The 52,217-nt window shown below is 44.5% G+C and carries 45 protein-coding genes; 24 read left to right on the forward strand and 21 right to left on the reverse strand.

All coding sequences use genetic code 11. The features are described 5' to 3' along the window. Positions 1-187: 187 nt before the first annotated feature. From ADA42_RS01565 to tyrS, 3 genes are all read right to left on the reverse strand, one after another. On the reverse strand, positions 188-2,122 hold the full coding sequence (locus ADA42_RS01565; protein WP_048763237.1) for a 5'-nucleotidase C-terminal domain-containing protein: 1,935 nt from the start codon (positions 2,120-2,122) through the stop codon (positions 188-190). A 230-nt stretch (positions 2,123-2,352) separates the two neighbouring features. Continuing rightward, a complete protein-coding gene (locus tag ADA42_RS01570) occupies positions 2,353-2,607 on the reverse strand; it encodes a hypothetical protein (protein ID WP_004933535.1) in 255 nt (84 codons plus the stop codon). Between the two features lie 514 nt (positions 2,608-3,121). Continuing rightward, a complete protein-coding gene (tyrS, locus tag ADA42_RS01575; RefSeq protein WP_171249903.1) occupies positions 3,122-4,354 on the reverse strand; it encodes a tyrosine--tRNA ligase in 1,233 nt (410 codons plus the stop codon). A 61-nt stretch (positions 4,355-4,415) separates the two neighbouring features. Between tyrS and ADA42_RS01580 the strand changes: the two genes are divergently transcribed. Continuing rightward, complete coding sequence (locus tag ADA42_RS01580; protein ID WP_004933530.1) at positions 4,416-5,546, forward strand: anhydro-N-acetylmuramic acid kinase; 1,131 nt, start codon at positions 4,416-4,418, stop codon at positions 5,544-5,546. Positions 5,547-5,606: 60 nt separating this feature from the next. Here ADA42_RS01580 and erpA read toward each other — a convergent pair whose 3' ends face one another. The 3 genes from erpA to ADA42_RS01595 form a co-directional block, all read right to left on the reverse strand. Beyond that, positions 5,607-5,942: an iron-sulfur cluster insertion protein ErpA gene (gene erpA / locus ADA42_RS01585; RefSeq protein ID WP_004933526.1), complete on the reverse strand. Its 336-nt coding sequence runs from the start codon at positions 5,940-5,942 to the stop codon at positions 5,607-5,609. A 130-nt stretch (positions 5,943-6,072) separates the two neighbouring features. Continuing rightward, the gene (locus ADA42_RS01590; RefSeq protein WP_025095822.1) at positions 6,073-7,080 is read right to left on the reverse strand and encodes a putative solute-binding protein; all 1,008 of its coding nucleotides are present in this window, start codon (positions 7,078-7,080) and stop codon (positions 6,073-6,075) included. 245 nt (positions 7,081-7,325) lie between these two features. After that, on the reverse strand, positions 7,326-8,336 hold the full coding sequence (locus ADA42_RS01595) for a putative solute-binding protein (RefSeq protein ID WP_004933520.1): 1,011 nt from the start codon (positions 8,334-8,336) through the stop codon (positions 7,326-7,328). Between the two features lie 378 nt (positions 8,337-8,714). Here ADA42_RS01595 and ADA42_RS01600 point away from each other — a divergent pair, with 378 nt between their 5' ends. Further along, the gene (locus tag ADA42_RS01600; RefSeq protein ID WP_004933517.1) at positions 8,715-10,649 is read left to right on the forward strand and encodes an ATP-binding cassette domain-containing protein; all 1,935 of its coding nucleotides are present in this window, start codon (positions 8,715-8,717) and stop codon (positions 10,647-10,649) included. A 55-nt stretch (positions 10,650-10,704) separates the two neighbouring features. On the opposite strand, the gene gyrB is transcribed toward ADA42_RS01600, so the two are convergent. The 4 genes from gyrB to dnaA form a co-directional block, all read right to left on the reverse strand. Continuing rightward, positions 10,705-13,173: a DNA topoisomerase (ATP-hydrolyzing) subunit B gene (gene gyrB, locus ADA42_RS01605; RefSeq protein WP_048763240.1), complete on the reverse strand. Its 2,469-nt coding sequence runs from the start codon at positions 13,171-13,173 to the stop codon at positions 10,705-10,707. A gap of 47 nt (positions 13,174-13,220) precedes the next feature. Continuing rightward, positions 13,221-14,303 (reverse strand): DNA replication/repair protein RecF, encoded by a 1,083-nt coding sequence (gene recF / locus ADA42_RS01610; RefSeq protein ID WP_004944545.1) that lies wholly within the window; start codon positions 14,301-14,303, stop codon positions 13,221-13,223. Between the two features lie 15 nt (positions 14,304-14,318). Further along, the gene (gene dnaN / locus ADA42_RS01615) at positions 14,319-15,467 is read right to left on the reverse strand and encodes a DNA polymerase III subunit beta (protein WP_004933506.1); all 1,149 of its coding nucleotides are present in this window, start codon (positions 15,465-15,467) and stop codon (positions 14,319-14,321) included. A 162-nt stretch (positions 15,468-15,629) separates the two neighbouring features. Further along, positions 15,630-17,024: a chromosomal replication initiator protein DnaA gene (dnaA, locus tag ADA42_RS01620; protein ID WP_048763243.1), complete on the reverse strand. Its 1,395-nt coding sequence runs from the start codon at positions 17,022-17,024 to the stop codon at positions 15,630-15,632. 662 nt (positions 17,025-17,686) lie between these two features. Between dnaA and rpmH the strand changes: the two genes are divergently transcribed. From rpmH to ADA42_RS01680, 12 genes are all read left to right on the forward strand, one after another. Further along, entirely contained in the window at positions 17,687-17,821 is a 135-nt protein-coding gene (gene rpmH / locus ADA42_RS01625) for a 50S ribosomal protein L34 (RefSeq protein WP_000831329.1), read from the forward strand. Positions 17,822-17,844: 23 nt separating this feature from the next. Next, positions 17,845-18,240: a ribonuclease P protein component gene (gene rnpA / locus ADA42_RS01630; RefSeq protein ID WP_171063717.1), complete on the forward strand. Its 396-nt coding sequence runs from the start codon at positions 17,845-17,847 to the stop codon at positions 18,238-18,240. Positions 18,241-18,250: 10 nt separating this feature from the next. Further along, the gene (yidD, locus tag ADA42_RS01635; protein WP_004933497.1) at positions 18,251-18,571 is read left to right on the forward strand and encodes a membrane protein insertion efficiency factor YidD; all 321 of its coding nucleotides are present in this window, start codon (positions 18,251-18,253) and stop codon (positions 18,569-18,571) included. A gap of 5 nt (positions 18,572-18,576) precedes the next feature. After that, positions 18,577-20,325, forward strand: coding sequence for a membrane protein insertase YidC (gene yidC / locus ADA42_RS01640; protein WP_004933491.1), 1,749 nt, complete (start codon positions 18,577-18,579; stop codon positions 20,323-20,325). Positions 20,326-20,421: 96 nt separating this feature from the next. Next, positions 20,422-21,777: a tRNA uridine-5-carboxymethylaminomethyl(34) synthesis GTPase MnmE gene (gene mnmE / locus ADA42_RS01645; protein WP_048763247.1), complete on the forward strand. Its 1,356-nt coding sequence runs from the start codon at positions 20,422-20,424 to the stop codon at positions 21,775-21,777. A 486-nt stretch (positions 21,778-22,263) separates the two neighbouring features. Further along, positions 22,264-23,331: an HlyD family secretion protein gene (locus ADA42_RS01650; RefSeq protein ID WP_048763249.1), complete on the forward strand. Its 1,068-nt coding sequence runs from the start codon at positions 22,264-22,266 to the stop codon at positions 23,329-23,331. Between the two features lie 36 nt (positions 23,332-23,367). Then, positions 23,368-24,918, forward strand: coding sequence for a DHA2 family efflux MFS transporter permease subunit (locus tag ADA42_RS01655; protein WP_048763250.1), 1,551 nt, complete (start codon positions 23,368-23,370; stop codon positions 24,916-24,918). Positions 24,919-25,131: 213 nt separating this feature from the next. After that, positions 25,132-25,890 carry a hypothetical protein gene (locus tag ADA42_RS01660; RefSeq protein WP_227265873.1) on the forward strand — a complete coding sequence of 253 codons (759 nt, stop codon included), beginning with the start codon at positions 25,132-25,134 and terminating at the stop codon, positions 25,888-25,890. Continuing rightward, complete coding sequence (locus ADA42_RS01665; protein WP_048763252.1) at positions 25,887-27,491, forward strand: GH3 family domain-containing protein; 1,605 nt, start codon at positions 25,887-25,889, stop codon at positions 27,489-27,491. Before ADA42_RS01660 ends, ADA42_RS01665 begins: the two co-directional genes overlap by 4 nt. A gap of 21 nt (positions 27,492-27,512) precedes the next feature. Further along, a complete protein-coding gene (locus ADA42_RS01670) occupies positions 27,513-28,814 on the forward strand; it encodes a TolC family protein (RefSeq protein ID WP_048763254.1) in 1,302 nt (433 codons plus the stop codon). 13 nt (positions 28,815-28,827) lie between these two features. Continuing rightward, positions 28,828-29,991 carry a hypothetical protein gene (locus tag ADA42_RS01675; RefSeq protein WP_048763255.1) on the forward strand — a complete coding sequence of 388 codons (1,164 nt, stop codon included), beginning with the start codon at positions 28,828-28,830 and terminating at the stop codon, positions 29,989-29,991. 173 nt (positions 29,992-30,164) lie between these two features. After that, the gene (locus ADA42_RS01680) at positions 30,165-30,860 is read left to right on the forward strand and encodes a DsbC family protein (RefSeq protein WP_048763281.1); all 696 of its coding nucleotides are present in this window, start codon (positions 30,165-30,167) and stop codon (positions 30,858-30,860) included. A 33-nt stretch (positions 30,861-30,893) separates the two neighbouring features. Here ADA42_RS01680 and ADA42_RS01685 read toward each other — a convergent pair whose 3' ends face one another. From ADA42_RS01685 to guaD, 3 genes are all read right to left on the reverse strand, one after another. Next, entirely contained in the window at positions 30,894-31,151 is a 258-nt protein-coding gene (locus ADA42_RS01685) for a GlsB/YeaQ/YmgE family stress response membrane protein (RefSeq protein ID WP_004933462.1), read from the reverse strand. Between the two features lie 158 nt (positions 31,152-31,309). Beyond that, entirely contained in the window at positions 31,310-31,837 is a 528-nt protein-coding gene (hpt, locus tag ADA42_RS01690; RefSeq protein ID WP_004933458.1) for a hypoxanthine phosphoribosyltransferase, read from the reverse strand. Positions 31,838-32,046: 209 nt separating this feature from the next. Beyond that, positions 32,047-33,372: a guanine deaminase gene (gene guaD, locus ADA42_RS01695; RefSeq protein WP_048763258.1), complete on the reverse strand. Its 1,326-nt coding sequence runs from the start codon at positions 33,370-33,372 to the stop codon at positions 32,047-32,049. A 295-nt stretch (positions 33,373-33,667) separates the two neighbouring features. Between guaD and ADA42_RS01700 the strand changes: the two genes are divergently transcribed. Next, complete coding sequence (locus tag ADA42_RS01700; protein ID WP_048763259.1) at positions 33,668-34,060, forward strand: DoxX-like family protein; 393 nt, start codon at positions 33,668-33,670, stop codon at positions 34,058-34,060. A 56-nt stretch (positions 34,061-34,116) separates the two neighbouring features. On the opposite strand, the gene ADA42_RS01705 is transcribed toward ADA42_RS01700, so the two are convergent. From ADA42_RS01705 to mpl, 3 genes are all read right to left on the reverse strand, one after another. Next, positions 34,117-35,082 carry a TerC family protein gene (locus ADA42_RS01705; RefSeq protein WP_004933450.1) on the reverse strand — a complete coding sequence of 322 codons (966 nt, stop codon included), beginning with the start codon at positions 35,080-35,082 and terminating at the stop codon, positions 34,117-34,119. Between the two features lie 295 nt (positions 35,083-35,377). Then, positions 35,378-35,974 (reverse strand): undecaprenyl-diphosphatase, encoded by a 597-nt coding sequence (locus tag ADA42_RS01710; RefSeq protein ID WP_048763261.1) that lies wholly within the window; start codon positions 35,972-35,974, stop codon positions 35,378-35,380. 168 nt (positions 35,975-36,142) lie between these two features. Then, a complete protein-coding gene (gene mpl, locus ADA42_RS01715) occupies positions 36,143-37,504 on the reverse strand; it encodes a UDP-N-acetylmuramate:L-alanyl-gamma-D-glutamyl-meso-diaminopimelate ligase (protein WP_004933445.1) in 1,362 nt (453 codons plus the stop codon). A 198-nt stretch (positions 37,505-37,702) separates the two neighbouring features. Between mpl and ADA42_RS01720 the strand changes: the two genes are divergently transcribed. The 5 genes from ADA42_RS01720 (at position 37,703) to ADA42_RS01740 (ending at position 42,503) form a co-directional block, all read left to right on the forward strand. Continuing rightward, complete coding sequence (locus tag ADA42_RS01720) at positions 37,703-38,284, forward strand: hypothetical protein (RefSeq protein ID WP_228137586.1); 582 nt, start codon at positions 37,703-37,705, stop codon at positions 38,282-38,284. 59 nt (positions 38,285-38,343) lie between these two features. Beyond that, positions 38,344-38,688: a DMT family protein gene (locus ADA42_RS01725; RefSeq protein WP_004933440.1), complete on the forward strand. Its 345-nt coding sequence runs from the start codon at positions 38,344-38,346 to the stop codon at positions 38,686-38,688. A gap of 350 nt (positions 38,689-39,038) precedes the next feature. Next, on the forward strand, positions 39,039-39,554 hold the full coding sequence (gene purE, locus ADA42_RS01730) for a 5-(carboxyamino)imidazole ribonucleotide mutase (RefSeq protein ID WP_004933436.1): 516 nt from the start codon (positions 39,039-39,041) through the stop codon (positions 39,552-39,554). A gap of 10 nt (positions 39,555-39,564) precedes the next feature. Next, entirely contained in the window at positions 39,565-40,689 is a 1,125-nt protein-coding gene (locus tag ADA42_RS01735; RefSeq protein WP_048763266.1) for a 5-(carboxyamino)imidazole ribonucleotide synthase, read from the forward strand. A 515-nt stretch (positions 40,690-41,204) separates the two neighbouring features. Then, positions 41,205-42,503, forward strand: a complete 1,299-nt coding sequence (locus tag ADA42_RS01740) for a lytic murein transglycosylase (RefSeq protein ID WP_394661147.1) — start codon at positions 41,205-41,207, stop codon at positions 42,501-42,503. A 55-nt stretch (positions 42,504-42,558) separates the two neighbouring features. On the opposite strand, the gene ADA42_RS01745 is transcribed toward ADA42_RS01740, so the two are convergent. The 5 genes from ADA42_RS01745 to ADA42_RS01765 all read right to left on the reverse strand — a co-directional run bounded on the left by ADA42_RS01745 (position 42,559) and on the right by ADA42_RS01765 (position 48,142). After that, entirely contained in the window at positions 42,559-42,963 is a 405-nt protein-coding gene (locus ADA42_RS01745; protein WP_076033279.1) for a hypothetical protein, read from the reverse strand. A 184-nt stretch (positions 42,964-43,147) separates the two neighbouring features. Continuing rightward, a complete protein-coding gene (locus ADA42_RS01750) occupies positions 43,148-44,368 on the reverse strand; it encodes a lactonase family protein (RefSeq protein ID WP_048763269.1) in 1,221 nt (406 codons plus the stop codon). A 95-nt stretch (positions 44,369-44,463) separates the two neighbouring features. Next, complete coding sequence (gene dnaK / locus ADA42_RS01755; RefSeq protein WP_004933419.1) at positions 44,464-46,410, reverse strand: molecular chaperone DnaK; 1,947 nt, start codon at positions 46,408-46,410, stop codon at positions 44,464-44,466. A gap of 119 nt (positions 46,411-46,529) precedes the next feature. Next, positions 46,530-47,084, reverse strand: a complete 555-nt coding sequence (gene grpE / locus ADA42_RS01760) for a nucleotide exchange factor GrpE (RefSeq protein ID WP_048763271.1) — start codon at positions 47,082-47,084, stop codon at positions 46,530-46,532. A 164-nt stretch (positions 47,085-47,248) separates the two neighbouring features. Beyond that, positions 47,249-48,142, reverse strand: coding sequence for a LysR family transcriptional regulator (locus tag ADA42_RS01765; protein ID WP_048763272.1), 894 nt, complete (start codon positions 48,140-48,142; stop codon positions 47,249-47,251). A 107-nt stretch (positions 48,143-48,249) separates the two neighbouring features. Between ADA42_RS01765 and ADA42_RS01770 the strand changes: the two genes are divergently transcribed. The 4 genes from ADA42_RS01770 (at position 48,250) to ADA42_RS01785 (ending at position 52,002) form a co-directional block, all read left to right on the forward strand. Then, positions 48,250-49,113, forward strand: a complete 864-nt coding sequence (locus tag ADA42_RS01770) for an MBL fold metallo-hydrolase (RefSeq protein WP_048763274.1) — start codon at positions 48,250-48,252, stop codon at positions 49,111-49,113. A gap of 392 nt (positions 49,114-49,505) precedes the next feature. Then, a complete protein-coding gene (locus ADA42_RS01775) occupies positions 49,506-49,742 on the forward strand; it encodes a hypothetical protein (protein WP_004933398.1) in 237 nt (78 codons plus the stop codon). 468 nt (positions 49,743-50,210) lie between these two features. Beyond that, the gene (locus ADA42_RS01780; protein ID WP_414629805.1) at positions 50,211-51,326 is read left to right on the forward strand and encodes an alpha/beta hydrolase; all 1,116 of its coding nucleotides are present in this window, start codon (positions 50,211-50,213) and stop codon (positions 51,324-51,326) included. A gap of 115 nt (positions 51,327-51,441) precedes the next feature. Continuing rightward, on the forward strand, positions 51,442-52,002 hold the full coding sequence (locus ADA42_RS01785; protein ID WP_048763279.1) for a peptidylprolyl isomerase: 561 nt from the start codon (positions 51,442-51,444) through the stop codon (positions 52,000-52,002). Positions 52,003-52,217: the final 215 nt, after the last annotated feature.

Here is a 52,217-nt window from a genome sequence, read left to right on the forward strand (position 1 = left end):
TGGATGTGCATTCTACACCATCCCCATTCCTTTACAACCCCTTTTTTAAATTATTTGCCATGATCGTTTGTTTTTAAAACAAAATCGGCTTTTTTGAACAAACAGCAGGCGATTTTAATCATCTGCTGCTGTTTATGTGTGCATGAACACATACTGAATATGTGGATCGAAGCGATAAATATTGGATTTAAAGCGGACGATCAATGAATTGCTGCGTACTGTATTGCGCTGTCGCCAATTTATTTAGGGTTGGGCGTACATCATGGTTGCGTTTTAAATACTGTAAAAATGCATCGGCATATTCAAGCCCCACATCAATTCGATGTTCGCCTTTAATCGTAGCCAGTGTGTGGTAATAATCTGAACCATTGGCGAGAAAGTCTAAAGTAACTACACGATAGCGCTGCTCCATGTGTAATGGCGTATAGTGCCCTGACGGCGTTTGTAACTCTAGATTACCAATACGTTCGCCCTTATTCTGATTCATATCGACTGTCCAGCGTAGGCCAGCACTATATGGATAGCTTCCCGTGTTGTTAAGGCGAATAACTGCATCTAGTGCATCTTCTAGTGCTGCCTTGATTTCACTTCCGCGCATAATGAGCTGCACTAAAGTGCTGTTATACGGCAGAACCTGATAGACCTTTGCCACGCTTATTTCGCCTCGATCAAGATCGGTCCGTACTCCGCCACCATTTAATAAAGACAGGTCTGCAGCAAAATAGCTTTTACCTTGCTGTAAAAACGCTTCTGCAACCAGTTGTTGAATATCACCCCCATATTGGTTCACGTGCGCATCTTGGTTACAGATATCGCCAAGTCCTGAGCGGTTGATATCACGCTGTGTTCCCGGCACACGGCGCAGGCAAAAAATCTCATCGGCATAAGCCACCAAGCTTTGGCTAAATTCAGTTTTCTTTTCGCGATAGGGCTTTAAAATAGACAGCGCCATCGCATCGGGCTGTATCACACGAAAGGCTGGAGCACGCTGCATTAACGTCTCACCGAGTTGCGTTTGTTGTTGTGTCGTCAGTGGAGCAAGACCACGCTGTTTAGTCTGAAAATCATTGCCAATCAATATATGCGGCGTACCTTGGCAGGATTTAACCCGCCCCTGCGCATCAAAGTTGACGTTCAGCTCCCCAACCACATAGCTATATTGCCACGCCTGTACGATACAAACCGGATCACCATCACCATTGCGAAGCTGCGTTGGATAGGGTGCCTCTGGTGTAATGCCATAGCGACTCAGTTCACTTGGTCCCAATAGGGTATGCGAATCTCCTCCTACGATCACATCGACGCCGCGTAACTGTGTCGCCAGCACTTTATCCATTTCAAAACCAACATGGCTTTGTAAAATAATCTTATTAATACCGGCTTGCCGTAAATGGTCTATTTCCTGCTGTGCGCTGCTGAGCTCATCTAGAAATAACGTGTCGGCATTGGGCTGCGATGCATTCTTGGTTTTTTGTGCAATGGTGAGTGCAACAAGGCCAATTTTTTGCCCCTGTGTTTCAATTACAGTCGATTTCTGTACACGACTGCTTTGGTACAATACCGAAGAAGGACCAAACTGAACATTTGCAGACAAAACGGCTGTTGGCTTAGCACATTGCCCCCGATCCAACGCATCGATAAACGTTTTCAGGCCTTCATCTTTACCATCAAACTCATGATTGCCAATAGTAAAGGCATCAAAACAAACGGTATTCATCAAGTCCGCATCGGCTTGACCCTTACTCAGGGTGTAATATAGATCCCCTGTGGTGGCATCACCTGCGTGCAGTTTCAGTTGTGGTTCAGTTTTTGTTTCGAGCTGTTTGATCAATGCCGCGACACGTGCAAACCCGCCACGACTCACGGTATAGGTTGTACTTTGTCCTTGATCGTTGTCGATGCTGAGTTCCATCTGTTCTTCATCTAAATGTGAATGATGGTCATTGATATGCAAAATTTTAAGTGTGCTAGGTGCTGTGGGTGTGGTTGATGTTGTCGCATCAGATGAATGCTGATCACGGCAGCCGACCACTCCTAAACACATGGTGAAGGCAAGCGAAATAGAAAGCGAAGATTTTGCAGTATAGGAAATCGACTGCACATATGAAGATAAGTTGGGCATAGTTTTAACTTTTATCGATAATCAATGTGTTATGAAGACATGATCCTGTAATGAATCAGGATTCTGTTTTTATTATGCAATTCTGACACCATTTTTTAACAATGTTTTTAATTTAACTTCACAATAATAATGATTATTTGAATTTAATAATTTACTTAAAGCTATATTGTTGAAAAGGCCCAGATCATTCTGATCTGAGCCACTATTTAATGGGTGATCTGGATATAGAGTTAGAATGGACAGCGTACGTCGACTACTTCTCGAATCATCTGCTGTTTACCTTTGTAACTTTCTTCTAAGAAAAACAGTTTCGCGCGCTGTGGTAAGCGTGCAAGTACCATACTAAATAATTGATAATTTTCTGCTATATCGAGCTTATCTAAATAATAATGCGCGAGATGATAGTCTTGCTGTTCGATTGAGTCTGGAGAGGTATTGAATAGGAATGTGATAAGCCAGTTGAGATGTTGTTGATCAAAGCCCATGCTGGTCGCTCCTCTTGGTTTTTAATTATCAAAGTCATGTCAAAGTTAAAATGAAGATGTATAGATTAAAATGTCGATGGCTCAATCGATGCGATATATTTATTTGTGGTATTTGGCCTCCTGTGAGCTAATCAATCTAAATCAAAAGCGTGTAATTTTAAAAAATATCGAATAAACGTCGTTGGGTGAATTGCTAGAATAGATTGGTACGCAGTTTCATCTTGTGGGTGTTGTTCACTTCTTTATTAACTTAATTTTGCCGATCTGTGTAGCTTTAATCACCATTCAACTACAACCGTTTTAAAATAATTACAATCGCTCAAACACGATCAGTTTTACAGGCTTAATTTTAATATGCGTTTGTGTCACTGTTTCCACTTTTATAGCATAAATTGATCTGCTTAGAAGTGCCGTGAAGGGTTATTTTTTTAGTTTTTAAATCCATAGCGTGGCACCGTAAAATCGACAAAAAAAGCAGATCCTAAGATCTGCTTTTGTATATGCTTAAATTAAATTAGTCGATAAAGGTGACTTGAGCGATGGCCTTTTTACCTGCCTGAATCAGATAGGTTTTATTTTCTTTGACCGAGAAATTTGCATCAACCACCTGCCAATCGACTTTAACGGCTCCACGTGAAACAGCGTCTTTTGCCTGTGCAGCATTTTTGGTGAGCCCAGCTAAACGCACAATCGAAGCGATAAAGATTTCTCCACCGAATTCGCCACGTGAAATCGTAACTTCCGGCGTGCCTTCAGGAATTTCACCTTCTGTGATGATATTGCCTGCACCTTTGTGGGCATTGGCAGCAGCATCTGCATCATGGAAGCGCTCCACCATCTCGAGTGCCAAGATTTTTTTCAAATCTTGCGGGTTACGGCCATTGGCCATTTCATCGAGTAAACCCTGAATCTCTTCAAGTGATTTAAAGCTGAGTAGTTCAAAATAGCGCTCGATTAGGGTATCTGGCATAGAAAGGACTTTTTGATACATCGCACCCGGCGCATCAAATACCCCAATATAGTTACCCAGTGATTTAGACATTTTGTTGACACCGTCCAAACCTTCTAGAATCGGCACCGTAATACACACTTGCGATTCTTGACCGTAGCGTCCTTGCAGAGTACGCCCCATCAGTAAGTTAAAGGTTTGATCGGTACCCCCCAACTCGACATCGGCTTCAAGCGCAATAGAGTCATAACCTTGTACCAAAGGATACAAAAATTCATGAATGGCAATCGGTTGGTGATTGTTGTAACGCTTGGTGAAATCGTCACGTTCAAGCATGCGTGAAACAGTTTGCTGGCTGGCCAGCTGAATCAGATCTGCCGCAGTACGCTGGTTAAACCACTCCGAGTTAAAGCGAACCTTGGTTTTGTTTGGATCAAGAATTTTAAAGACCTGTTCTTGATAAGTTTTGGCATTGGCCTCGACCTGCTCACGAGTAAGTGGCGGACGCGTCGCACTTTTTCCGGTTGGATCGCCAATCATGGCAGTATAATCGCCAATCAGGAACGTGACCTCGTGGCCCAGATCTTGAAATGCTTTTAATTTGTTGATTAGAACCGTGTGACCCAAATGCAAATCTGGTGCAGTTGGATCGAACCCTGCTTTGATTCGCAGTGGGCGATTTTCTTTGAGTTTCTTGAGCAGATCCTCTTCAGAAATAATTTCATGAGTGCCTCGTTGAATGAGGGCAAGCTGTTCTTCAGCAGGCAAGAAATTTGACATCACAAAACCTAAACACATCAGTTATTCAATTTGTGCGATATACTAACACTTTTTCAGCATATTGCAGGCGAAGTTGCTCATGACAGCGATCTATATTGGGGTAATGACCGGCACCAGCATGGACGGTGTCGATTTTGTTGCTGCTTCATTTGATCCCCTTTATCTACATGCGACCCTGACACTGCCTTTTGATCCAGAGTTACGTGATGAACTGATGGCACTTACACTGCCCGACGACAACGAAATAGATCGTATGGGTAAAGCCGATGTAGCACTGGCGACCATGATTGGACATGGTATCAATACGCTGATTGAAAAAAATCATTTAGATCGGAGTCAAATCAAGGCGATTGGCTCACACGGGCAAACCATTCGGCATCGGCCTGAACATGGCTTTACCCTACAGATTGGTGATCCGAATATTATTACTGAGATCACCCAGATTCCCGTGATTTCAGATTTTCGCCGGCGTGATATGGCAGCCGGAGGCCAAGGGGCGCCTTTAGTTCCAGCTTTTCATCAGGCAGTGTTCCAGCATCCTACCATTCATCGGGTGATTTTAAATTTAGGTGGCATTGCCAACGTCAGCTTATTGCCAGCAGGAAATCCGAATGGGGTGTATGGTTTCGATACTGGCCCAGCCAATATTTTGATGGATGCCTGGTGCGAGCGCTATACCGGACATCCATTTGACGAAAATGGCAATTGGGCCGCTTATGGTCAACCTATTCGCGGTTTGCTCGAGCGTTTACAAGCCCATGCCTTTTTCTCAAAAGAGCCACCCAAAAGTACAGGCCGGGAAGATTTCAATCTGGACTGGCTTGACGATCAACTGGCCGATTGGCGTAATGACGAACTTGAATATCAGGAGCTTGAAGACACGCCAGAAAATGTTCAGGCCACCTTACTCAAGCTCACCACCCGAGCCATCAAAAAAGCCATTTATCGTTCAGATTTAGATACGGGTGAAGTGTATGTCTGTGGTGGTGGAGCATACAACTCGCATCTTTTAGAACAGTTGCGCTGGCGTTTGCGCAAGCACCACTGGTCGGTACAAAGCACCAGTGTACTTGGACTCTCGCCAACGTGGGTCGAGGCCACTGCATTTGCATGGCTGGCCATGCGCTTTATGCATCAGCAAGCGGGGAACTTACCCTCAGTGACGGGTGCAGAGGGCTTTCGTGTACTGGGAAGCATCACCCAGCGTTAAACCCGATCGCATAAAAAAATCCCCGTATTGGGGATTTTTTTATGCTGAATCTGGATTGGTTTAAATTGAAAACGATGATCCGCAACCACATGTAGTAGTCGCATTCGGATTTTGTACAATAAAGCGTGACCCTTCTAGTCCTTCAATATAGTCGACCACCGAGCCAACCAAGTACTGATAACTTAGCGAGTCGACCAGCATTTTGACATCGCCATTTACAAATTCGGCATCGTCTTCATTTGGGCTGTCGGCAAAATTAAAGCCATACGAGAAGCCCGAACATCCTCCACCGGTAACGTAAACGCGCAACATGAGATCCTGATTGCCTTCGCTGTCGCGGAGTTGGCGCACTTTATTTGCAGCATTATCAGTGATAACAAGAGCTTGAGCATTCATGACAGGTGTTCCTCAGACTAGATTCAGACATCATCTTTAAAGCATGTGACAGTATAACATATTCAATATGGGGACTGTCTTTGAAGTTTAAACTATATTCTTGCTGCGATGCTATCCTGATCATGCGGGCTTAAGAGCTATAGTTTTCGTCTTGCAAACCACATTCAAAGTTGGCGCGATCTTCTTTACAGCGAAATTGCCATAACAGCTTCATCATGCGTTTATCGTAAATGCCGCGTTTGGTAAGATTTATACGCGCCTCTCGCATCATTTTTTGATAACCCGGTTTGTCGGCAGCAGGCACGTCCATCCAGTATTTTTGTGGAATATCGGCTTTCATCTTGCCCAAAATACCAAATGCACGCGGTAACTGCCCTTTTACCCATTCTCGAGATTTTTGGCCAAAGCCATCAGGAAACTTATCTTTACGAATAATAATGTTTCCGGTTACTTGCAAGATCGGATAATTCACAATTGCGCCCGTGCTGCCAAGCCCCTTGTGTAGCTCAAGTGGTTTAAAGGCCGCCGCTGGGGCGCCAATAATATCCACTTGATGGTTATTGAATTTTGCACCAAAGTTGGTGACATCTGCACTCACCGCCTGCGCACCAATTTGCTGCACCATAATTTTTTGAGCTTCGTCATAATCGAGCACTGCAATTTTTTTGCCTGCAGCTTTGGCAACGGTATTGATACTACGGTCATTGACCAGCAAGTACGCATCACCAACAGGAATCACCCCAGCGACTTCATATTGACCATTCACCATGTATTTGGCGAAGGTCGGGCTGGCGAGTCCCTGCATGATTTTAACTGCCAGCTTTAAATCTGTAATTGCCCCAATGGCATCGAGCGAGCCGGTAAACCCGTTAAATTGGCGCCCACGCATGCCGGTAATACTGACCGCATCACACTTGCCGGCCTTAAAATCATCTGCAATCACGGCTTCATTCTGCGCGACTCGAAGTTCAATATCGGCACCCCAGCTTTTAGCTGCCAGTTGGTAATCTTTCATTAGGTTGTATACATCGCCATTTTTTCCAACCAAGTCGAACACACAGACGGTTTGTTTAGCATTTGCTGCACTGGCACCAGTCATAACGAGGGCTGCACAGAAGGTTTTGGAGATCCAGTTCATCATCATGTCCTTTGATGGTGTTATTGATTGCTCAAGACGATTCGGTTTTATAGTCATATCTTAAGCGGTTGTTGTTATCTGATCGACACGGTGCAGGCAGATATGGCACAAATTCAAATATGCGCACGGCACTGGGTCATGATTTAGCTTAGCGTTTCTGTTATGTGAAACAATGGCTGAAATGACAGCAAAAAATACATAAAAAAAAGCCCGGAAATTTCCGGACTTTCTTTTTTAAATCAAGCTTATTCGCCAGGCATTGCACATTCGAAATTGGCTTTATCAACCGAACAACGTGCTTTTTTCAATACCGACATCATTTCGGCATCGTAAATACCCCGTTTGGTGAGATCCATACGGCCATCACGTAAAAGTTTCTGATATTTCAGCTTGTCATCGGCGTTTAGATTCATTTTGTACTTGGCTGGAATTTCAGCTTCTAAACGATTGATCATGGCAAAGCTCTTCGGTAAGCGTTTAACAAACCAGTCACGTGATTTTTGTCCAAAGCCTTGCGGGAATTGATCTGGGCGAATCACCAAATCGGCAGTCACCTGAAGAACCGGGAAGTTCCACATCACCCCGTTTGCACCCAAACCTTTTTGTAGCTCTAATGGCTTATACGCATAGGCTGGGGCACCAATAATATCGACCTGACCATTGTTAAATTTAGCCGCGAAGTTTGAAATATCGGAAATTACCGCCTGTGCTCCTACACGCTGCACCATAATTTTTTGTGCATCGTCATAACCGAGTACCGCGAATTTTTTACCCGCTGCTTTTTCAATCGAGTTAATGTTTTTATCACGGACAAAAATGAAAGCCGAACCTAATGGTGAAATACCAGCCACTTCATATTTTTTACCACCCAGATTGGTGGTCATTTTGGCGGCATTACGACCATCGAGTACATAGCTGATTGCACGCTGGGCAATCTGGTTATTCGGAACACCGCCTAGTGAATCGATTGAACCAGCAAACTTATTGTACGGACGCGCACGCATGGCGGTCATGGCCACGGCATCACATTTGCCGGCTTTGAAATCGTTGTCTGCAACGGCTTCATCCTGACGCGGCACCAAATTGATATCGGCGCCCCAGCCTTTGGCAGCCAAAGCCCATTCTTCCATCATTTTGTATGATTCACCCGATTTACCCAGTAAATCGAAGACACAGACATCGACCTTTGCAGCTTGTGCTGTTGCAGATAGGCCACAAATTGACGCAGCGGTGAGCGCGAGTGCAATTTTCTTCATCTTATGATTCCTTTAATTGACTTTTTTTAGTTCAGGGTATCCTTTCACCCCAAATATTAATGTTGTTGTCTAAAAAAAAATAGAGCTTTTACTCCATTTTTTTGTGGCAAAATGAATCGTTTTACGAATTAATCGTGTTTTGTCGCACATTTTTTATTCATATTGTTTCATTGTCATATTATTCATTTTCTTTAATTATTTGTTTTTTAATGGATAAATAAATTATTTGATCATTTCGATTCTTTTTTCCTATGGACTGCCGAGTCACCTTTTGACTTTAAACGATCTCGCGTATTGTTGTCGAGATGAAATTTTTGTCTTCATCTGCGGATGTCTTTAGAATAGCGCTACTGTTTTCTGCATAGCGTCACTTTCTCCATGATTCAACTTGATCAATTTTCAGTTCGCCGTGGCGGACGCGTCTTATTTCAAAAAGCTTCAATGCAATTGCATCCGGGCTGGAAAATTGGTCTCACGGGGGTCAACGGGGCTGGAAAATCCACCCTGTTTGCTGCGTTGTTAGGTGGCATAGAATCGGACAGCGGCAGTTTAACCCGCCCGAATGTCTGGACTGTGGCGCACATGGCACAGGAAATTCAAGCATTAAACATGAAAGCGATCGATTTCGTGTTGTCGGGTGATGAAGAATACTGGACTATTCAGCACCAACTCGAGCATCCAGATCAACTGAGTAACGACGAGCTGGCACACCTATACAGTCGTTTTGATGAAATTAACGGTTATGCAGCCGCGGCCAAGGCATCCCAGCTTATGGCCGGTTTAGGATTTTTCGACTATCAGTCACAATACGATGTCGCAAGCTTTTCAGGCGGTTGGCGAATGCGCTTGAATCTGGCACGTACACTGATGAGTCGCTCAGATTTACTCCTGCTCGACGAACCAACCAACCACTTAGACTTAGACGCGATTTTGTGGCTGGAAGACTGGCTCAAGGCGTACGAAGGCACCTTGGTGTTGATTTCGCATGACCGTGATTTCCTCGATGCAATTACCGATCATATTCTGCATATCGAAAATCAACAGCTCACGCTATACACCGGTAATTACTCCACCTTTGAAACCACACGTGCAGAACGTCTCGCGCAACAACAACAGGCTTTTGAAAAGCAGCAAGAAACTCGCGCACATCTACAAAAATATATCGATCGTTTTAAAGCACAAGCCACCAAAGCTCGTCAGGCACAAAGCCGTATTAAGCAGTTAGAGCGAATGCAAGAACTGGCACCTGCCCATGTAGATACGCCGTTTACCTTTAGCTTTCGAGAGCCATCGAAAATGAGTTCACCACTGCTGGCACTTGAACACGCCGATATTGGTTATGGCGATAAATTGATTGTGACCAATGTCAATTTACAAATTACCCCGACCAGCCGGATTGGTCTACTGGGTATGAATGGTGCCGGAAAATCGACGCTGATCAAATCGCTGGTGGGTGATTTGGCGCTATTGCGGGGCACACGTTATGCCTCAGAGCTGCTCAATATCGGTTATTTTGCCCAGCATCAAATGGATGCCCTAGACGGTGCAGCCAGCCCAATGTTGCAATTGTCTCGTATTGCGGATAAAAAAATCAGTGAAGCTACACTGCGCGCATTTCTAGGCAGTTTTGGGTTTAGTGGTGAACGTATGGATACGCCGAGTGAGAGTTTTTCAGGCGGTGAGCGTGCGCGTCTGGCATTGGCATTGATTGTATGGCAGCGCCCTAATGTATTGATTTTGGACGAACCTACCAACCATTTGGATCTGGATATGCGTCATGCACTGACCATGGCATTACAGGACTTTGAAGGTGCCGTGGTGCTGGTGTCGCACGAGCGTCAATTGATTGCCAGTGTATGTGATGAATTGATTTTGGTTCATGCAGGCAATAGTCGTGATTTTGATGGGGATTTACATGATTATGCCGACTGGCTTCGTCAGGCTCGTAATGATCTGATGAAACAAGGTCAACAGCCGGCAGCGCCAGTTCAATCCAAAGTTGAGGCACAACCGGTCATTTCAAAACTGGACAAAGAAGCACAGCGTAAAGAAGCTGCAAAACGTCGTGAACAGACGCGTCCGATTCGAAAAAATATTGAGAAGCTTGAAAGCCAGATCGGTCGCTTGCAGCCGCGTTTGGCTGAAATTGAAATCGCACTGGGCGATAGCTCAATTTACGATGCAGCACGTAAAGATGAGTTACTTAAGCTCATGAACGAGCAAACCGAGCTTAAACAACAGCTTGAACAGGCGGAAGAACAAATGCTCGGGCTCATGATGGAGCTGGAAGAACTGGAAAGTTCCTTTGATTAAGCCAAGCACACTGAAATAAAAAAAGGCGCCTTGAGGCGCCTTTTTTTATTGAGCATTAAGCATCGATATCGGCATTTAATGCATTTTCTTCGATAAACGCACGACGCGGTTCTACGTCATCACCCATCAAACAGCTAAACATACGATCTGCTTCAATGGCATCATCGATGGTCACTTGCAGCATATGACGGTTTTCTGGGTCCATAGTGGTTTCCCATAACTGCTCGGCATTCATCTCGCCCAATCCTTTGTAGCGCTGAATCATCATGCCACGACGCGAGTCTTGCAAAATTTGCTGCCACACCTGATGGAAATTACTCACAGGAATGCGTCGCTCGCCTTTTTGCAAATAAGCACCCTCTTCGATCAACTTGAACCAGCTTTTCGAATTTTTTAGCAAACGTGCATATTCGGCTGAATTGAGCAGACCGGCATCGAGCAAGTAATGATGCGGTAAATTGTGGACATAGACCGTGATACGTGGCCAGCAATGAATCGATTTTTCGCCTGTTGGAGATTCACGTTCAAAGCTTTCCAGACTCACTTCAGGACGCAAGCTTGGCTGTAATTTTGCAATCACTTGGCCAAGTTGCTCAGCCCATTGCTCGACATACGGACGATCATGGCTTTGATCGGCTTTAAATGGCTCTACTTCAAGCAAGCCATCGAGTAAGGTCGCAGGATAACGCTGGGTTAAACGTTGCAAGCTCTTTTGCGATACCTTGTAATCGTCAATTACGCTTGCCAAAGCTTGACCCGTAATGGCTGGTGCATCGGCGCTGATGTGTAAGGCCAAGTCATCGATGGCATTTGAAATCAAGAAGGTTTCGAGTGCATCGTTGTCTTTGAGATACTGCTCTTGCTTGCCTTTTTTGAGCTTATATAAAGGTGGCTGCGCAATATAGATATGACCACGCTCGACCAACTCCGGCATTTGACGAAAGAAGAATGTAAGCAGCAAGGTACGAATATGCGAGCCATCGACATCGGCATCGGTCATGATGATGACTTTGTGATAACGCAACTTATCTGGGTTATATTCTTCGCGGCCAATACCACAGCCCAAGGCCGTAATTAAAGTGCCCACTTCCTGACTTGAAATCATCTTGTCGAAGCGCGCACGTTCCACGTTCAAAATTTTACCTTTGAGCGGCAAAATGGCCTGCATCTTGCGGTTACGACCCTGTTTGGCACTGCCACCTGCCGAGTCACCCTCGACCAGATACAGCTCAGACAATGCAGGATCTTTTTCTTGGCAGTCGGCTAATTTACCCGGCAAACCTGCAATGTCCAACGCACTTTTACGACGCGTCATCTCACGCGCTTTACGCGCCGCATCACGCGCACGCGCCGCATCGATAATTTTTCCTGCAATTGATTTCGCCGCTTGCGGATTTTCCAGCAAATAGGCCGAGAATTCCTTGTTCATGGCTTGCTCAACCGCAGGCTTCACTTCACTTGAAACCAATTTTTCTTTGGTTTGTGATGAAAACTTAGGATCTGGCACTTTAACCGAAATGATGGCAGTCAAACCTTCACGTGCATCGTCACCACTCACACTGACTTTTTCTTTCTTGAGAATATTTTCGCTCTCAAGATAGCTGTTTAATCCACGTGTCAGTGCGGCACGGAAACCTGCCAAATGTGTTCCGCCATCTTTTTGCGGAATATTGTTGGTAAAGCAGCGAACATTTTCCTGATAGCTGTCGTTCCACTGAAGCGCAACTTCAACCCCAATACCGTTATCGGCATCGGCAGTAAAATGAAAGATATCGTTGAGGTGGGTTTTGCCTTCGTTGATGTATTTTACAAACTCTGACAGACCGCCTTCATAAGCATAAATATGCTCAAAGTTCACACGCTCATCACGCAAGACAATTTTTACACCGGCATTTAAGAATGATAACTCTCTTAAACGACGCGCTAAAATCTCGACACTAAAAATAGTTTGGCTAAACGTTTCCGCACTTGGCCAAAAACGCACTGTTGTTCCTGTGGTGGTGGTTTCACCGACCACTTTAAGCGGATATTTCGGATCGCCGTGCTGATATTCCTGCTCATGAATCTGACCCGCGCGATGAATCGTTAGCTGCAATTTGCTAGATAACGCATTCACCACCGACACGCCTACACCGTGTAAGCCACCAGACACTTTATAACTGTTGTCGTCAAACTTACCGCCGGCATGCAAAATGGTCAGAATGACTTCTGCAGCAGAAACCCCTTCTTCTGGGTGAATATCGGTTGGAATTCCACGGCCGTTATCCGAGACACTGACCGATTCATCTTCATGAATGGTGACAATAATTTCGTCACAATGTCCAGCCAATGCTTCATCAATCGCATTATCGACGACTTCAAACACCATGTGGTGCAAGCCAGTCCCATCGTCAGTATCACCAATATACATGCCCGGACGTTTACGAACAGCATCCAACCCACGTAATACCTTGATACTAGAGGAATCATACGCCTTTTCAATTGTTTGTTCTGTTGGAGAGGCAGATTGCGATTCTGAACTCATGGTTTCTCCCTAGCAAAAATTAGGTCTATCCAAAGATGGGTAAAAAATCAACGTGAAACAGCATGAACTTGACCATGGTCAACATTGTATAATTGATAAGAAATAGACAGATCATCTAAATGTTGAGTCACAGCCTGATGATCTAAAGTGGTAATAAAAACTTGACTACCCAATTGGCTCAATCGTTCAATTAAACGTCGTTGCGCGTTACTATCTAATTCTGCTGTCAGATCATCTAATAATACCACAGTTTCCTTATTACTCGCATGTAACATTGCAATCTGTGACAGTTTTAATGCCATCATGAGCAATTTCTTTTGCCCACGTGACAAGACATCATCCGCTGCACCGAGTGGCGTTTTTAAGCGTAAATCGGCACGGTGCGGACCGTATTCGGTGTAGCGTCGTTCAAGGTCTTTTTCATGATAATTGAGCAGATCCTGCCACAGCCCGACCTCAGTATGAAATCCAGGACTGTACTCTAGCTCGATCTCAAGCTCAGGAAGCAAATGCGCAAGATCTTGCTGAAAAAACCCTTTCCAGCGCTCGACTGTGACCAGACGCTGCGAATGCAGCATTTCGCCGTAATCACTGAGCATTTTGTTCCACGGTTCAAGTTCAGCCAGCGTGAGCTGCCGCTTAGTTTTGAGCAGCATATTACGCTGCTTGAGCGCGCGTGAATAATATTGCCAAGCAAAATAAAACTCGGGTTCCACGTGGAACATCAACCAATCGAGTAGTTGTCGACGCGGCTTGGCGCCGTAATCGATAATGTCAGTACTTTGTGGGTCTAGATGTTGTAAAGGCAATAGTTTGGCCAATTGACCTTGAGTGGCTACGGTGTCGCCATTGACCTTGATCAATTGCTCACCCGATGCCAGCTTTTGCATACCAATTTTTTCAGATATCGATTGAGCAAAAACAATGGCATCCTGTGCATCGTGCTGAATATAATGCTTCGGCATATGCGTTCGAAAAGAACGCCCGGTCGCCAAGAGATGTATCGCCTCTAAAATCGAGGTTTTGCCAGAGCCGTTTGCGCCGTAAAAAATATTAAACGGTTGCAATCCACAGAGAGCAACCGTTTTTAAATTGCGCACACGTTCGATGTTTAAACGCGTAATTTGCATCAGCGGATCGGCAGGTTATACGCGCATTGGCATGACCACATAGGTCTGATCAGGATGCGCAGCGTCTTGTACCAAAACCGACTGATTGGCTTCAGTCATACTCATACTCACATCGTCGCCATCTAAAACATTCAGTACTTCGAGTAAATACTGCGCATTAAATGACATTTCGAGTGGCGTATTTTGATACTGAATTGCTAAATCTTCAATCGCTTCATCTTGCTCTGGGTTATTCGCACGCAGTTGTAAAACGTCTGGATTAAAATTCAAAAACACGCCACGCAACTTTTCATTACTCAAGATTGCCACACGCTGCAATGACTGCTTAAAGACATCGTGAGCGATTTGTACATGTTTGTCGCCACCACGTGGAATAACGCGGCGATAATCTGGAAATTTGCCATCAATCAGCTTGGTGGTAAAGCGTACCGTAATCGGATGCTGCTCTTTGTCACGGTTGGCAATATGAATGGTCACATTTAACAGTTCACGGCCAATCAACAGGCTCAGTTGATCATCTTCAATACTTAATAGACGCTGTAACTCGCCCACTGCCTTACGTGGCACAATCGCCTGTACCGCTTGAGTCGCTGTTGAGGACGCCTGAACTTCGCATAAAGCCAAACGATGGCCGTCGGTGGTCACTGCACGTAATTGATTTTGATCAATTTCAAGCAAAGTGCCTGTTAAATAAAAACGTACATCTTGCACCGCCATGGCAAAAGATGTTTTTTCAAATAATCGCTTTAATTCACGCTGAGTCACCTGAACCTGTGTGCCCTGACTGCTTTCTGTGGTCAGCAGTGGATAATCTTCAGCAGGTAAAGTTCCCAGCACAAAGCGGCTATTGCCCGACTTTAAAATACAACGCTGATCTTCAGTAATTTGCAGATCAATCAGTGCCGCAGAAGGAAGAGATTTACAAATATCGACCAGTTTACGTGCTGGAACTGTGGTTTCACCGACTTCAAGGCAAGCTCCCTCTGCCAGTGTGGTGCTAGCCACCAATTCCACTTCCAGATCAGATCCAGTGATGGTCAAAGCCTGCGCATTAGCCTGAATTTTCACATTGGAAAGAATATTCAATGTATGGCGACGCTCCACGGCACCGACCACATGAGAGAGAACATTGAGTAAACTTTCTTTGGCTATTTTTAGTCGCACGTTTTAACCCTTAAACTCAAAAAAACTAAAAAGTATTCTAACCTAAATTGTCTGAAAAGATAGGATGAAAATTGCGATCCGATGTTGACGGTTAACACGATTACGAAATGGCCTGAATCACTTGATCAGGCCATGCAGCGATAAAAAGTGTATGAAGAACATCTAGCTTTGCAACAAACGCAGCAAATTCTTGTAATCTTCATTAAAAATAGGATCGTCCTGCCTTAAGCTCTGCACTTTTTCGCAGGCATGCATGACCGTACTATGATCACGCCCACCAAAAGCCATGCCAATTTCAGGGAAACTGTCGCCGGTGAGTTCACGTGCCAAGCCCATTGCCAACTGACGTGGACGGGCATAAATACGGGTACGTTTAGGTCCAATTAATTCTTTTAAGGGTATACGGAAATATTCACTGACCACACGCTGAATATTTTCCACACTGATGGTTCGCGCACGAATCGCCAGCACGTCTTTGAGTGATTCTCGGACCACATCCAGATCGATCTGCGAGCCTTTAAAGCGTGCAATCGCGACCACTTTATTTAATGCACCTTCAAGTTCACGCACATTGGCCACCACTTGCTGTGCAATAAACAATGCACAGTTACGCGGTAAATCCACGCCGCTATTCTCTGCTTTTTTAAGTAAAATTTCGATACGTGTTTCAATATCGGGTGGCTCGACGCCCACCGATAATCCCCAAGAAAAACGTGAAACCAATCGCGGATCGAGTTCGGTTAATTCTTTTGGATAACGATCTGAGGTCAGAATAATCTGTTTTGACTCATCAAGCAGCGCATTAAAGGTATAGAAAAACTCAACCAAACTGGCTTCTTTACCGGCCAGCAAATGGATATCGTCGACTAAAAGTAAATCCAGTGAACGACAATTTTTCTTAAATTCTTCTACTTTGCCTTTTTGCAATGAACTGACAAAGTCCTGTACGAAACTCTCTGCGGTCATATACATCACGCGTGCATTTGGCTTGGCTTGTAAAAGTGCATTGCCCACCGCCTGCATCAAGTGAGTCTTACCCAATCCGGTCGGGCCATACAAAAATAACGGATTATGCTGAGAGGCACCTAACTGTGTGAGCACTTTACGACAAGTTTCGGCAGCCATCTGGTTGGAGCGACCTTCAACAAATAGCGAAAAGGTAAACAGTGGATTGAGTAAACGCTTTTTTGAATTTAAAACTTTCGCATTCGATGCAGGTGCGGTATCGGTGCTGTCTTTTTTGACTTTATTGATTACGGGTGCTGTGGATAACGCTGCCGTCGTGGTTGCGGGTTGTTCAGCTGGGGATAAAATTGCGCCCGGACGTGAGTCGACCAAAATCTCGACCTGTCGGATTCGGCCTTCAGACAACTGTTCGGCCAAAATAGAAATTAATTCAAGGTGATGTTCTTGTATATAACGCGTCCAGTAAGGATTTGGCGCGTATAGACGTAGACGATCCTCCGTCTCTTCGGCTACCAAAGGACGAATCCACATCGCAAAGACATTATCAGAGAGCTCTTGTCGCAAGCGAGTTAAGCAGTCCGTCCAGAGCATGTGAATCCCCTTAATTTAAATTCAAAAACCACAATATCCACCCACCCTTCTTGAAAAGGGGTGGCCATTCTAACCAAGTTATCCACATCTGTCATGAAGGATTATCTTGATTTTGTCTAAAAAGAAAACGCTTACGCTATAAATTTAAATTCAATTGACTTGTGGATAAGGTTTTCCACATCCTGTGGATAGTTTTCAGGGATAAGTTATCCACAATCTGTAAATGTGATTAAAACAAGCTTATCCACAACCCATCTTATTGGTTTTTAAATTTAAAATAGGCTATTCCACAGAAAAAGTTATCCCTAATAAGAATAAATTTAAATTTTAAAATTTGAATTTATTTAATAAGCGTTCATGTCTTGTGGATAATTTAGCGAGATATGAATTTAAATTCAAATCAAGAGGATGACGCTATCGATCAAGTTAAAGCTGTTGATAAAGCTGAGAATAAGTGCCAAATATACAAAAAAATGCCATAAATCTAAAGTATTAGTTTGTGTATAACTTTTGTGTGATCTTTCAAGTACTGTTTTTGCCAGATAGGATCTGAGCTCTCGACAGACATTTAAATGTAAAGATTCCTGTTTTTCATTGACAGTGTAAAGATTGCACAATACAATCGCGAACCTTTACAGAAAGATCAATATGGGAGTTTCGACATGAAACGTACTTTCCAACCTTCGGAATTAAAACGTAAACGCGTTCATGGTTTCCGTGCTCGCATGGCTACAAAAGCTGGTCGTCAAGTATTGGCTCGCCGTCGTGCAAAAGGTCGTCACAGCTTAACTGTTTAATCACAGTTAGCTGATACGATCGGGTGATGACACTTTATAGCTTCAGCACAGAGGTAAGATTACGCTGTGCTGCAGATTACCAAGGTGTGTTTAATGGTGCGCTTTTTAAAGTGCATCAGCCCCACTTCTTGTTTCTTGCGAAACCGTCCGAGCACGCAAAAAGTCGCTTGGGGGTGATTGTCGCCAAGAAAAAAGTGCGCCGTGCGCACGAACGAAATAGAATAAAACGACTTGCTCGTGAAAGCTTTCGCTTGCATCAGCAACACGTCGGTTTACTTGATATTGTGGTCATGCCTAAGATAGGTATTGAAGCGGTATCTAATGCTGATTTGCATCAGCAGCTTGAGTTTGCTTGGCAAAAACTTCTTCGTCAGGCTAAAAAATATCAAAAAGTAGCTGTTTCTCCTTCTTTGCATTAGAGATGCGCCAATGGTTCGTATCCTTCATTGGTTGATTCGTTTTTATCAAATCGCAATTAGTCCGATGCTTGGTCCTCGTTGCCGGTATATTCCGACCTGTTCTCAGTATTCCCTCGAAGCAATTCATACGCATGGTGCAGTCAAAGGCACTGGACTGGCTATTCGCCGGATCTGCCGCTGTCATCCGTGGGGTGGATCGGGTTATGACCCCGTGCCGTCAAAAGCAATTCATTTTATTTCGTTTCAGCAAATAGATTCTCAAACGCATCACGTTGCTGTACCCTTTCGTGATCGTTTAATGAACCTAAATCACTCTAACCACTTGGGGTAATAGATATGCAACAATGGGCCAGGTTTGCAATTCTCGGGGCCATGTTTGTCACGGCATATTTGCTCATTTTGGCTTGGCAAAAAGATTATGGTCATGCAAATACACCCGTACAGCCACAAACGGCTGCTGCAGTGTCGCATGATGTGTCTGCTGATTTGCCAAATAGCCAAGCAGCTGCTACGTCTTCTGACGTACCGCAAGCAAATATTGCTGCCCAGCAAACACCGACAGCTGCTCCAGCATCTGTAAGTCAACAGCTTATTTCAATACAGACTGACCTTTATCACCTTTGGATCAATCCAAAAGGTGGTGATATTGTGCGTATTGAATTACTTAATCATGATCAAAGCAAAAACAGTGATCAACCGTTTGTAATGCTTGAAAGTGATGCCAAACGTACCTATGTCGCACAGTCGGGTTTGATTGGCTTAAATGGTCCTGACAGCAGCCGTGCAGGTCGTCCGGTGTATGATGTAGAAAAATCTGCATACACCTTAGCCGATGCTAAAGAAGTGAAAGACAAAGACGGCAAGCTGGTTAAAACGCTTACTGTTCCAATGGTCTACAAAACAGCAGATGGTGTGGAAATCATCAAGCGTTTTACTTTCAAGCAAGGCGATTATCCAGTTGTAGTGAGCTATCAGGTGGTCAACCGCAGTCAGCAAAACTGGCAGGGTCAAATGTTTGGTCAAATCAAACGAGACAACTCTGAAGATCCAGGCAAGTCTGATCAAGGTATCTTTACACTTGGCACTTTCTTAGGCGGTGCATGGGGTTCTCCTGACGAGCACTACAACAAGCTGAAGTTTGCCAACTTCTCAGACGAGAAGTTAAACGTAGAAGCCAAAGGTGGTTGGGTGGCGATGGTTCAGCACTATTTTGTAAGTGCATGGATTCCAGGTCATTTTGGTGAGCAGGCGTATACCGCCAAGCTTGAGTCGCGCAAATCTGCCGATAACATGAACATTATTGGTTTTACTTCTCCAACCATTAATGTGCCTGCGGGCAAAACCATGACCGTGGATGCGACGTTCTATTCGGGTCCAAAAATCCAATCTGAACTCAAAGATCTGGCTGTCGGACTCAATCAGACTGTCGATTATGGTTGGTTATGGCCAATCGCAAAACTACTGTTTATTGGTTTGCAATTCTTCCATAACATCGTCGGCAACTGGGGCTGGTCAATCATTTTATTGACCGTTTTAGTGAAACTCATCTTGTGGCCGCTGTCGTCAAAGAGCTATCGCTCGATGGCCAAAATGCGTGTGATTGCACCTGAAATGCAGCGTATGAAAGAAGAGTTTGGCGAAGACCGCATGCGTTTCTCCCAAGAAATGATGGCGCTTTACAAGCGTGAGCAAGTCAACCCGTTGTCTGGATGCTTACCGCTGTTGTTACAAATGCCAATCTTCTTGGCCTTGTACTGGGTGCTCATGGAAAGTGTCGAGCTTCGTCATGCACCATGGATGCTCTGGATTCAAGATTTGTCTGCAATGGACCCATGGTTTATCTTGCCGCTTTTGATGGGCGCGACCATGTTCATTCAGCAAATGCTGAACCCGCAACCGGCAGATCCAATGCAGGCTAAAGTGTTCCGCATTATGCCGATCATTTTCACGGTATTCATGTTGTTCTTCCCTGCTGGCTTGGTGTTGTACTGGATTGTCAACAACAGTATTACCATCACACAGCAATGGTTTATCAACAAAAGCGTTGCTAAATCACGTGAAAATAAAGTTGAAACGACCTCGTAATTGAGCGAGACGCAACAGCTGAATAAATCCGCTTAAGATGTTACGCTTAAGCGGATTTTTTATTGAACCGCCTTCTTTTTGTTTTTAGGTTTTTGTATGCACTATCAAAGTACAATCGCCGCAATTGCCACTGCACCCGGGCGTGGCGGTGTGGGTATGATCCGCTTGTCAGGCCCTAAAGCCTACGCAATTGCCGAGCAGTTGACCGCTAAGGCCTTGCCCAAAGCTCGAATGGCTGGCTTTCGACAGTTTTACGATGCACAGGCACAGGTGATGGATGAGGGATTGCTACTGTGCTTTCCAAATCCTCACTCTTTTACTGGCGAAGATGTCGTGGAGATTCAGGGACACGGCGGGCCGGTGATTTTAAATGCCATCTTGGGTCGGCTCCTCGAACTTGGAGCACAAGCTGCCAAAGCGGGTGAGTTTTCCATGCGCGCCTTTGAAAATGGCAAACTGGATCTGGTGCAGGCCGAATCGATTGCCGATTTGATTGATGCCACTTCACAGGCCGCTGCACGTTCAGCAGTACGCTCATTACAAGGCGCATTTTCAGTTAAGATCAATGCAGTACTGGAAAAGTTGATCCATTTACGCCTGCATGTAGAAGCTGCGATTGATTTTCCTGAAGAGGAAATTGATTTTCTGGCCGATGGTAAGATTTTGGGATTACTCGATGATGTCTGTGATTCGGTGTCTCAGGTTCAGCGTTCTGCACGTCAGGGACAATTACTACGTGAAGGTTTACAAGTGGTGATTGCAGGTAAACCCAATGCCGGTAAATCGAGTCTGCTCAATGCTCTGGCCGGAAATGAACGTGCCATTGTGACGGATATTGCGGGTACTACACGTGATGTGCTGCATGAAAAAATCAGTCTGAATGGACTGCCCATCACCCTCACCGATACGGCGGGACTGCGTGAGACAGGTGATGTGGTCGAGAAAGAAGGGATTCGCCGCGCTATCAAGGAAATCGAGCAAGCCGATCTGCTGTTATTGGTGTATGACTTGAGTCAAGGTGAGCATCCACTGGATTTGGCGCGGGAATATTTTGCTGAGCATTTAGATCCGCGTCGGCTGGTGCTCATTGGTAACAAATGTGATTTGATCGATACCCCTTCGCATGCCGAGCAGTTTGAAGGCTTTCGACATGTATGGGTTTCGGCCAAACAAGAAACCGGTGTTCAGGCGCTCATAGAAGCGATTACAGCGCATGCGGGCTTTCAACCTGAAGAAGATACCTTTATTGCCCGTACTCGTCATATCGATGCAATGAAGCGCACTCAGCTACATTTGCATGAGGCACGTGAGCAACTGGTGGTGTATCACGCAGGTGAGTTGGTGGCCGAATCGTTGCGTCTGGCTCAAAACGCTTTATCGGAAATTACCGGTGAATTTAGTGCCGATGACTTGTTAGGCAAAATTTTTGGCTCATTTTGTATTGGCAAATAATAGTCATTCTCATGTATAATTCAAAGCATTTCCCTTTGTTTAGGGAAATGCTTTTTTATTTTTTTATCATTGATTTTCAATCATTTTTTAATTCTTCTTTTTAATATTTTCGCTTAACTTGAGCAAATTGCACCCAAAATAATGAAAAATTCGGTAAATCAGTTAATTTTTCATGTAATTGACACGATTCACAATACACACTATTGTTTGTGACCCAGGGGTTTAATGATTATTAATTTGACAATTTACGCACTTCATTTGGGTTAATGTGTCAAATAGATAATAAAATTTAGATGAAAAATCACTTAATATCACTTAATAATAATGTGTAGTTAGCGGGAAAGCATACGATTAGGGCAGCCGCCTGTAGGGGAATCGTGCGACCTGTTTTTTCATTCTATTCAAGCTCCTCACCCATGATGCATTGATGCATGTTGCTGTATAAAAAATAAGCATTTAAATTAAAGTGTTATAAGGTCAGACACAATGGATGAGCTTCCTGTTCCGCATGATCAGCCAGAACCTGATTATGCTCGTCGGAAAAAAATCGCTTGGGGGATTTTGACCCTTTTGTTTTTAGGCATTCTGCTGGGGGTGTTGTATTACTGGTTTGTGTATCGTTTCTATGAGTCGACCGAAAATGCCTATGTTAAATCAGATTTAACTTGGATTATGCCCAAGGTTTCTGGTGAAGTGCTGGCACTTTATGTCCATGAAAATCAAACGATTGAAAAGGGTAAGCCACTGGTTGCACTGGATAATCGCGATTTACAAGCCCGCGCAGATCAAGCCAAAGCGATGGTGAATCTGAAACAAGCTGGTCTTTCGGTACAAACTGAAAATGAGAAATCCGCACAGGCCAGCATTCAAGAAGCTCAAAGTGCACGTGATGCGGCAGCGGCAGATGTAAGCCGCTTGAGCGCAGATTTTCGTCGTTATCAGCAATTACTGAAAGAGGGCGTGATTACACGTCAGCGTTTTGAAGCCACTCAGGCTGAATATTTGACTGCACAGGCACAGTTAAATAAAGCACAGGCAGCGATTCAAGCTGCACAGGCTCAGTTTTCCAGTGTTCAGGCGGGACGCACACAATTGTATGCCGATCTAGACAACGCCAAAGCCACCGTCAAACTTTACGATATCGATTTAAATGCCTCTGAAATTGTCGCGCCAGTATCTGGAAAAGTCGGCAGTCTCGCTGTTCAGATCGGCTCCAGAGTTAATCCACAAACTCGCCTGATGGCGATTATTCCCAAAAATAGCCTGTATGTAGAAGCCAATTTTAAAGAAACCCAGATTGAAAAAATGCGCGCAGGACAACGTGTGAGCTTGGTACTCGATGCCTATCCGAGTCTGACCTTTAACGGTCAGGTACAAAGTTTCTCTCCTGCTTCTGGTGCAACCTTTTCTATGATGCCGCCAGATAATGCCACGGGAAACTTTAACAAGGTGGTGCAACGCATTCCGGTGCGTATTTCGATTCTTCCACATCCGCAGATTGATCTGATCAAACCGGGGATGTCGGTGGTGGCCAAAGTGGATTTGAGAAGTTAACGAGGCTCAAACCATGATGCATGAGGATCGAACCACATGACCGTTTCAGCTCAGACTAACCAGTGGAATTTTGCACCTCGCGTGGCGTGGGTGATTTTTGTTGCCATGATTTTTGGCAATTTTATGGCCATTTTAGACATTCAGATTGTGGCCAGTTCACTCAACGAAATTCAGGCAGGCATGAGCGCCAGTCGCTATGAAGTCACTTGGGTGCAAACGGTCTATCTGATTGCTGAAATTATCGCGATTCCGATGTCGAGTGTTTTGTCGCGAATCCTTTCAACCCGTGTTTACTATACCTTGTGCGCGGTCGGATTTACCTTCAGTTCATTATTATGTGCACTGGCATGGAATCTAGAAAGCTTATTGGTGTTTCGCGCCCTACAAGGCTTTATGGGCGGCGGGATGATCCCGACATCTATGACCGCGCTATTTTTACTGTTTCCCGAAGCCAAACGTGCAGTGCCATTGGTGCTGTTTGGAATGATCAGTACCTTGGGGCCCGCGATTGGGCCCACGATTGGTGGCTGGCTAACCACCAATTTTTCGTGGCACTGGATGTTCCTGATCAATATTATTCCGGGGATTATTATTTCGGTGGTGGTGTATGCCAACCCTGCGATTGACCGTGCCAATTATAAATTGGTTCGAGAACTGGACTGGTTTAGCTTGGTCGGCATGGCCATGTTTTTGGGAGGACTGGAGTATTTCCTCGATGAAGGTGGTCGCTATGACTGGTTTGCCGATGTCGGTGTACGGGTCGCGTTTTTGGTGAGTCTGTTGGGCGCGATGATTTTCTTTTATCGCAGTTTTGTGACCCCCAAACCTTTGCTGGACCTCAGTGTATTTAAAAATAAAAACTTCACCTTAAGCTGCATGATTACCTTTGTGATTGGCATGGCCTTGTATGGTTTGGGCTACATGATTCCAGTCTTTCTAGGGCAAGTGCGCGAGATGAATAGCAGCCAGATTGGCCACATCATGATGGTCACCGGCATTGTGATGTTCTTCTTCGCGCCAGTGCTGGCATGGTTAATTCCCAACTTTGATGCGCGTAAAACAGTTTTTGTGGGCATGTTGATGGCGGCATTTGGTGTCTGGCTGAATGCGCATTTAACCATTCAAAGCGATTACGATTTTATGTTTTGGCCGCAAGTGTATCGGGGAATTGGCCTGATGATTTGCCTGATTGTGATTTCACAGTTGGCCATGAGTACCCTGCCCGAACACAAGATTGCCGATGCCAGTGGAATTTATAACCTGATGCGAAACATTGGCGGAGCCGTAGGGCTGGCGCTGATCAATTCACGTATCGACTGGCTGACGGCATGGCACAGCAATGAACTCAATAGTGGCCTCACTCCAGACAACTGGATTTTTGTCGAAAAGATGGCGCAATTGAAGGCGCAGTATGCTGAATTGGGCGATCTTTCCGAGCAGTTGGCCACGCAAGTCATTTATCGGCAAGTCCATTATCAGGCCCTTGCATCAAGCTTTAACGATTTATTGAAACTACTGGCCATGATCATGCTGGTGATGGCTTTTCTTACCTTTTTTATGGATCGGGGGAAAAAAGTCTCACTCTAAATGTTCAGGTTAGTGACCTATGGGGAAAAATATTGTTGCAGTAAAAAATAAGGCAATCCGGCCACTCGCTCTCAATGCTGGATGCCAGTTTAAACAAGAAATGTTTATTCATTATCAAAAATAATAGGGGTCAGTTTGATGTCATCTATCGAATTAACACAAGCCACCGAGGTGGTGAGCACAAAATCTAAAGCAAAACCACGCGGGCGTTACATGAAGCGTGAAGATATCTCTTCAGAATATCTAGACCAGATGTATGAAATTTATTCAGAGTATTATGCCAATACGCGTAAGTCGATCTTTTTGGAGGATTTTAAAAAGAAACACGGCGCTATACTGATTTTGCACCCGAAGCGCAATGAAGTTGTGGGTTTTTCAACAGTAGCGCTCCATCAATTTACCCTCAACAATAAAAACTATACCTTCTTGTTTAGCGGCGATACCGTGATTCAAAAAGAATTCTGGGGCTGCCGCACCCTGCAAACCACCATGATGAAGCTGTTGATCAAACTGCGCTTTCGCTTTCCGTTTGATGAGCTGTATTGGCTCCTGATTTCGAAGGGCTACAAAACCTATCTACTTTTGGCCAATAACTATTTTGTTTACTACCCGCACCATGAGGGTAAGCACGCGCACCTGAAACCGATTGTCGAGCATTACTGCAAAACCTATTTTAATGAGTATTTTGATCACGACAGTGGTTTACTCAACTTTGGTAGTGACTATCAGCCCCTTAAAGCCGATGTTGCGCCAATTACGCAGCAGATGCGTCAGGATAATCCTAAAATCTCGTTTTTCGAGCGTGAAAATCCGACTTGGGTTCAGGGCACAGAATTACCATGTATTGGCCGTCTGGCATGGCAGGATGTACTTCGCTTTCCACTACGTATGCTGACCAAACCGGCCAGCAAGGGCAAACAAAGCAGCAAATCACGCCCATCCTACAATACCCCAGAAGGGGCATCTTCATGATGAAGTCCATGGCAATCACGCCGCTCTCGCATCAAGTGCTCAAGCTGTTCTGTCGTCAGACCGATCAGCGTTTTCAAAAGCAAAAAAATGCGCTTGAACAGGTGCAGCGTGAAAAACTTGAAAAGATTTTACAGATGTCTACACTCGCCCAGCAGGCGGGTGTGACCGACTATGAAAGCTTTAAAACACGTTTTCCGGTCACGCGCTATGCGCAGTGGCGTGACCAGATCACGGCCTGTCGAAGCACTAAAACTACGTTGTCGAGTAGCAAGTTGGTGCGTTATCAGCCGACCAGCGGATCGAGTGAGCAGATTAAGTTTATCCCTTACACACAGGCATTTTTAGATGAACTCGATGCCGCAATTGCACCGTGGCTGTCGAGCATGTACCGTAAATGCAATCAACTCGATCGCGGCACGCATTACTGGTCGGTATCATGGTTACCCGAAAGCCAGCGTGAAGTACTCAAAGATGAAAATCTCAATGACGACAGTGCATTGCTTGGTTTAGGAAAACGCATTTTATCGAAATTTACCCAAGCCGTACCGAGTGATGTCTCCTTTGCTGCCCAAGCCGATGATGCACTGTTTGCGACTTTATGCTATTTGGTGGCAGATGCAGATCTGGCCATGATGTCGGTGTGGAGTCCCACCTTTGCGCTGCAATTGCTTGAAAAATTAAACGAGCAAGCCGAAGAGATTGTTCAGGTCTTACGAAGCGGAACGTGGCAGCAGCGTGCAGCTTCATTGCGTCAAGTCAAAGCACCGCACCAACCGCAGCGAGCGCTGTTGCTGGCTCGTCTGATGCAACAGTCACCACTGGATTATCAGCAGTTGTGGCCAAAACTGAGTCTGGTGTCGAGTTGGGATACCGCAGGCTCAAAACAATGGGCAGCCAGCTTACATGCAGCACTGCCGTTTGCGCAGTTTGAAGGGAAAGGATTGTGGGCCACTGAAGGCGTGGTGACGATTCCCTACGACGATTGCTATCCTTTGGCCTATCACAGTCATTTTTATGAGTTTGAATACTTAAGTGGGCCGCGTCAGGGCGAAATCGTTGCTTCATGGGAACTGCAATTGAATGATTATGTCAGTCCAGTCCTCACGTCGGGTAATGGTTTATTACGTTACTGTCTCGACGACAGCCTGCGTGTGACCGGTTTTTTTGGTCAAGTGCCTTGTTTTGAGTTTCAGGGACGCCGTTTTGGTGTCGATCTGGTGGGGGAAAAGCTCTCTCCAGATGTCGCTCACAGCTTGATTACGCAGCTTAAACAGCAACAGATACAGGCCGTTTCTCTGTTTGCGGTAGATACCCAGCAACAGGCCAAACCGTTTTATTGTGTTTTGGTAGAGGGTGAGACGAGCCAGCAGGTGTGTGTCCAGCAGATCGATCAGGCGCTTCGTCAGCACTTTCACTATGAGCTGGCACGTGACTTGGGGCAGCTCGATCAGCCACGCGTCTGTTATGTCGACAATGGCTGGGAAGGTTATAAGCACGTGGTCATGCGAGAAGGAATGATCGAGGGCAACATCAAGCCCGAACCGTTAAAAAAAGTCACTTTATCGAGCCTTGAACACATGTTATGTGCCGAGCCTGTCTAGCGGGATGTTGTGGAATCTGTCATGAAACAATTACATTGGTTAGGTTTGCTGGGAGTATTGATTGCGCCGAATGTCTGGTGTATGACCCTGCAAGATGCCGTGCAAAGTGCGCTGAGCTATGAGCCACAATTGAAAATTAGTGATTTAAGAGTGGGACGTGCCGAAGCCGAATTACAACAGGCCGAGCGTCGTTATGGGCTTAATGTCAGTGTAGAAGGACGTTTAGGCGTAGGACAAGTCGATAATCCACCCAATTACAGCCCGTTATTTTCAATTGATGAAAGTTTTCGGCGCACCCGTAGCCTGATGCTGAAATTTGATTATCCCCTCTACACGGCGGGACGTGAACGCCTCGGAATCGAGCTGGCCAAAACGCAAATAGCTGCGCAGTCACAGGCCTTGAGTGCACAGCAATCGACTACGGTTTTACAAACCGTGCAGGCCTACAGCGAGGTACTCAAGCAAGAGGCGATCCGTACCCTCAAGCTGAATGTGCAAAGTACGCTGCAACGTTCGTTCAGTGATGCACAAAAGCGCTTGAATGCGGGGGTGATCACGCGTGCCGATCTGGCCAAGATCGAGGCGCAGTTGGCACAGGCACAGGCCGATACCATGCGTAGCGAGGCGCAGCTCAAGATCAGTCAAACCCGGTTTTATCAACTGACAGGTCAAGCTGCAGATCACTTAGAAACACCCATTGAATTACCGCCAATTCCTGGCTCAATTGACGATATTGTCTATTCGATAGAACAGCACCCAGCATTGCAACAAGCCCGCTTAGATGCGCAATCTGCGCAAAAACAATATCGTTTAAGCAAATTGGAACTTAAACCGTCGATTGGCCTGACGGGGCGAGCGGGAATGCAATATGAAGAAAAAGATGGTGAAAGTAAGGGCTATATGGTGGGATTGCAGTTTAATGTTCCGCTTTATGACAGTGGCTTAAACAAGGCCAATCGACAAAAAGCTACCGTGGATGTCGCGCTGGCCAGCCAAAAAATGAATGCGCTGCAACAGTCGCTTCAGCAGCAGGCACAAACCACATATTTACAATTACAGGCCGTACGACAAAACAAGCGTGCACTCGATCAAGCCATTCAGTCGGCCACGATTGCGTTACAGTTCACCAAACGGGAGCTGGAATTTGGCACCAAAACCAGTAGCGATGTACTCAATGCCGAACAAAGCCTACTCGATGTCAAAACGCAAAAAATCCTCAATCAGCAAGATGAGCTTGTTTTAACGTATCAATTATTGGATCAGATGGGACGCCTCTCCAGCGTGTTTACAGTCGCATCGAATGATGCTCCCCCGATGCCATAAGGACTAAAAATTCATGAACAGTGCCGAGCAAATCGTAATCAAAAAGCCGCAAGGAATTGAAGTCCGTCATGTGGCGACAAGTGATGATCAAGAACTACGAAAACTGGTCAGTCTGCCGATGACCACGCGGGGGCTGACACTCAGTTTTCAGCGCGAACCGAGTTATTTTAAAGCCAGTCAAGTGATTTATACCCAAATTGACAGTACCGTAGCGCAGGATCACAGTACTGGTTGCTTGGTCGGGTGTTACAACATTGGTCTGCGGCCCTGTTATGTTAATGGCACCGTAATGCCATTTCGCTACGGGGGCGATTTGCGTCTTTCACCGCAAGTGCGTGGTAAAGCCGTGTTGAAGCAGATGACACCGCATTTTAAAACCAGTTTAAAAGATCCCGATTTTTGTCAGATGATTATTTTTGATGACAATATTGCCGCGCGCCGTGCCATACAAAGTGGACGGCTAGGCTTTCAGTATTTTGATGAAGGACTCATTGAAACCCTAACCCTGACGGGCTTTAAACACGCACAGTTTCCTAAAACGCTGCTGCATGCCAAGCAATCGATCGATTTGTCAAAGCTCAAGCGCTGCGTCGCTACAGCGGCCCATATCGAGCAAATGAATGCATTTATCCAGCAGATGGCAGCGTACTATAACTTTATTCCAGCCTATGACTTTGCACAGCTATTGCACAACGATCCGTATTTTCAGGGCTTAACTTTAGATGATTTTCAGCTTTACTTTGAGCAGGATCGTTTGATAGGAATGTTTGGTTTATGGAACCAAAGTGGATTTAAACAAAGTAAGGTGCTCGATTATAGTAAAAAAATTCAGACCTTCCGCCCGCTTTACAATGTGTGGGCCAAACTCAATGGCCGTATTCAACTGCCAAAAAAAGGACAATCGTTTAAGTATCATATTTTGCATTCACTGCTGTGTGAACCTGAACAACTCGCGCTACACGACACCATGTTGCGTGATGCCTTCAAGTTATCTAAACAACGGGGAATCGACGCGATTACCTTTACTTTATCGCATAAAGACCCAAGACAGCGGCTCAACGCCTACTATAAAGGCGATGTGTTGGTAGGCATGCATGGCTTTTTAACCTTCGAGCAGGATCCTCGGGCGCAGTTTGATGCAGTTCGGATTCCTTTTTTAGAAGCAGGACGCATTTAACGACGACAGCAGTCTTTCGGGGCTGCTTTTTCCAACATAACGAGGCTTAAATCTCATTTCGATGATGAGTCACGTGTTCCACGTGGAACCTCATCTGCTTCACTATAAAATACAACATACTTTTTTAGCGATTCGACTACACTGCACTTTTTTGAGCAATGAAGGGCGTGGCGATGAAAGTTCGTGTAATAATGGCATTGTTGGCGGCGATGACGGGTGTGGCACATGCCAATCTGCAAAACGTACAACAGCATCTGCAAACTCAATACCCCAAGCTCAAAATTGAAAATCTAGAAAAAACGGCGATGAATGGCCTTTATAGCGGAACCTTGGACAATCAGGTGGTGTATATCGGCGAAGACGCAGAACATATATTTGTGGGTTCAATGATTCGCCTGAAAGACCAGCGCAATCTGACCAAGGATCTGGTGATGCAAAATAATCGCATTCGCTGGAGTGATCTGCCCTTGCAGGATGCGATTAAAACCGTAAAAGGTAATGGTAAACGCCAGATCGCGGTATTTTCAGATCCAAATTGCCCTTATTGCAAACAGCTTGAGCAAAACTTGAGTCAGCTCAACAATGTGACCATTTATACTTTTCTTTATCCGCTCAAAACGCAATCTGTTACACCATCAAAACAGGTTTGGTGCTCAGCAAATCGCAGCTATGCATGGAAGAATTTAATTTCGAACAATGTCGCACCACAGGCCAACGCAAACTGTACTACGCCTGTAGAACGTAATCTGGCGCTGGGCGAACGCTTGAAGATTCAGGGCACGCCGACCTTGTTTTTTGCCAACGGACTAAAAGTGACTGGCGCACAAAGTGCAGCGCAGATTGAACAGGTGCTCAGCGAGATCAAGTGAGGCAAGATGTTGCCTCACCTTGAGTCTAACCGTTTAGGCGTTACTTCGTTTGGTAATCAGGTTGTAAATAAACAAGATCACGATTGCTCCAATCACAGAGGCAATAAAGCCTGCACTGGAGTTATTGCTGTATAGCCCGAGTAGTCGGCCGCCATAAGTTGCCAGTAAAGAGCCAGCAATACCGAGTAATGTTGTCACGATGAATCCGGCTTTATCGTCACCGGGATGAATCGCGCGTGCAATCAGGCCTGCGATGAAACCCACGACAATTGCCACAATTAATGACCACATGGATGTTCTCCTTGTTTCTCATTTTTTTGGTTTTACATGATGTTGTTTGATTATGATGAAATGAAACCGATCAAAGTGACAGAGAAACTCAGATACATCCTGTAGGTGTTTTGTGCAGAGTGTAAACAAAAAAAAATGGTGCGATTGCACCATTTTTCTTAAAGACCGATTTCGCCAATAAACGGCAAATGACGGTATTTTTGATCGTAATCGAGTCCGTAGCCCACAATAAAACGATCTTCAACTTCAAAGCCTAAGAATTTGACTTCAAGCTCGATTTCACGGCGTGAAGGTTTGCTCACCAGCGTACACAGCTCAATAGAATTCGGTTCACGCGTTTGCAAGATTTCCAAAACCTTGCTCAAGGTATTGCCAGAGTCAATAATATCCTCAACCACCAGAACATCTTTGCCACGAATTTCGCCGTCTAAATCTTTTAAGATTCTGACATCTCGGCTCGATACCGTGCTGGCACCATAGCTTGAAACCGTCATGAAATCGAGTTCATGTGGTTTTGCAATCGCACGACATAAGTCGGCCATAAAAATAAATGAACCACGCAACAGGCCAATTAGGACCAGATCTTTGTTGCTGTTGGCATAGTGAGCATTAATTTGTTCACCGAGCTGCTTTACTTTGGCTTGAATCTCTTCGGCAGAGATCATTACGCTCATTTCGACGGTCATGTGCAGAAACCTAAAACATCAGAAAGTTTTCAAATAAAAAAGGTGTTGACCAGCAACACCTCAAAATCATAAATCGATGACCAAAGTTTAAAGCAAAAAAGCCTGCGATGCATCATTTGTTGTGTATACATCATGCGTCAGGCTGAACTGACTGGTCCGATTTGAGTAAACATGCACAGCCCAGTAAGAGCACAGTCCAACGGACGAGATTAGTTCGACGCCGCTTTTTGATAGACTTTTTGTCCGTACACGTAGGTCGATTCGACATTACGATCGTCTCCCATGGTAAAGAGTGCAAACAAGGCATCTTCAAGCGATTTGGCTCTCGACTGACGCAGCGCCTGCAAAGCGGTGGCTTTCAAATCGAGCACCACAAAATCGGCTTCTTTGCCCAGTGCAAAATTGCCCAGTTTATCGTCTAGATCAAGCGCTTTGGCACCACCAAGTGTGGCATGATAAAACGATTCATAGGCAGAAAGTTTATCGCCCTGAAGCTGTTGGACTTTGTAGGCTTCGTTGACGGTTTGTAACAGACTAAACGATGTACCTGCACCGATGTCTGTGCCTAAACCGACTTTAACCTGTTTATCCCATGTTTTTTTCAGTGGAAACAGCCCACTACCTAAAAACAGATTCGACGTCGGACAAAACGCAATTGCTGAGTCGGTCTGGTGCATGCAGTCCCATTCGTGCTCTTCAAGATGAACACAATGTGCAAATACCGAACGTTTTCCGGTGAGGCCGTAGTGCTGATAGACATCTAAATAGCCCGTCTGCTCGGGAAATAAATCTTTCACCCACGCAATTTCGTCTTTATTTTCGCTCAAGTGCGTATGCACATAGACATCAGGAAATTCTTGTTTAAGCTGTCCTGCCCGTGCCAGTTGTTCTGGCGTAGACGTCGGAGCAAAACGCGGCGTAATCGCATAGAGCGCACGCCCCTTCCCGTGCCATTTTTCAATCAGCGCCTTAGATTCATTGTAGGCACGCTCTGCGGTATCGCAGAGCCCGTCTGGGGCATGACGATCCATCAATACCTTACCAGCCACCACCCGCATCTGGCGCGCTTGTGCCGCTTCAAATAACGCGTCTACCGATTCAGGATGTACGGTACAAAATACCAAGGCCGTTGTGGTGCCGTTTTTAAGTAATTCATCGAGAAAAAACTCGGCAATTTCTTTGGCATAGGCCGCATCTTTAAATTGTAGTTCGGTTGGAAAGGTGTAAGTATTGAGCCAGCTCAGGAGCTGTTCGCCATAGGCACCGACCATTTCGGTTTGCGGGTAATGAATATGAGTATCAATCATGCCCGGAATAATTAATTGCTCGTGGTAATGGGTAATCTCTACATGGGCAGGCAAGTGGTCTTTTAAATTTGCCCAGTGATCAAAGGCCACAATCTTACCCTGCTCGATCAGCATCACGCCATCTTCAAGATAGCGTACGTGCTCTGCAATTTGATCGGCTTGATTAACGAGAGACTGGATATCCAAAAAGCGACCACGAATGATGGCTTGCGGAGCAGAAAATGACATACTGAACCCTACAACGTGTAATTTTTTCGGTTGATTGTAACGTATTTCATCTACCTTGGCGGCACTATATGTTGATGCGCAACATGATTATTCAAAAATACAGATAAAAAGAAAGGGCCTGAGCAAGCCCTAAAAAATGCAAGGTTTTTATTTTTTATAGCTGCAAATTTCTTGCCAAGAAAGGCACTTGGTAATGTGCACAGATAAATGATTGATCCTTTACAGGTTTGCGGGCTGTGGATGTAGAATATGTGAGCGTATTTATTCCTTTAAGGACGCTCAGAGATGAATACACGTGCACAATGATCCAATTTGTAAAACCATTAATCGCCTACTTGCCTTTTTTTGGTGCTATCAGGGGATGGTACCGAAATTGATATGGCAGCATCCCGACGAGCTCAAAATCTGGCAGGTTTTAGGTTTTTCTGAGGTATGGGCACTACGTGCTGTCTATGCTTCAGGTGTGGCTGAGGTAATCTTTGGCTTGTTGTTTTTGTTCTATGCCAGCAAGGTCCTGCATTACTTTAATTTGCTGGGTTTGCTGTTTCTGTTGCTGCTCGTAATGTTGTTACTGCCCTCCACTTTGGTTCAGGCCTTTAATCCAGTGATTATGAATCTGGCCATGATGGGGCTTTCATGGGTGTATGTGCGCTATGTGGCATCTTTAAGGCACTCGCAAAAGCGTTAATGCTATAAAAAAATGCCTTTGAACAAGTCAAAGGCATTTTTATGTGGTGCTTTAGCTTAAGAGTCAGACAACTCTTGTTTCTTGTTGTGACGCATCGAAAGCCACGCCGTGATTCCCAATACAATCACAATAAAACTGAGCGAGATCCAGATTGGCATGTGGAACACATCCAGCATGAGCATTTTGAAACCGATGAACAGCAAGATGATGCCCAGACCATACGGTAAATAGTGCATTTTAGATGCCGCACCTGCCAGCAAGAAGAACATGGCACGCAAGCCTAAAATCGCCATCAAGTTTGCGGTTAAAACAATAAACGGATCGGTGGTCACGGCAAAGATTGCAGGAATTGAATCGACTGCAAAAATCACATCGGAAAATTCAACCAGAATCAGCACAATAAATAACGGTGTTGCCCAGAGCACACCTTGTTCACGGATAAAGAAACGATCGCCATGGAAGTTCTGGGTAATTCGCATATGCTTGCGTAACCATTTCAGTACCTTCATATCTTCGATGTTTTGTTCTTCTTCGCCCTGACCTTTAAGGAACTTAAAGCCGGTATACACCAGGAAAGCACCAAAGATGTACAGCACCCAAGAAAACTCTTGAACGAACCAAGCACCAATAAAAATAAAGATACTACGTAAAATAATGGCGCCCAGTACACCGTAAAGCAGAATTTTACGCTGCAGTCCTGCTGGCACAGCAAAGGCCGCAAAAATCATTAGCCAGACAAAGACATTATCAATTGCTAAGGATTTTTCAAGCAGATAACCTGCCAGATATTCCATGGTCTTCTGATTAGCGATCGCCAGTGTTGCCGTTTGTTGTAGATAGAGCCAGAGTCCGCCTGCAAACAAGAGTGCAACCGTGACCCATGCAATACTCCAAGTCAGTGCTTGCTTGAGCGGTACTTCGTCTGCTTTTTTTTGTTTGAAGCCTAAAAAGTCAATCAATAACATCACAAACACGATGCCAAAGAAGACCAGATACAGCCATGGATTGCCGATAGAGTCCATTTTTTTCTCCCTATCCGGCAAGCAGTCATAAAAAAACCTCGACCAGCTGCCAGATAACATAATAATCTGAAACAACATGATCAAGGTCTTGCCTACACAGAATAAGTATTCTGTGCTCAGATACCGACTTTTTTCAAAGTGTATTGACGATATCTGACGCGTTTGAGTCATGCTCGAAACGCTTGGAGGAGGCTACTCCCCTTGTCAAACTAAATTTTGCCTTGGATGAAAAGCATCCAATTGTTTGCAAAGCATGCCACAGTCACGATCAAAGATCAAGCACCGAGTCACAGCTTTATTTCAACCAGCCACGACGCAGTAGCGGATGAAATAACCATGAATACACGGCAACTGCCATGTGCATAATATGCGTTTGACACAGCGGCCATATATATACGCCAAGGCCATTAATTGCCAACGCCACACCAAAGGCACCGAGCATATCCAGCGGGAAATGTACCCCAATATAAATACGTGACCAAGCCACTGCAAACGCCATGAGCAATAAAATGCCGCCAGCCACTCGGCGCCCAACACTCAAGTACGACAATGCGATGGTACTAAAAATCAGCATGTGATTACTTGGAAAGGAAGCGGTAGCGCTGTGCTCAATCAGGGTATGACCAACACCCAGTATAAAGGGACGCGAATGTGGATAATACAGTGAAATCAAATAACCAACACCGAGTGCAATCGAGGTCAATAAGACTGCTCTTAAGGCACGTTCCTTGTTGGCAAGATCGCCAAAGCACCACAAAAAAACCAGCAGACCTAACACCAGATACAGTAAATCATTGGCAATAAAAATAGCCAGATGAATGATCCACGGCTTCGCTTCGGCCGATGCATTGATCAGGCTAAACAGCTCGAGATTGAGCGTTTCAATAGGCATGTGCCCTCCACTCTCAAATGAAGAAAGCACGCATCATAAAGAAATCAGCACAATCTGAAATTGTAAATCCGCACAGTTTTGTAAGAATTGACTGTTTAAGCAGCAATTGAAGACATGATTCGAGTGAAGGCACAGATGAAGCCCCTTCACTCAAGCAGCGCTGCTGAATTAATCTTGTAAAGCAGAAATTAATTTTTGATGCAGCCCACCGAAACCACCATTCGACATGATGACAACCGCATCACCTTCAGCGGCTTCTGAGCGAATTCGCTGAATAATCTCATCCAGCGAGTGGCTGACTTGTGCAGAATTAACCGCAGCCTCAATCACGGGCTGCAAATCCCAGTCCAAACCTTCTGGTTGATACCAGATGACTTCATCGGCCAGACGTGCAGCATCTGCCAATCCCTCTTTATGACTGCCCATGCGCATGGTATTCGAGCGCGGTTCAATCACTGCCCATAAACGGCGATTACCCAAACGTTGACGTGCACCATCGAGCGTAGTTTCAATTGCAGTGGGGTGATGGGCAAAGTCGTCATACACTTCAATCCCCCGAATGGTTCCCAACAGTTCCATACGACGCTTCACACCGCCAAAAGCAGATAACGCCTCACAGGCCTGTGCAATACTCACTCCGACATGCTGAGCCGCCGCAATAGTTGCAAGTGCATTGGCGACGCTATGCTGACCGGTCATATTCCAGCGAACTTCACCTTGAACCACGCCGTGTTCAAGGACTTTAAAATGACTACCGTCGGCGCTGAGTTGCTCGGCACTGATTTGTGCATCGTTGGCATTTAAGCTGGTACGAACCACAGGCGTCCAGCAGCCCATAGCCAAGACTTCATCAATATTGGTTTCGGTGGTTGGACTAATAATACAGCCTTCACTTGGAATGGTACGTACCAGATGATGAAACTGTTTTTGAATGGCAGCCAGATCATCAAAGATGTCGGCATGGTCAAATTCGAGGTTATTTAAAATCGCTGTTTTAGGGTGATAATGAACAAACTTGGAGCGTTTATCAAAAAAAGCAGAATCGTACTCATCCGCTTCAACACAGAAATATTTTCCGCCGCCCAAACGCGCACTTTCGCTAAAACCCAGCGGAACACCGCCAATCAAAAAGCCGGGATTTAAACCCGCCTGGTCGAGCACCCAGGCCAGCATAGTTGTAGTGGTGGTTTTGCCATGTGTCCCTGCAACGCCCAACACATGTTTGCCTTGCAATACATGATCGGCCAGAAATTGTGGGCCGGAGATATAAGGTAGGCCCTGATTCAGCATGTACTCAATCGCATCGATACCACGTTTCATGGCATTGCCCACAATGACCAGATCAGGGTGTGGTTGTAAGTGGCTTCGGTCGTAACCTTGCATCAATTCGATGCCTGCACGTTCGAGTTGAGTCGACATGGGTGGATAGACGTTGGCATCGGAACCTGTCACTTTATGACCCAGATCGCGGGCCAAAAGCGCCAAAGAACCCATAAATGTGCCACAAATACCCAAAATATGCAGATGCATTACTTGCCTACTCCACTGTCATTGACACATCACTTCATTTGCTCGGTGCTGTTGTCTAAATCGTTAAAATTTGAGTGCAACGATATCAAGGCTGTTTCTGAAAAGATAGTTTTTCTTGTTATCGGCTGAGGTCGTCGCATTCTGGCTAAAAATACGGCATAGTAATGCTTAGCGCGTAAATTTGTAGCAAGCTGAGCAGTGAGTAAAGCATCCATTATACAGACGCAACCCACCCGAATTTTTAGCTTTGAGCGGGTGTATCCTTATTCAGCATTTCAGGTGCTATGGATGTGTGTGCCTGTTTTGCTGGTTTTTGTACTGATCTATGTCTATGTAGTGGGTGCAGGCTTTCATTTAGGGCCTGTCAGTCTCTTATTTCTACTGTATTTCGGGACGGTGGCAGGGTTGGTACGCATGTTTTCAAAGCAGGTTCAGATCTGGTTTGATGCCAGTTGCATGTATGTGCGGTTGGGTCAGGCGCTGCCACAGTGCTATGCCAAAGCCGATATTGTAGGTTTTTATAGTTATGACTATGCCACTCAAGCACCTGCCTTAAAAAGTTCTAAAATTTGCATCCATTTTTATTTGCGAAACGGACAGAAGATTATCCTGAACGATTCGGATTATCGGCGTTCAGTCGATGAATCCTCCCAAATAATCTTCAAGAAATTTCTGCAAACTGCGCAGCGCGAACTTAATTTTTTGCCTGTACGACAGCGCTATAAGCATTACGCCGATGGCATGTATTGGTATAGTGATGCCAGTCGTGATATTGACTGATTTTACTTTTAAGCATTGCCGTGTACGCTAAGCAGGCATCAATCACTTTTGAGCACATTATGGCCCTCTCCTTTCCTTTATTGCTGCTGATTATTTCCAACTGTTTCATGACCTTGGCATGGTACGGACACTTAAAGTTTTTGCACCACGCTCCACTCTGGCAAGCGATTTTATTTGGCTGGGCCATTGCCCTACTCGAATACAGTTTTATGATTCCGGCCACGCGTTATCTAGATCAGCATGGCTGGAGTCTGGGACAAATGAAAATTACCCAAGAAGTGGTGACTTTGCTGGTCTTTACACCGTTTATGCTATTTATGTTTAAACAGCCGTTTAAGATTGACTATTTGTGGGCCATGCTGTGTTTGATGGGCTGTGTGTATTTCGTATTTCGTAGTCAGTAAAGAAAAAATCGAGATCATCAAAAAAGCCCGACATCCTGTCGAGCTTTCTCGTATCTTGGTTCCTAGGTATAACGCCTGTCGTACCTCACATCCTGATGCATGAACGTATCATTGTTGTTTTATGTTCTGGAACGTCCTGTTCCTGATGAATTTAGAATAGGCGATCTGACAGCATCAAAACAGTCGAAAATTTCCTGAAATGCTGTCAGCAAAAGCGTACAAAAGCACCGCAGAATCGATGAAGATTTTTGGAGACGTCGAAAAAAGACGCTATAATGGCGCGCATAATCTTTTTTGTCTTGATGCAAGTCAGGATATCCCGTTTTTCTTATTACTCTCTGGAAGTGCCAATGAACGCGGTCGCAGCGAAAGATGCTCAACCCTTAGTCGGAATTATTATGGGGTCTCAATCGGATTGGGCAACACTGGAACATACTGCCAATATGCTCAAACAGCTTGGCGTACCATTTGAGGCTGAGGTGGTATCAGCACATCGGACACCAGATCGTTTGTTTGAATATGCCGAGACAGCGCGTGATCGCGGGATTCAAGTGATTATTGCCGGTGCAGGCGGCGCGGCGCACCTCCCGGGTATGTGTGCAGCAAAAACCGATTTGCCTGTATTGGGTGTTCCAGTCAAATCATCGATCTTAAACGGTGTCGATTCTTTGCTTTCGATTGTACAAATGCCTGCGGGTATTGCAGTGGGTACTTTGGCGATTGGCCCGGCAGGCGCAACCAATGCAGCGATTATGGCGGCACAGATTTTAGGGCTGACGCGTCCAGAGATTGCGCAAAACGTGGCGGATTTTCGTGCTGCACAAACCGATAAGGTAGCCAGCAATAACATTCCAGGTCAGGCATAACGAGGCGATCATGAATAAAACCATCGGAATTTTTGGTGGTGGACAGCTTGGCCGTATGATGGCACAAGCGGCCCTGCCCCTTAATCTTAAATGTACGTTCTTCGAGTCGAATGCGGATTGTCCAGCAGCAATCCTGGGTCAGGTTTACTCTACCGAGCAAGATCCGAATGCATTACAGGCATTTATTGAAAGTGCAGATGTATTTAGTCTTGAGTTTGAAAATACGCCATTGGCCGATGTAGACCGTCTGAGTCAAAACAAAGCCATTTATCCGCCACGTCAGGCCTTGGCAACTGCGCAGAATCGTTTGCTTGAAAAAGAGCTGTTTCAGCGTCTGGAGATTCCAGTCGCGCCGTTTCGAGCCGTCGATAGCCTTGAATCGCTTCAAACTGCTGTAGCGCAGCTAGGTTTACCGATTGTGCTGAAAACAGCCACTGGCGGTTACGATGGCAAAGGTCAGTTTGTACTGCGTGAAGCGGAGCAAATTGATCAAGCTTGGCAAGAGCTTGGCCCTGCCAAATCATTGATTGCAGAAAGTTTTGTTCAGTTTTCTCGTGAAGTTTCGATTATTGCAGTGCGTGGTCAAGATGGTGAAGTGAAAACTTGGCCGTTGGCAGAAAATCACCATCATCACGGCATTTTGTCGCATTCGATTGTGCCTGCACCTCGCAGTGAAGCCTTACAGCCTGTTGCACAGGATTACATTACGCGTCTGCTGAATCATCTGAATTATGTGGGTGTTCTAACCCTTGAGCTGTTTGTCACCGAACAGGGCTTATTTGCCAACGAAATGGCACCACGTGTTCATAATTCGGGCCACTGGTCGATTGAAGGTGCGGTGTGCTCACAATTTGAAAATCATGTTCGTGCCGTCGCTGGCTTGCCTTTGGGTTCGACCGAGGTGGTTCGCCCGACAGTGATGGTGAATATTATTGGTCAGCATCCAAAATCTGAAGATGTTTTGGCACTAAACGGCGCGCATTTGCACTTGTATAACAAGAGCGAACGTGAAGGCCGTAAATTGGGACACATCACTTTAATGCCGTTGAATCAAAGTGAATTAACGCATTTATGTCGTCAATTGGCGGAAATTTTGCCAGAACCGTTGGCATTAACTCAAGACATAACCATTTAGTTCATTTCAGGTGTATAAATCAAGCGATCAGCAAGCTGGTCGCTTTTTTTTAACTTTTTTTTGGGTAAGATAGCCGGTAGCTATTCAGCCACTGCAATGAATTTAAAATCGTGTTCAAAAACACAATTAGCCGTGATGAATTCCTGCAAATAATCTGTTTTAAATTCAAATTCTGCGCACAATAAAACTTTAAATTTAAAACAATATGAAAACTTTGAATTCAAAGTTTTTCTTTAGATGCGATTTGAATTCAAAACCAATTTAAAGTGACTTATCCACAGCTTGAATGCAATAAAAGCGTGAAAAATTTTTGAATTTAAAATGTCTGGATTTGAATTTAAACTTTTTGAACTGTTTTTGAATTTAAAATGAGTGGTGTGGATAAATTTTTCTATACTTTGAATTTAAAGTGCAGAATATGAATTCAAATTTACGAATTCACGCTTTGATTTCGTTGCCATAGTGCTAAGGTAAGCACAGGATTTGCTTTTTTAAATTTAAAACAGGTGATGATAATAATGCGACGTTTGTCTTTTTTTCTTGGTACGTGTTCATTGCTGGTGGCGCCCGCGCATGCCGAATTAATTTTGAATGAAAAAGTGGTGAATGGCTCAACCACAAATAAACCTGTCATGACCACAGCCGTTACACCACAAAATGATAATTTTCAGCGTTGTCTTGCAAATCTACGCTCACAGGCGATTGCATCGGGTGTTTCTGAATCGACCTACGACCAATACACACAAAATTTGACTCCAGATTACTCAGTCATAGATAAACTTAATTACCAGCCCGAATTTTCAACGCCGATCTGGGATTATCTGTCTGGTTTGGTCGATAACGAACGTGTAGACGCTGGAAAGCAAAAACTTGCACAGTATCGAGATGTGTTGAACCGTGCCTCGCAGGTGTATGGTGTACCTGTTGAAACCATTGTGGCGGTGTGGGGTGTCGAAAGTAATTATGGTGATATTTCCGGTAAATATCCGTTGTTACAGGCACTGGGGACACTCAGCTGTGAAGGGCGTCGACAAAGTTATTTCCGTGGTGAATTTTTTACCACATTACGTATTTTACAGCGCGGCGATCTGCGTTTAGATCAGTTAAAAGGCTCGTGGGCAGGGGCATTTGGCCATACGCAGTTTATGCCATCGACTTATGATCGATTGGCAGTCGATTTTGATGGAGACGGGCGTCGCGATTTGGTTTCAAGTGTGCCAGATGCCTTGGCATCGACAGCCAATTTCTTAAAACAGGCAGGCTGGCAAACGGGGATGCCATGGGGTTTTGAAGTGCAATTACCTGCCGGAATGTCTGTCTCGGGCGAAGGACGTCGTAATAAACGTCCACTGAGCTACTGGTTGGCACAAGGCCTAACACGCGCAGATGGAACGGCTTTAATTCAGGGAAATCTCTCGTCGAATACGCCAGCGGGCTTAATGCTACCTGCAGGTGCGACCGGACCAGCATTTTTGGTCTTTAAAAACTTCGATGCCATTTATAGCTATAACGCCGCAGAAAGTTATGGTCTGGCAATTGCACATTTGTCAGATCGTCTCCAAGGTGCCGGACCTTTTCTAACCGCATGGCCCACAGATGATCCGGGAACCTCACGTGCCGAGCGCCGTGAAATCCAGCAGTTTTTACTTCAGCGTGGCTATGATATCGGGGCGGTAGATGGTTTGATTGGAGATAAAAGTCGTCAGGCGATTCAGCAAGAGCAAACCCGATTGGGCCTAAATCCGACGGGTCGGGCAGGGCAACAAATTTTACGTGCCTTCCGACAAGAGCAAGCAAGACGCATGATGCAATAAAATAAAAAGGGCGATCAGATCGGTATCGCCCTTTTTTATGCTGAGTACTTGGTGGTTAAAGTTCGATTGGAGGTTGATCCAATTTTACTGCTTCTAAAATATCCATAATAACGGTGGTGACATCTTGGCTGAGTTCACGATCATTAAAAATTTCGTAAGCCGTGATGGTGACATCGGTGTCGCTTGGTAGCAGTTTTTGTTCTTCTTCAATCAAGTCTTTAATTGGTAACAGCGTTTGTTTAACTTCAAGATGTAAAATATCCTGATAATCAAGATTTTCATCTTCTAATTCAATAATTTGTTCGTTGAAATACGGCAATAAAATCGAATGTAAAAAGGGTTTGATCTCAATAATATCAAAAATCTCGATATCACGTGTTTGCTCAATTGTGCTGATGTGATCGTTCACTTCAATCAAAATATGATAATAACTCACTGATATCTCCCGACTAACATTCATCTTCAATATTGTTTATACCGTAGCACGGCAAAATTTTAGATACAATCACCGCCTTTTGTGGGATTTTGAATTTTCTCAGACCAGTAAGGAATAAACTGAAAGTTTTTAAACCAGATCAACAGGCTTAATGGCAATCAGTTAATCCATTAACTTGAGTAAACCCAGTGCTGATTGTTAGTTTATATTATTCAAAGAACTTAATATCTGTGGGTGTAGATATCTTGGCGGCATCACCAGCAGGCTTTAGTGTGCCGTGCTTCGGGTCAAAATGAAATAAGCTAATGTTATTGCTAAATACGTTGGCTACATACAGATATCGACCTGTAGTATCGAATGAAAAAGCACGCGGTTCAATGCCATTGGCTTTATAAGACACGGGTTGAGCAAGTAAACCATTCGGTTGAACTTTAAACACCAAAAGAGCGTTATGTGAGCCGCGGTTGGCAGTGACGATGTATTTGCCATCTGGACTGAGAATAATGCCGCTGGCACTCTTAAATTTAGGTGTTGCATGCGCTGTAACCAGTTTATTCTGGGCGACTTTTTTCAGATAACCATCTTGCACCTTGAAGGTCACTATTTCACTCGACATTTCTGCGGTCACGTATGCATGTTGACCATTTGCGGAAAAGACCATATGACGTGGGCCAGAACCGGGAGCAAAGGTCACATCTCGGCGAGGATCTGCCTTGAGCGGCTGGGTTTGATTGGGGTGATATTGAAAGGCGTATACTTTGTCATTGCCCAGATCGGCCGCATACAAATACTGACCATCTGGACTAAACGTCGTCGAGTGGGCATGGCCACTGTCCTGACGACCTTTTACTACGTTTGATCCTTCCGAAAAAACAATATTTTGAATTTTTTCACCCAAATGGCCGTTTGGCAAAATTGGAAAAACAGTCACGCCACCACGATCTTTATCGATTGCTGAATAGTTTGAAACCACCAGAAATTTGTTATCGAGACTGATGGACGCATGCGTCGGGTGTCCACCATGACTATCTACTGTATTGAGCACTTTAACTTGATTGGACTGAACTGAAATGGCAGTCACTTCACCTTTATTTTCTTCGTTGGTGGTGTAAGCAAAACGTCCATCTTTAGATTTTACAATCCAAGAAGGACTTTTCATTTTAAAAACATGTGTTGGCGTTAAGGTACCATCCTCATTCATTTGAAGTTGATACAACCCATCGCTGGCCTGAGCTGGCTTTTGCACCAGCGGCGCATCCGGAATAGATGTCCATGTACCCACCAGCGCAATTTGCTGAGCTGCTACATTGGCGCTCGCACACCATGCAAAGGGCACAACCAAGAGTGACAAGATTGTCGCAGACGGTTTAATCCATTCAATGCGCTGTGTGTTTGAATGGCGAGGTTGAATAAAGAGGCTGTTTTTCATTACTGTTCCTTCAGCAAAGTGTTGTTTCTTCGATAATATCAATATACATAAAAAAAGCGCCCGATAAATCGGACGCTTTTTCAAAAAACGATCAATTATTTTTTGTCGTCTTTCACTTCAGTGAATTCAGCATCGACAACGCCATCATCTGCTTTTTGTTGCTGACCAGCTTCGCCGCCTTGGAATGCATTTGGATCAAAACCTTGTGCACCACCTTCAGCGCCTTGAGCTTGCTCATAGGCACGTTGCGTGATTGGCATCAAAATGTTTTGTAGCGCTTCAGTTTTCGCTTTGATCGCGTCTACATCATTTTCTTTAGTAGCTGCTTCAAGTTCAGTCACCGCAGTTGCAACAGCAGTTTTTTCATCTTCAGTCACTTTGTCGCCAAGATCTTTCACTGCTTTGTTTGAGCTTGAAATTAATGCATCAGCTTCGTTACGCGCTTTTGCAAGTTCTTCAAACTTACGGTCTTCTTCTGCGTTTGCTTCTGCATCTTTGATCATTGCTTCGATTTCAGCATCAGACAAACCTGAATTTGCTTTAATCTGGATCGATTGCTCTTTACCTGTGCTCTTGTCTTTTGCAGATACTTTCAAGATACCGTCGGCGTTGATGTCAAAAGACACTTCAATTTGTGGCACACCACGTGGCGCAGGTGGAATGTCACCTAATTGGAAGTTACCCAACAATTTGTTTTGTTGAGCCATCTTACGTTCACCTTGGTAAACCGAGATATCTACAGCAGGTTGGTTGTCAGCAGCAGTCGAGAACACTTGTGATTTCTTCGCAGGAATCGTGGTATTTTTCTCGATAATTGCTGTGAGTACGCCGCCCATAGTTTCGATACCCAAAGTCAATGGAGTAACGTCAAGAAGCAATACGTCATTTTTGTCGCCAGACAATACTGCACCTTGAATTGCAGCACCGATTGCCACAGCTTCGTCCGGATTCACGTCTTTACGTGGCTCTTTACCGAAGAACTCTTGTACTTTTTGTTGTACAAGTGGCATACGAGACTGACCACCGACCAAGATCACGTCAGAGATGTCAGAAGTCGAAAGACCTGCATCTTTAAGCGCAATACGGCAAGGTTCAATGGTGCGCGCAACCAAGTCTGCAACCAAACCTTCAAGTTTTGCACGAGTAACGTTGATCACCAAATGTTTCGGACCAGTTGCGTCAGCCGTGATGTACGGCAAGTTGATTTCAGTCGCATTCGATGAAGAAAGCTCAATTTTTGCTTTTTCAGCAGCTTCTTTCAAACGTTGTAACGCAAGCGGATCATTTTTCAGATTCACACTTTGTTCTTTCTTGAATTCTTCAACCAAGTATTCAATCAATGCGTTGTCAAAGTCTTCACCACCTAGGAAAGTATCACCGTTGGTCGATAACACTTCGATTTGCTGGTCGCCATCAAGGTCAGCAATTTCAATGATCGATACGTCAAATGTACCACCACCCAAGTCGTAAACAGCAACTTTACGGTCGCCTTCTTTCTTGTCCATACCAAACGCAAGTGCCGCAGCAGTTGGTTCGTTGATGATACGTTTCACATCAAGACCTGCAATACGACCAGCATCTTTAGTGGCTTGACGCTGTGCATCGTTAAAGTATGCAGGAACAGTAATCACCGCTTCTGTTACTGTTTCGCCAAGATAGTCTTCAGCCGTTTTCTTCATCTTTTTCAAGATTTCAGCAGAAACCTGTTGTGGCGCTAATTTTTTGTCGTTTACTTCAACCCAAGCATCACCATTGTCTGCTTTGATGATTTTGTAAGGGACTAAGCCGATGTCTTTTTGTACGGCTTGATCTTCGTAACGACGACCGATTAAACGCTTAATGGCGAACAATGTGTTTTTAGGGTTCGTAACCGCCTGACGCTTTGCAGACTGACCTACCAAGATTTCGCCATCTTTGTACGCAATGATCGATGGTGTCGTACGCGCGCCTTCCGCGTTTTCAATTACTTTAACTTTATCGCCCTCAAGTACAGCGACACATGAGTTGGTTGTACCTAAGTCAATACCGATAATTTTTGCCATGAGTTCAATTCCTCAAAATTTTTTTGCAATATTTTTGCTTGTTATCCGATATGAGAGTGAATTGATTTTTTTCAAGCATTTTCATCAAAAAAAATCAAAACACGTTCCGATTTATTCAATTATTGACCGACAGTCACCATGGCTGGGCGCAACAAACGACCTGAAAGGGTGTAGCCTTTTTGTAAGACATTGCCAATCTCACCGGCCTTCGCTGTTGGATCAATCCCGACAGCCTGATGCAGGTCGGCGTTGAAGCCGTTCGAGGTATCTACTGCAACCACTTCAAATTTTTCAAGCGTGGTGGTCAATGATTTCAAGGTCAGCTCAATACCTTCAACTAAAGGTGTTTTTTCGTCGCCCGCAGCCTGAATGGCGCGCTCAAGGTTGTCGACTGAGTCGAGTAAGCCTTTTGCAAATTTTTCAAGCGCAAATTTTTTGGCGCTGTCTGCTTCACGTTCAGCGCGTTCTTTTACTTTTTCAGCTTCGTAAATGGCATTGGCTGCGCGTGCTTTTTCAAGCTTGAGGCTTTCTTCTAGCTTGCTGATCTGAGCTTGCAAATCTTCAACGCTAATCTCAGCGACCTGCTCGGTTTCTTCAGTTTGAGTGTGCTCAGTGTTAAGTGCTGCTTGCTCTGAAGATAAGTCTTGAGCCTGCTCGTTTTGCTCATTAGCCATTGATGATCTCCGTTTAAAAGGGTTCTTAAACATGTACAGTCCTTTGGGCATCAGTGTTTGTAACTGCAAATTCCTGAACTGCCACGAATTTTGTTCATTTGTGAATAATCATAGAGGTATGGGCATTGCTTAAAAATTCAAGTCATAGAAAACAGATAAAAAAATTATTCTTCACAATTCAGGTAATTGCCCAGATGTTCCATTAAAAATGCAATCAAAATCTGGGTCATGTGCGGCAAATGCTGTCGAGAGGCATACACCAGTGAGAGCGATAAATCGATTGCGGTATACTCTGGTAAGACACGAACCAGTCGACCCATTGCCAAATCTTGCTGTACCAATAAACTGGGCAACATGGCAATGCCTTGACCATTTATACACATATCATATAAAGCATTCACATCATTACTTTTAAAGCTGCTCTGGATTGGATAATTTTGCGGATGCTGCTCGGCATCAATGAGCGTCCAGTACTGACTATAATGTTGATGACTGATACAGGCGTGTTGCAATAACTGGCTCGGATGGTTCAATTCAGGTGCTTGAGCCAAATAGTCTGGATGGGCACAAAAGGTCGAAGCAATGGTGTAAATGGGGCGTGCAATCAAGCCATCGGCAATTTTCTGCGTAATGCGCAGCGCCAAATCGATATTGCCGTCGATTAAATCCAATGCATTTTCTGTGAGCGTTAAATCAAACTGAATTTGAGGATAAGCTGCCTGAAAGGCACGTAAACAACGATTCAGTCCCAACTGGTACAAAAACAAACCGCAGGTAAGACGAATGCTGCCGCTTTGTTGTTCATGCGCGGCTAAATCATGCAGTAACAACTGCTGCTGTAAAATATTTTCACAGTAACGCAGTGCTTTTTCACCCGATAGCGTTAGTGAGATTTTACGGGTATTACGTTGAAACAAGCGAATCGAGAAGGTGTGCTCTAAATGATGGAGATAACGTGACACCATGGCGCGCGAATAATCCAGCTGATCGGCAGCTCTGGCTAAACTGCCATGATGAGCAATTGCGACAAAAACCCGCATGGCTTTTAAAGTATCCATCATTAACCACATTATTGTTGCAAGATATGCAACAGTTTATCTTGAAAATGCCGATTTATTAAACACAAGTTGCAGCTTAAAGTGTATTCCATCTTTAGGAGACACACATGAATTTTATTAAAAATACCACACTTGCTGCCGCCATAATGACCAGCCTTGCAGTCAGCACGGCTTTTGCTCAAACCGTGACGATTAAAAGCTTTGTGGCACAGCCAGAGCATTTTGGTGTGACCTCGACGCTCATTGAAAATGATAAAGAAGTGATGCTAGTCAATGCTCAGTTTTCTAAATCTGAGGCACTGCGTCTTGCGGCCGAAATACTCGACAGTGGTAAAACACTCAATACCATTTTTATCAGCTATGGCGATCCAGATTATTACTTTGGTTTGGATGTCTTAAAACAATACTTTCCGGCAGCCAAAATTTTAGCTACACCAGAAACAGTGCAGCATATTCAGCAAACTCAGGCCCTCAAAGTGAACTACTGGTCACCTCTTATGGGCGCAAATGCCCCTTCAAAGATCATCGTGCCCGAAATTTACCGAGCTAAAACTTTGAAACTTGGAAATCAAAAGATCGAAATCAAAGGCAAAAATGAACTGACGTATTTATATATTCCAGATGCCCAAGCTGTAGTGGGCGGAATTGCTGTATCGTCAGGCATTCATTTGTGGATGGCGGATACACCGCGCACTCAAGACCGTCAAGCCGTACTAGAGACCTTAAGCAGTATTCAGGCGTTACATCCGAAAGTCGTGATTCCAGCACATATGGCAGCGCATGCACCACAAGATTTGGCTGCGGTTAATTTTTCGATTAATTACATCAAAGATTATGAAAAAGCCGTTCAGGCCAGTAAAACATCGGCCGACGTGATTCAAATCATGCAACAGCAGTATCCCACTTTAACTGAAAACAGCAATCTGGAACTGGGTGCAAAAGTGGTTAAAGGTGAGATGAAATGGCCCTAATCAAGATCTGCAGATGCAGAACTTTTTTTAAAAAAAGCCTGCATGAAATACAATTCACATAGCGAACGGTATCTGAGCCGCGAAAATCATTGTTTCGCGGCTTAATCTTCTTTGTATGGTTTTTATGAATATATGTGAGAACAGGTTTATGCGCTAAAAAGCATAAAATTTCAAAAAACATCAAAAAGATTAAAAAATTACGAGCTTTTAAAGCAAAACATGAAGGTTTTTATGCAAAAAAATCGATTAATAAAAAATTTCACAATCGCTACTGGCAAGCCTAAAAACTCCAACGAATTGTGCGAGCACCACTAAAAAAAATTGGGAATGATAGGCAGCGCAAAGTTGGACTTTGCATATTTTTAATTTGTCATAGTGAAAGGAAAGATCCCATGAAAAAATTAGCGCTTATGTCGTTGGTGTGTGCCGGTGTTGCGTTAACTGCTGTAGGCTGTGCCTCTGAAGCCGGTTTGAATGCATCTGGTTCTGCTCAAACAACATCTAGTCCGCAAGCCGGAGTACAAGGTGGTGTTGCAGCTGAAGCGGGTGCTTCAACTCAAACTCAACAGCCTGTACAAGCAGCGCCTGAAATGGCACAGCCGTCTACTGACGCCTCAACAATTCAGTAATATCAGCGTACGGGTCACTTAATTAGATCGTTTATTTGCCTTCAGGATGCCACCTAGGCGAAAAACTTAACCTGATCAAAGCTGCTACTGAGATCAAGTGTCTACATAAGATGACAGTCGACGAAGAAATAACCTACAGCTTGCGCAGGAATCTCCTCTGGGTAAGCATGAGGTATTCGATTAAGATGTTTGAAAGCGAACAGGATGTTCACTCTGGTTTGTTTATCAATATGTCACAACGGATTGTGCAGTAACAAACCCATCAATAAACCCCTAAGTCACCCGATGATTTAGGGGTTTATTTTTTGTCGATTGAACGACCACCTCAATTTGATTTGATGTTTATGGGCAAATCATGAAAAATCCGTGTTTCTGCGGTCAATGACATTTAACAAAAACCGTCTACGTTTAATAAAAGCAACACAGAACAGGCTTGATTGCCACTTTTAAACAAGAATATAGTCATACATGACCCACATATGCCAAAAATATAAACATCGAAGGGAGACAGCGGTGGTTGCCATTACTCAAAATATTCAGGAACTACTTGAAAAAGGTCAGGGGCCTGCGGCTCGTGTTCTCGATAAGCTTCCTTCATTTGTGCAGGAATCGCTTGTCCGCGTATTGGGCTATCCCTATCAATATCCGCAGTTAGACAGTTTTACCAAATGCCTTATGGCTGTCCAGCTTAAACAAGGTTTGGTCGGCTTTATTGGTTCCGATGTAGAGCAATCTCGTCAAGCGTTTGAGCTGCAAATGCAAACCATTCGGCGTAAACCCACCGCTGTTGCATCTGTCGAGGATATCCGTCTACCTTTGCAAAGCGGAACGATATTTGCGCGGCATTATCATCCCGCACCCAGCAAAAAATTGCCGATGATTGTGTTTTATCATGGAGGTGGATTTGTCGTTGGTAGTGTAGATACCCATGATGAAGCGTGTCGCTTGATTGCAAAATACAGTCAAGCTCAGGTGCTCAGTATTGAATATCCGCTCGCTCCCGAAGTTTCGCCGCAACGTTTAATTCAGTCTTGTGAAGATGCCTTAGCTTGGATTTATCAAAACAAACGTCATTTTAAAATACTAAAAAATCAGATTGCCGTGGCAGGTGATAGTGCGGGTGGAAATATCAGCACCGTTGTTGCTCAGCGTGCGATTGGGAAAGTTTATGCGCCTGATGCACAGTTCCTGATTTATCCAGTAGTTGATTTTAAAAGCCGTCACCCCTCATTTTATGCCTATAAAGATGGATTGGTGTTGACTGGAAATGATGTCGACTATGTGACTGATTACTATGCAACAAAGCATGCTATACATTTAGATGATCCAATTATTTCACCTACCTATGGTAATTTCAAAAAAATGGCGCCTGCCTATATTGTTACGGCCGGACATGATGTCTTGCATGATGAAGGTGAGATTTACAGCCACAAGCTACGTCAAAATGGCGTTAAAGTACATTTTGAAGAGTATCTCGATCAAACACATGGCTTTATTAATCTAACGCCAGTATCGCATCAAGCCAAAGCTAACCTAATTCAGATGAGTCGCGGTTTTCGTAAGTTTTGGAACAAATATGCTTAAATGCTGAATCCGCTTTATACCTTAGGTCAACAAGTCTGGTCTTCACTGATCATCAGATGAGTTGATTAGATGGGTGCCTAAGGCTTATTTTTTGAATGATGTATCAGGAATTAAAATGCTCAAACAATCGTTATGTTTATCTGCTGCTTTGCTCATGAGTGCGCATGCGCTTGCTAATACTCAGGTAGAAATGAAAACCACACTGGGCAATATTGAAATTGAGCTATATGATCAAAAGGCACCTGTTTCAACAAAAAACTTTGAAAACTATATTAAGAGTAATTTTTATAACGGCACGATTTTTCATCGTGTGATTCCAGGTTTCATGATTCAAGGCGGTGGGCTAGAGTCCAACATGAAAGAAAAACCAACGGCTGCTCCCATTAAAAATGAAGCATCAAATGGTTTGAGTAATACACGCGGTACACTGGCAATGGCGCGAACCAGTAATCCAAATTCGGCCACCAGTCAGTTTTTTATTAATGTGGCAGACAATACCTTCTTAAATGCATCATCGCGTGATGCAGGTTATGCAGTGTTTGGTAAAGTGACCAAGGGTATGGATGTGGTCGATAAAATCGCAAATGTACCTACTGCCAATGTGGGAATGCACCAAAACGTACCTAAACAAGCGGTAAAAATCTTGAGCGTTCAAATAAAAACCACACACAAATAAAAGCAAATAAAATAAAAGAGAAATATTTATTTCATATTTCTCTTTTATAATTAGAGGTTTAGGTTGTTATTTTGCAATTTTTGCATCAAGTTGGTGCATAAAAATAGAACACTCGACAAAACAAAGGTTTAAAAACACTTGCGTGCCAAAAAAAATCTCCTATAATGCACTCATCCCGACGCGATACACGAAAGCAACTTAGCTTACAGGGTTAA

It is taken from the genome of Acinetobacter sp. 243_ASPC (genome assembly GCF_001054715.1).
GTDB lineage: Bacteria > Pseudomonadota > Gammaproteobacteria > Pseudomonadales > Moraxellaceae > Acinetobacter > Acinetobacter soli.

Bases quoted from the DNA above. Each gene is read 5' to 3' on its own strand.
- ADA42_RS01565 (WP_048763237.1), bottom strand. From the start codon at position 2,122: ATGCCCAACTTATCTTCATATGTGCAGTCGATTTCCTATACTGCAAAA.
- ADA42_RS01570 (WP_004933535.1), bottom strand. From the start codon at position 2,607: ATGGGCTTTGATCAACAACATCTCAACTGGCTTATCACATTCCTATTC.
- tyrS (WP_171249903.1), bottom strand. From the start codon at position 4,354: ATGTGTTTAGGTTTTGTGATGTCAAATTTCTTGCCTGCTGAAGAACAG.
- ADA42_RS01580 (WP_004933530.1), top strand. From the start codon at position 4,416: ATGACAGCGATCTATATTGGGGTAATGACCGGCACCAGCATGGACGGT.
- erpA (WP_004933526.1), bottom strand. From the start codon at position 5,942: ATGAATGCTCAAGCTCTTGTTATCACTGATAATGCTGCAAATAAAGTG.
- ADA42_RS01590 (WP_025095822.1), bottom strand. From the start codon at position 7,080: ATGAACTGGATCTCCAAAACCTTCTGTGCAGCCCTCGTTATGACTGGT.
- ADA42_RS01595 (WP_004933520.1), bottom strand. From the start codon at position 8,336: ATGAAGAAAATTGCACTCGCGCTCACCGCTGCGTCAATTTGTGGCCTA.
- ADA42_RS01600 (WP_004933517.1), top strand. From the start codon at position 8,715: ATGATTCAACTTGATCAATTTTCAGTTCGCCGTGGCGGACGCGTCTTA.
- gyrB (WP_048763240.1), bottom strand. From the start codon at position 13,173: ATGAGTTCAGAATCGCAATCTGCCTCTCCAACAGAACAAACAATTGAA.
- recF (WP_004944545.1), bottom strand. From the start codon at position 14,303: ATGCAAATTACGCGTTTAAACATCGAACGTGTGCGCAATTTAAAAACG.
- dnaA (WP_048763243.1), bottom strand. From the start codon at position 17,024: ATGCTCTGGACGGACTGCTTAACTCGCTTGCGACAAGAGCTCTCTGAT.
- rpmH (WP_000831329.1), top strand. From the start codon at position 17,687: ATGAAACGTACTTTCCAACCTTCGGAATTAAAACGTAAACGCGTTCAT.
- yidD (WP_004933497.1), top strand. From the start codon at position 18,251: ATGGTTCGTATCCTTCATTGGTTGATTCGTTTTTATCAAATCGCAATT.
- yidC (WP_004933491.1), top strand. From the start codon at position 18,577: ATGCAACAATGGGCCAGGTTTGCAATTCTCGGGGCCATGTTTGTCACG.
- mnmE (WP_048763247.1), top strand. From the start codon at position 20,422: ATGCACTATCAAAGTACAATCGCCGCAATTGCCACTGCACCCGGGCGT.
- ADA42_RS01650 (WP_048763249.1), top strand. From the start codon at position 22,264: ATGGATGAGCTTCCTGTTCCGCATGATCAGCCAGAACCTGATTATGCT.
- ADA42_RS01655 (WP_048763250.1), top strand. From the start codon at position 23,368: ATGACCGTTTCAGCTCAGACTAACCAGTGGAATTTTGCACCTCGCGTG.
- ADA42_RS01660 (WP_227265873.1), top strand. From the start codon at position 25,132: ATGAAGCGTGAAGATATCTCTTCAGAATATCTAGACCAGATGTATGAA.
- ADA42_RS01665 (WP_048763252.1), top strand. From the start codon at position 25,887: ATGATGAAGTCCATGGCAATCACGCCGCTCTCGCATCAAGTGCTCAAG.
- ADA42_RS01670 (WP_048763254.1), top strand. From the start codon at position 27,513: ATGAAACAATTACATTGGTTAGGTTTGCTGGGAGTATTGATTGCGCCG.
- ADA42_RS01675 (WP_048763255.1), top strand. From the start codon at position 28,828: ATGAACAGTGCCGAGCAAATCGTAATCAAAAAGCCGCAAGGAATTGAA.
- ADA42_RS01680 (WP_048763281.1), top strand. From the start codon at position 30,165: ATGAAAGTTCGTGTAATAATGGCATTGTTGGCGGCGATGACGGGTGTG.
- ADA42_RS01685 (WP_004933462.1), bottom strand. From the start codon at position 31,151: ATGTGGTCATTAATTGTGGCAATTGTCGTGGGTTTCATCGCAGGCCTG.
- hpt (WP_004933458.1), bottom strand. From the start codon at position 31,837: ATGACCGTCGAAATGAGCGTAATGATCTCTGCCGAAGAGATTCAAGCC.
- guaD (WP_048763258.1), bottom strand. From the start codon at position 33,372: ATGTCATTTTCTGCTCCGCAAGCCATCATTCGTGGTCGCTTTTTGGAT.
- ADA42_RS01705 (WP_004933450.1), bottom strand. From the start codon at position 35,082: ATGGACTCTATCGGCAATCCATGGCTGTATCTGGTCTTCTTTGGCATC.
- ADA42_RS01710 (WP_048763261.1), bottom strand. From the start codon at position 35,974: ATGCCTATTGAAACGCTCAATCTCGAGCTGTTTAGCCTGATCAATGCA.
- mpl (WP_004933445.1), bottom strand. From the start codon at position 37,504: ATGCATCTGCATATTTTGGGTATTTGTGGCACATTTATGGGTTCTTTG.
- ADA42_RS01725 (WP_004933440.1), top strand. From the start codon at position 38,344: ATGGCCCTCTCCTTTCCTTTATTGCTGCTGATTATTTCCAACTGTTTC.
- purE (WP_004933436.1), top strand. From the start codon at position 39,039: ATGAACGCGGTCGCAGCGAAAGATGCTCAACCCTTAGTCGGAATTATT.
- ADA42_RS01735 (WP_048763266.1), top strand. From the start codon at position 39,565: ATGAATAAAACCATCGGAATTTTTGGTGGTGGACAGCTTGGCCGTATG.
- ADA42_RS01745 (WP_076033279.1), bottom strand. From the start codon at position 42,963: ATGAATGTTAGTCGGGAGATATCAGTGAGTTATTATCATATTTTGATT.
- ADA42_RS01750 (WP_048763269.1), bottom strand. From the start codon at position 44,368: ATGAAAAACAGCCTCTTTATTCAACCTCGCCATTCAAACACACAGCGC.
- dnaK (WP_004933419.1), bottom strand. From the start codon at position 46,410: ATGGCAAAAATTATCGGTATTGACTTAGGTACAACCAACTCATGTGTC.
- grpE (WP_048763271.1), bottom strand. From the start codon at position 47,084: ATGGCTAATGAGCAAAACGAGCAGGCTCAAGACTTATCTTCAGAGCAA.
- ADA42_RS01765 (WP_048763272.1), bottom strand. From the start codon at position 48,142: ATGGATACTTTAAAAGCCATGCGGGTTTTTGTCGCAATTGCTCATCAT.
- ADA42_RS01770 (WP_048763274.1), top strand. From the start codon at position 48,250: ATGAATTTTATTAAAAATACCACACTTGCTGCCGCCATAATGACCAGC.
- ADA42_RS01775 (WP_004933398.1), top strand. From the start codon at position 49,506: ATGAAAAAATTAGCGCTTATGTCGTTGGTGTGTGCCGGTGTTGCGTTA.
- ADA42_RS01780 (WP_414629805.1), top strand. From the start codon at position 50,211: ATGACCCACATATGCCAAAAATATAAACATCGAAGGGAGACAGCGGTG.
- ADA42_RS01785 (WP_048763279.1), top strand. From the start codon at position 51,442: ATGCTCAAACAATCGTTATGTTTATCTGCTGCTTTGCTCATGAGTGCG.